Source organism: Bartonella sp. AA86SXKL, assembly GCF_042196885.1.
In genome coordinates this window covers 115,343-173,013 of record NZ_JBHIRE010000002.1, presented here as the reverse complement: position 1 = coordinate 173,013, position 57,671 = coordinate 115,343, and the positions used below count along the sequence as shown (strand labels likewise).

At 37.4% G+C, this 57,671-nt stretch carries 44 protein-coding genes and 2 pseudogenes (2 of these 46 running past the window's edge); 15 read left to right on the top strand and 31 right to left on the bottom strand.

What is annotated here, in order from left to right:
* The 3 genes from pgeF to lgt all read right to left on the bottom strand — a co-directional run.
* Positions 1-694, bottom strand: partial view of a peptidoglycan editing factor PgeF gene (gene pgeF / locus ACFIO5_RS01970; RefSeq protein ID WP_375705064.1) — the 5' portion only. It extends 98 nt beyond the left edge of the window; the window shows 694 of its 792 coding nt (coding positions 1-694); the start codon lies at positions 692-694; its stop codon lies beyond the left edge, outside the window.
* A gap of 102 nt (positions 695-796) precedes the next feature.
* Entirely contained in the window at positions 797-1,876 is a 1,080-nt protein-coding gene (locus ACFIO5_RS01965; RefSeq protein ID WP_375671838.1) for a class I SAM-dependent methyltransferase, read from the bottom strand.
* The gene (gene lgt / locus ACFIO5_RS01960) at positions 1,851-2,729 is read right to left on the bottom strand and encodes a prolipoprotein diacylglyceryl transferase (RefSeq protein ID WP_375628181.1); all 879 of its coding nucleotides are present in this window, start codon (positions 2,727-2,729) and stop codon (positions 1,851-1,853) included. Before lgt ends, ACFIO5_RS01965 begins: the two co-directional genes overlap by 26 nt.
* A gap of 305 nt (positions 2,730-3,034) precedes the next feature.
* Here lgt and ACFIO5_RS01955 point away from each other — a divergent pair, with 305 nt between their 5' ends.
* Both ACFIO5_RS01955 and ACFIO5_RS01950 read left to right on the top strand, forming a co-directional pair.
* Positions 3,035-3,280, top strand: coding sequence for an accessory factor UbiK family protein (locus tag ACFIO5_RS01955; protein ID WP_273791228.1), 246 nt, complete (start codon positions 3,035-3,037; stop codon positions 3,278-3,280).
* Positions 3,281-3,684: 404 nt separating this feature from the next.
* Entirely contained in the window at positions 3,685-4,185 is a 501-nt protein-coding gene (locus ACFIO5_RS01950) for a type III secretion system chaperone family protein (protein WP_273724125.1), read from the top strand.
* Between the two features lie 45 nt (positions 4,186-4,230).
* Here ACFIO5_RS01950 and ACFIO5_RS01945 read toward each other — a convergent pair whose 3' ends face one another.
* Positions 4,231-5,571 carry an ATP-binding protein gene (locus ACFIO5_RS01945; RefSeq protein WP_375617608.1) on the bottom strand — a complete coding sequence of 447 codons (1,341 nt, stop codon included), beginning with the start codon at positions 5,569-5,571 and terminating at the stop codon, positions 4,231-4,233.
* An 8-nt stretch (positions 5,572-5,579) separates the two neighbouring features.
* Positions 5,580-6,284, bottom strand: a complete 705-nt coding sequence (locus ACFIO5_RS01940; RefSeq protein ID WP_375705063.1) for a response regulator — start codon at positions 6,282-6,284, stop codon at positions 5,580-5,582.
* A 144-nt stretch (positions 6,285-6,428) separates the two neighbouring features.
* Here ACFIO5_RS01940 and ACFIO5_RS01935 point away from each other — a divergent pair, with 144 nt between their 5' ends.
* Complete coding sequence (locus ACFIO5_RS01935; RefSeq protein ID WP_375612975.1) at positions 6,429-7,079, top strand: MBL fold metallo-hydrolase; 651 nt, start codon at positions 6,429-6,431, stop codon at positions 7,077-7,079.
* A 67-nt stretch (positions 7,080-7,146) separates the two neighbouring features.
* On the opposite strand, the gene ACFIO5_RS01930 is transcribed toward ACFIO5_RS01935, so the two are convergent.
* On the bottom strand, positions 7,147-7,770 hold the full coding sequence (locus tag ACFIO5_RS01930) for a BA14K family protein (protein WP_375634202.1): 624 nt from the start codon (positions 7,768-7,770) through the stop codon (positions 7,147-7,149).
* A 472-nt stretch (positions 7,771-8,242) separates the two neighbouring features.
* Positions 8,243-8,641: pseudogene (locus tag ACFIO5_RS01925) on the bottom strand (sensor histidine kinase); the annotation flags it as partial.
* A 4-nt stretch (positions 8,642-8,645) separates the two neighbouring features.
* On the opposite strand from ACFIO5_RS01925, the pseudogene ACFIO5_RS01920 reads away from it, so the two are divergent.
* A pseudogene (locus ACFIO5_RS01920) lies at positions 8,646-8,956 on the top strand (MBL fold metallo-hydrolase); the annotation flags it as partial.
* 69 nt (positions 8,957-9,025) lie between these two features.
* Here the strand turns inward: ACFIO5_RS01920 and ACFIO5_RS01915 are convergent.
* The 3 genes from ACFIO5_RS01915 to ACFIO5_RS01905 form a co-directional block, all read right to left on the bottom strand.
* On the bottom strand, positions 9,026-9,814 hold the full coding sequence (locus ACFIO5_RS01915) for a BA14K family protein (protein ID WP_375636239.1): 789 nt from the start codon (positions 9,812-9,814) through the stop codon (positions 9,026-9,028).
* Positions 9,815-10,442: 628 nt separating this feature from the next.
* Positions 10,443-12,752 carry an excinuclease ABC subunit UvrB gene (gene uvrB, locus ACFIO5_RS01910; protein ID WP_375634198.1) on the bottom strand — a complete coding sequence of 770 codons (2,310 nt, stop codon included), beginning with the start codon at positions 12,750-12,752 and terminating at the stop codon, positions 10,443-10,445.
* Positions 12,753-13,012: 260 nt separating this feature from the next.
* Positions 13,013-13,327: an SH3 domain-containing protein gene (locus tag ACFIO5_RS01905; protein WP_375612971.1), complete on the bottom strand. Its 315-nt coding sequence runs from the start codon at positions 13,325-13,327 to the stop codon at positions 13,013-13,015.
* A gap of 338 nt (positions 13,328-13,665) precedes the next feature.
* Between ACFIO5_RS01905 and greA the strand changes: the two genes are divergently transcribed.
* Positions 13,666-14,139 (top strand): transcription elongation factor GreA, encoded by a 474-nt coding sequence (greA, locus tag ACFIO5_RS01900; protein ID WP_007347010.1) that lies wholly within the window; start codon positions 13,666-13,668, stop codon positions 14,137-14,139.
* A 17-nt stretch (positions 14,140-14,156) separates the two neighbouring features.
* A complete protein-coding gene (locus ACFIO5_RS01895) occupies positions 14,157-15,215 on the top strand; it encodes a glycosyltransferase family 4 protein (RefSeq protein ID WP_375642832.1) in 1,059 nt (352 codons plus the stop codon).
* Positions 15,216-16,417: 1,202 nt separating this feature from the next.
* Here ACFIO5_RS01895 and ACFIO5_RS01890 read toward each other — a convergent pair.
* Positions 16,418-17,812, bottom strand: coding sequence for a TrkH family potassium uptake protein (locus ACFIO5_RS01890; RefSeq protein ID WP_375634194.1), 1,395 nt, complete (start codon positions 17,810-17,812; stop codon positions 16,418-16,420).
* A gap of 310 nt (positions 17,813-18,122) precedes the next feature.
* Between ACFIO5_RS01890 and trxB the strand changes: the two genes are divergently transcribed.
* The gene (gene trxB / locus ACFIO5_RS01885; protein ID WP_375634193.1) at positions 18,123-19,079 is read left to right on the top strand and encodes a thioredoxin-disulfide reductase; all 957 of its coding nucleotides are present in this window, start codon (positions 18,123-18,125) and stop codon (positions 19,077-19,079) included.
* 42 nt (positions 19,080-19,121) lie between these two features.
* Positions 19,122-20,027, top strand: a complete 906-nt coding sequence (locus tag ACFIO5_RS01880) for a LysR family transcriptional regulator (protein ID WP_273791217.1) — start codon at positions 19,122-19,124, stop codon at positions 20,025-20,027.
* 1,060 nt (positions 20,028-21,087) lie between these two features.
* Here ACFIO5_RS01880 and ACFIO5_RS01875 read toward each other — a convergent pair.
* From ACFIO5_RS01875 to ACFIO5_RS01860, 4 genes are all read right to left on the bottom strand, one after another.
* A complete protein-coding gene (locus tag ACFIO5_RS01875) occupies positions 21,088-22,290 on the bottom strand; it encodes a pyridoxal phosphate-dependent aminotransferase (protein ID WP_375634192.1) in 1,203 nt (400 codons plus the stop codon).
* Positions 22,291-22,611: 321 nt separating this feature from the next.
* Entirely contained in the window at positions 22,612-22,821 is a 210-nt protein-coding gene (locus ACFIO5_RS01870) for a cold-shock protein (protein ID WP_012754908.1), read from the bottom strand.
* A gap of 247 nt (positions 22,822-23,068) precedes the next feature.
* Positions 23,069-26,554: a carbamoyl-phosphate synthase large subunit gene (gene carB, locus ACFIO5_RS01865; RefSeq protein WP_375634189.1), complete on the bottom strand. Its 3,486-nt coding sequence runs from the start codon at positions 26,552-26,554 to the stop codon at positions 23,069-23,071.
* A 167-nt stretch (positions 26,555-26,721) separates the two neighbouring features.
* Positions 26,722-26,922, bottom strand: coding sequence for a hypothetical protein (locus ACFIO5_RS01860; protein WP_375634312.1), 201 nt, complete (start codon positions 26,920-26,922; stop codon positions 26,722-26,724).
* Between the two features lie 447 nt (positions 26,923-27,369).
* Here ACFIO5_RS01860 and ACFIO5_RS01855 point away from each other — a divergent pair, with 447 nt between their 5' ends.
* Entirely contained in the window at positions 27,370-27,894 is a 525-nt protein-coding gene (locus ACFIO5_RS01855) for a methylated-DNA--[protein]-cysteine S-methyltransferase (protein WP_375620707.1), read from the top strand.
* On the opposite strand, the gene ACFIO5_RS01850 is transcribed toward ACFIO5_RS01855, so the two are convergent.
* From ACFIO5_RS01850 to thiC, 9 genes are all read right to left on the bottom strand, one after another.
* Positions 27,891-30,212 carry a sensor histidine kinase gene (locus tag ACFIO5_RS01850; RefSeq protein ID WP_375634187.1) on the bottom strand — a complete coding sequence of 774 codons (2,322 nt, stop codon included), beginning with the start codon at positions 30,210-30,212 and terminating at the stop codon, positions 27,891-27,893. The genes ACFIO5_RS01855 and ACFIO5_RS01850 overlap by 4 nt on opposite strands.
* A gap of 286 nt (positions 30,213-30,498) precedes the next feature.
* Entirely contained in the window at positions 30,499-33,126 is a 2,628-nt protein-coding gene (gene pepN / locus ACFIO5_RS01845) for an aminopeptidase N (protein ID WP_375634185.1), read from the bottom strand.
* Positions 33,127-33,199: 73 nt separating this feature from the next.
* Positions 33,200-34,039 (bottom strand): uracil-DNA glycosylase, encoded by an 840-nt coding sequence (locus ACFIO5_RS01840; protein ID WP_375634182.1) that lies wholly within the window; start codon positions 34,037-34,039, stop codon positions 33,200-33,202.
* 447 nt (positions 34,040-34,486) lie between these two features.
* A complete protein-coding gene (locus ACFIO5_RS01835; RefSeq protein ID WP_375634300.1) occupies positions 34,487-35,245 on the bottom strand; it encodes a hydroxymethylpyrimidine/phosphomethylpyrimidine kinase in 759 nt (252 codons plus the stop codon).
* Entirely contained in the window at positions 35,236-35,841 is a 606-nt protein-coding gene (locus ACFIO5_RS01830) for a thiamine phosphate synthase (protein WP_375634178.1), read from the bottom strand. The genes ACFIO5_RS01835 and ACFIO5_RS01830 overlap by 10 nt, the downstream gene beginning before the upstream one ends.
* Positions 35,838-36,611, bottom strand: coding sequence for a thiazole synthase (locus ACFIO5_RS01825; RefSeq protein ID WP_375617625.1), 774 nt, complete (start codon positions 36,609-36,611; stop codon positions 35,838-35,840). Before ACFIO5_RS01825 ends, ACFIO5_RS01830 begins: the two co-directional genes overlap by 4 nt.
* A gap of 4 nt (positions 36,612-36,615) precedes the next feature.
* Positions 36,616-36,813: a sulfur carrier protein ThiS gene (thiS, locus tag ACFIO5_RS01820; protein WP_273791115.1), complete on the bottom strand. Its 198-nt coding sequence runs from the start codon at positions 36,811-36,813 to the stop codon at positions 36,616-36,618.
* Between the two features lie 3 nt (positions 36,814-36,816).
* Positions 36,817-37,767, bottom strand: coding sequence for a glycine oxidase ThiO (gene thiO / locus ACFIO5_RS01815; RefSeq protein WP_375617626.1), 951 nt, complete (start codon positions 37,765-37,767; stop codon positions 36,817-36,819).
* Positions 37,764-39,599 carry a phosphomethylpyrimidine synthase ThiC gene (gene thiC, locus ACFIO5_RS01810; protein ID WP_375617627.1) on the bottom strand — a complete coding sequence of 612 codons (1,836 nt, stop codon included), beginning with the start codon at positions 39,597-39,599 and terminating at the stop codon, positions 37,764-37,766. The genes thiO and thiC overlap by 4 nt, the downstream gene beginning before the upstream one ends.
* 1,859 nt (positions 39,600-41,458) lie before the next feature.
* Between thiC and bgtC the strand changes: the two genes are divergently transcribed.
* Entirely contained in the window at positions 41,459-42,433 is a 975-nt protein-coding gene (gene bgtC, locus ACFIO5_RS01805) for a gene transfer agent tail collar protein BgtC (protein WP_375611203.1), read from the top strand.
* Positions 42,434-43,586: 1,153 nt separating this feature from the next.
* On the opposite strand, the gene ACFIO5_RS01800 is transcribed toward bgtC, so the two are convergent.
* The 5 genes from ACFIO5_RS01800 to ACFIO5_RS01780 all read right to left on the bottom strand — a co-directional run bounded on the left by ACFIO5_RS01800 (position 43,587) and on the right by ACFIO5_RS01780 (position 49,920).
* Positions 43,587-44,420: a heme ABC transporter ATP-binding protein gene (locus tag ACFIO5_RS01800; RefSeq protein ID WP_375634176.1), complete on the bottom strand. Its 834-nt coding sequence runs from the start codon at positions 44,418-44,420 to the stop codon at positions 43,587-43,589.
* Complete coding sequence (locus ACFIO5_RS01795; protein WP_375617630.1) at positions 44,417-45,514, bottom strand: FecCD family ABC transporter permease; 1,098 nt, start codon at positions 45,512-45,514, stop codon at positions 44,417-44,419. Before ACFIO5_RS01795 ends, ACFIO5_RS01800 begins: the two co-directional genes overlap by 4 nt.
* Before the next feature lie 5 nt (positions 45,515-45,519).
* Entirely contained in the window at positions 45,520-46,422 is a 903-nt protein-coding gene (locus tag ACFIO5_RS01790) for a heme/hemin ABC transporter substrate-binding protein (RefSeq protein ID WP_375634174.1), read from the bottom strand.
* Positions 46,423-46,435: 13 nt separating this feature from the next.
* A complete protein-coding gene (locus tag ACFIO5_RS01785; RefSeq protein WP_375634304.1) occupies positions 46,436-47,479 on the bottom strand; it encodes a hemin-degrading factor in 1,044 nt (347 codons plus the stop codon).
* A 263-nt stretch (positions 47,480-47,742) separates the two neighbouring features.
* The gene (locus tag ACFIO5_RS01780) at positions 47,743-49,920 is read right to left on the bottom strand and encodes a TonB-dependent hemoglobin/transferrin/lactoferrin family receptor (RefSeq protein ID WP_375634306.1); all 2,178 of its coding nucleotides are present in this window, start codon (positions 49,918-49,920) and stop codon (positions 47,743-47,745) included.
* A gap of 242 nt (positions 49,921-50,162) precedes the next feature.
* Between ACFIO5_RS01780 and ACFIO5_RS01775 the strand changes: the two genes are divergently transcribed.
* Entirely contained in the window at positions 50,163-50,930 is a 768-nt protein-coding gene (locus ACFIO5_RS01775) for an energy transducer TonB family protein (protein ID WP_375634168.1), read from the top strand.
* Positions 50,931-51,906: 976 nt separating this feature from the next.
* Here ACFIO5_RS01775 and ACFIO5_RS01770 read toward each other — a convergent pair.
* Positions 51,907-54,000 (bottom strand): lytic transglycosylase domain-containing protein, encoded by a 2,094-nt coding sequence (locus tag ACFIO5_RS01770; RefSeq protein WP_375636265.1) that lies wholly within the window; start codon positions 53,998-54,000, stop codon positions 51,907-51,909.
* Positions 54,001-54,251: 251 nt separating this feature from the next.
* Between ACFIO5_RS01770 and dapA the strand changes: the two genes are divergently transcribed.
* Positions 54,252-55,136 carry a 4-hydroxy-tetrahydrodipicolinate synthase gene (dapA, locus tag ACFIO5_RS01765; RefSeq protein WP_375612952.1) on the top strand — a complete coding sequence of 295 codons (885 nt, stop codon included), beginning with the start codon at positions 54,252-54,254 and terminating at the stop codon, positions 55,134-55,136.
* Between the two features lie 18 nt (positions 55,137-55,154).
* On the top strand, positions 55,155-55,631 hold the full coding sequence (gene smpB, locus ACFIO5_RS01760) for an SsrA-binding protein SmpB (RefSeq protein ID WP_012231306.1): 477 nt from the start codon (positions 55,155-55,157) through the stop codon (positions 55,629-55,631).
* Positions 55,632-55,679: 48 nt separating this feature from the next.
* On the opposite strand, the gene ACFIO5_RS01755 is transcribed toward smpB, so the two are convergent.
* The gene (locus ACFIO5_RS01755) at positions 55,680-56,348 is read right to left on the bottom strand and encodes a uracil-DNA glycosylase (protein ID WP_375634305.1); all 669 of its coding nucleotides are present in this window, start codon (positions 56,346-56,348) and stop codon (positions 55,680-55,682) included.
* A 565-nt stretch (positions 56,349-56,913) separates the two neighbouring features.
* Between ACFIO5_RS01755 and rpoZ the strand changes: the two genes are divergently transcribed.
* Together rpoZ and ACFIO5_RS01745 are read left to right on the top strand one after the other, a co-directional pair.
* A complete protein-coding gene (rpoZ, locus tag ACFIO5_RS01750; RefSeq protein WP_375617635.1) occupies positions 56,914-57,312 on the top strand; it encodes a DNA-directed RNA polymerase subunit omega in 399 nt (132 codons plus the stop codon).
* A gap of 128 nt (positions 57,313-57,440) precedes the next feature.
* On the top strand, positions 57,441-57,671 hold the 5' end (the start) of the coding sequence (locus ACFIO5_RS01745; RefSeq protein WP_375634164.1) for a RelA/SpoT family protein. It continues 1,995 nt past the right edge of the window; only the first 231 of its 2,226 coding nucleotides appear in the window; it begins with the start codon at positions 57,441-57,443; its stop codon lies off the right edge, out of view.

Below are 57,671 nucleotides of genomic sequence, written 5' to 3'. Positions count from 1 at the left end.
CTTGATAGGTACAAAGCTCTACACAAGAAGCATTAACACCTGCTTCTTTGAGTTGATTTATAATAAATGCCCATAGATTAAAATAAAAGCGATTTATTTTGTTTGTTTTTAAAAAATATTTTTGGTATTTGCTGTGGTAATCAATAAATTGGTCGTAAAATTCATTTGTTACTTCATAGTGATAAGGGCCAATACAAGGTCCCAGGACTGCTGTTATTGATTGTCTTTTGGCTCCTTGTTTTTCCATAACAGCAATTGTTTTCTCGATAATTCCATTTAAGCTTCCACGCCAGCCAGCATGAGTTGCAGCGATGACTCTAGCTTGTGGATCAGCAAACAGAATGGGTCCGCAATCTGCTGTAAGAACCCCAATAACGAGTTCTGGGGTGGTTGTAACCAGAGCATCAGCTTGAGGAGGTGCACCGATAGTTGCTTGATGAGCTACGACAACGTTACAGGAGTGTATTTGATTAACTGTGACTAAATTTTGCGCTTCAATAGAAAAATAATTGGCAATCAAAAGACGATTCTGTACAATATATTCAAGTTGATCATTTGAACCTTTCCCAACATTAAGACTATGATAAAGATTTTTTGAAACACCACCTTGACGTGTAAAAAATCCATGTTTTATTCCATGGGGGTGTAAAGTAGAAAGATTTTTTGCAAGAATGGGATGAGGGATAGATTTCATAAAAGTTCCTTATGGAGATTATTTAAAGTGAGGATGGAGATGTTCATATTTGTCAATGAATATTTCAGATAATGATGTGCTTATTGACAAAAGCGCCGATCATTAAAATTGGGGAGGTATGGAGATATTTTTATCACTGAAATGTAAAACTTTAAATAATTTTCCCATCTGATCTGGACTAGCGAGCCGTTCGATGTCTTGGCGGATTTTGTCTTGCAAAGGAGCACTTTTGCCAACTCCAAGCTGGTTTGCGCGCTCCAGTAGCCCCATTTTAAAAAGAAATTCTCCTTGCTCTAAGATTTCAGCAAAACAGCCTTGTTCAAGAGCTATGTTTTTTAAAAAAGAAAAATCAACATGGGATGTTAAATCATGTTCACCAGGGGCATCAAAAACATCACGAAATCTATGTTTTGAGAGTGCTTGCAGGGTATCGCCAAAGGCAAGCTCACAAGCACCATAGTCGATAAGTAAAGCAGAACCTGTCACTTGCACTAAATGGTGGCTGATTTGTTGCATGAATTGATGCCGTAAGGGGGCATGTTCAAAAATTGTTCCGTCAGGCACTTTAGAACAACAGGTTTGTAGACAAGAAGAGGGAAGTTTATGCGGGGCAGCAATAAAGATGAAATCTCCATTTTGATTGACTGTAATGCGGCGCTCTTTCCATTCTCCATTGACTTTAATATATTGGTTGATAGGGAGTGTATCGAGAAATTCATTAGCAATGAGGAAGAGAGGATTTGAAGGAATTTGATTAAAATTTTCAATGCTATGGATTTGTTTTTGATAAGAGAAAAGGCGTTTTTTTTGTTCTTTTGCAAGTTTTTTGCTTATTTCGATCAGAAAAATTTCAGCAGCATTAAATGCCGTTTGAGAGAGCTTTTGGATAGTTCGCAAAATGTCATCCATCAAAGTTCCTCGTCCTGGACCTATTTCAGCGAGAATAAAAGGGTGAGGGCACCCTTGAGCTTTCCAGCTTGCAAGAGTCCAAATGCCAATCATCTCTCCAAATAATTGGCTTATTTCAGGTGCTGTAATGAAATCACCAGCATGTCCAAAAGGGGTTTGTGTGTGATAATAACCAAATTGGGGATCGGTGAGTGCCAACGTCATATATTGGCTAACAGTGATTGGTCCATTAAGGACAATAATTTCTTTAATTTTTTCTTTGAGATTGGCCATTTTCTGTCGGTTTATATTTAAAGGCGTGGAGAAGAAGATAAAACCCTACAAGAAGCATGGGAAGAGATAAAGCCATGCCATAGGTAAAACCAGTAGAATGGAAAAGAGTCGAAAACCATTCTGGATCTTCTTGAGGCGCACGGTAAATTTCAGAAATGCTGCGTGTTACTGCGTAGCCTATAATAAATGTTCCTGATACAGTACCGGGACGTTTTAATGCTTTGAACCCAAAAATAAGAAGACACAGGATGATGAAGAGAAGAAATCCTTCCATAAATGCTTCGTAAAGCTGGCTTGGATGGCGCGGTAAATAGTAAGGATCGAGAGGAAAACAAACAGCCCAAGGACGTGTAGTAATATTACCCCATAATTCTTGGTTAATGAAGTTGCAGATTCGTACAATGCCGATACCAATAGGAGCACCTGCAGCAATGATATCAAACATGGCTCGTATGTTAATACGATTTTTACGGGCAAACCAGATCATAGCAATGATAATACCAATAAGTCCGCCATGAAAGGACATTCCCCCATCCCATACGGCAATAATAGCACTTGGATGGTTAAAATAGTAAATGGGATCCCATACAAGAACTTGTCCTAAACGCCCTCCGACAACAACACTTATGGCAGACCAGACAACAAAATCTCCGATTTTTTCTTTATCCATAGGAGGATAGTTTCTATACCATAGAGATGTTTTTTTTAATAATTTTTGCGCATACCACCAAGCAAAAAGAATACCCAGCACGTAACCAAGTCCATACCAATGAAGTGTTATGGGACCTAGCTGGATAATAACAGGATCAAGAAAAGACGGAAAAGCAATGGTTGGACAAGACAAATTGTTCATGAGTTAAGCATCTTACATTATACGAGATGAATATGAAGTGACTCTGATGGTCAGAAATGACAGATGAATACACAATGGTCAAGTCAGTAGGGAGGCTAGTCAGAAAGGGAGATAGATTTCCACTGATTTATCGCGGTAAAAAATATGGTGATAAAAGGAATATTAAAAAATCTTAAACAAAATCATTATGAAAAATCTGCACAGTATGTAAAATATAGAGTAAAAGGAACAAATTACAGTATCTAAATGTTATGAGAATACGCTATAATGCGTGCGTCAATAATTAAAATTTAAGGAAAAAGGTTATGCGTAATGGATCAAATCGTATTCTTGATGAATTAGCAAAATTAGCAACGGATGCTGCTGACGTTGCGCAAGGCATACGACGTGAAGCTGGAACAGCTTTTCGTGTGCAGGCTGAAAAGATAGCAAACAAACTTGATCTTGTTTCTCGCGAAGAGTTTGAGACTTTTAAGGAGATGGTGCTGAAAATCCATGCTGATAACGCTGATTTGAAAAGACGCCTTGATGATTTAAAAAAAGATGATTAAAAAAAAACGCAGACACAAAAAAGTAAAATAGTTTTAAAAAAGAATCTTCAAAAAAATATCCCCAATTTTTCAATATGATGCGTGAAACTAAAAAATGCTTAATCTTGAGTCTGTTAGAGCGGAGCATTTGTTTATTTTTGATTTTTTTTGGGGGTAAAGTACATTTTTTTGAATCAGGGGGGCTGGCGCTATGAAATTGTATCAATACACTGAAAAGACTTGATGATTCGTTTTATGATTATCAGGTTGCCCTAAACAGCGCGATTGTGTTCTGGGTGTTTGTGTACTGTCGATGTTTTTATGTGTATTTGTTTGGTGTAAAGGTTCTGATTGTAGCAAAATATTGTTACAGTTTAGACGGTTTATATTCTGTTGACAATGTTTTAAGATGATTGAGGATTGTGATGAGGCTTGCATTTTGCGCCACAGAAAGAAAAGAGCACCCTGTTGACTTTATCGAACAGATTGCCTGTGAATATGATTGGTCGTTTGAGCGGGATGCACAAGATGAAATTAGCGTTTGTGTGGAAGGAAAACGCGCAAACTATCGTCTTGCTTTTTCATGGATGGAAGAGCATGAAGCACTTCATTTAGCTTGTTCGTTTGATCTCTCTATTAAAAATGCTCGAACAGCTGAAATACAGCGCTTATTGCTAGCAATTAATGAAAAGTTGTTGTTGGGACATTTTGATTACTGGCAAAGGAATAATTCAGTTATTTATCGACAAGGTCTTCTTTTGGCTGGTGGGATGCATCCATCTCATATACAGGTTGAAACATTGTTGATACATGCACTTAAAGCCTGTGAAAGCCATTATGTTGCATTTCAGATGGTTGCTTTGTCGGGAGAAAGTGCTTACAAGGCACTACAGTACACTTTGTTTGAAACTGTAGGGAATGCCTAAAATATACAGTCTGTTATTTTTACAGACGGTTTGCTGAAATATTGCTCATAGGGGGATATCAAGAATAGCGCGCAATCCCCCGAGTGGGCTCTCATCTAATTGTATATTGCCACCATGGCTGCGTGCTATGTCTTGAGCAATAGAAAGACCAAGGCCTGTTCCACTTGCATCTTGATTTCGCGCTTTATCAAGTCGAAAGAATGGCTTAAAAACTTCTGTGCGCATATTTTTATGAATTCCAGGTCCATTATCATCGATTATCAATATAAAAGATTCTTGTTGAGAGTTAGCGGTTAGTTTAACAGTCGTGCCGTAACAAAATGCATTTGATACAAGATTGCTGACCAAGCGTGTAAAAGCACGGGGACGTACTTGGATTTCTGTAGGACCTTCAATAGTGTAAGAAAATTGACGTTTGTGAAGATGAGCATCGGCGGAGAATTTTTTCATAAGAGCATTTAAATCAAAAGTCTTGACACTTTCACTTCCTTCACCACGAGCAAAAGCAAGATAATCTTCTAACATATTTTGCATGTCACTTACATCTTGCTCAAGCGGTTTAATATCAAAGCCAGTATTTGCTAATGCTAGCTGAAGTTTAAAACGTGTAAGAATGGTTCTTAAATCATGACTTACTCCTGAGAGCATCATGGTGCGTTGTTCGATTTGGCGTTCAATACGTTCTCGCATACGTAAAAAAGCGATGCCTGCACGACGGACTTCATCAGCTCCTTGTGGTTGAAATCCTTTTGGTAAAGGACGACCGCGTCCAAAGCTTTCTGCTGCTTCAGCCAATTGTTGAATCGGTTTGATTTGATTGCGTAAAAAGTAAATTGCTATCAGCAATAAAACAAGAGCTGTTCCTACCATCCAGCTTAAAAAAATAGCAGTATTGGAAGCATAGGCTTGGCTGCGTGGAGCAAAGACGCGTAAGATGTTGTGACCAAGGTGGATACGGATTTCAACAAGATCAGAATCTCCTACGGTATCGATCCAGAAGGGACGGTTAATTTGGCGGGTGATTTCTTCACTTAAAAAATAGTCAAGAATTGCAAAAAATGGCTTAGGTCCTGGAGGGGGTAAGGAGGTAGGAGATAGAATAGAAATATTTAATCCCATACGTTGTTGTGCAATACGCTTGATATCTTCATAGTTATCTTGTTGGGGATATGTTTCAAGAATATCAATAATGGCTGAAATATCATGCACGACAGCCGTTGAAAGACGCTCGGTTACCATTTGCCAATGGCGTTCCATAAAGACATAAGCAATGACCGTTTGCAGAAGCACCATGGGAGCAATGATAATGATCAAAGAGCGAGCATAAAGCCGTTTAGGCATTTTTTTCGTTAACCATCGAAGAAAAAATCTTAAAGGTTTGATCATTCTTGTGCCTATTCAATAGAGAGTTTATACCCTATTCCTCGCACGGTTTGGAGCCATATAGGCAGTGCTGGGTTTTTTTCGATCTTACGACGAAGGCGGTTGATCTGCACATCAATGGCACGTTCACTTATATTGCTGTCATCGGTCGCGAATTTATGGCGCGGAATTGTATCGCCTGCATTTTCGGCAAACATGACCATCATTTCTTGTTCTTTATCTGTTAATTTAATAATTTCTCCTCCTTTTTTGAGTTCGCGTCGTGAAATTGAAAATATATAAGGACCAAAAACTATTTGCTCAATTTTAGGTTGGTGAGGGGGAAAACCACGTCGTAAAATGGCGTTGATGCGAAGGAGAAGTTCACGAGGGTCAAACGGCTTAGCCAGATAATCATCTGCCCCTGCTTCTAATCCACGGATACGATTGTCTATTTCTGATAAAGCTGTTAACATAAAGATAGGGACATCTTTTGTTTGGCGGAGTGAATGAGTGAGATCAATACCGTTTTCGCTAGGCATCATGACATCAACAATAAGAAGATCAAAATCTAAACTTGCTAACAGTCGTCTTGCTTCATTCGCATTAGCTGAAACTGAAACACGAAATCCATTTTTAATGAGAAACTGAAATAAAAGATTGCGAATACGTGTATCGTCATCAATCACAAGAAGGTGAGGGGCATCGTCACACAAAACTTGAACGTGATTGCTCATTCTTAAAAAAACCTTGATAAAAATTTAGTTTACACAAAATGCAAGTTTACATAAGTTGTATAAAGCTGTCGAGCAGCACCTTTACCTTAAAGGAAAGAAAGTTTTATTTATAAATTTAAAAAAGTTATTTTTGAAAAGGATATTATGGGTAGTCTTAATATACATATTATTCCAGTTACGACATTCCAACAAAATTGCACTTTGCTTTTTGATAGTGAAAGTAAAACGGGGGTTCTCGTTGATCCTGGTGGTGATTGGCCACGAATTCAAGACGTAATCGAAAAGAATGGTGTTATCGTTGAGGCTATTTGGATAACACATGGTCATTTTGATCATGTAGGAGCAGCAATGCAAGTGAAAGAAGCGCTTAATGTAAAAATTATCGGTTCACATCGCGATGATAAGCCTGTGATGGATGCCGTGAGCGAAAGCGCAAAAAATTATGGCATCACTGATGCTTGCATCTGTATTCCTGACCAATGGTTAGAAGATGGTGAGTGCGTTCATTTTGCTGGACATGTGTTTAAGGTTTTTCACACCCCAGGACATTCCCCTGGTCATGTTATTTATTTCAATGAAAAAGAGCGCTTAGCCCTCTTGGGTGATGTTCTCTTTCGTGGTTCTATTGGACGTACGGACTTCCCCTTCTGTTCTTATGAAAAATTGATGCAATCTCTTCGAGAAAAAGTTTTACCCTTAGGCGATGATGTTTGTTTTATCTGTGGGCATGGTCCCAAAAGTAGCATAGGCTATGAGCGCCAAAATAATCCTTTTCTTCAAGATTTTAATATATGAGCAAATAAAAAACGCTTTGAAGCGTTTTTTTGCCATTTAAAACTTTTTTAGTAGGACGGAACAGAAGTTAATTTATTGGGGCATAACAAATGTGTTCCAAACCATTACGGTCTCGAAAGGTCCCTGTTTTAGGGTTGAAAGAACGGTATTTTTTCTTGCAATATTGAAGCCAATCAGATTCTAATGATTGTTGTACTGGCTCATATTCCACCGTTTGCGGAGCTTCATAAATTATCTGTTCTTGTGGAACCTGTTGATATACAATTTGATGCTGTGGTGCGGTTTGATAAACAACTTGTGGTTGTTCTGATTTTTTAAAAATTTTGCCGAGAAGTGCACCTGCTGCAAGAGCAAGAATGCCCATTGCTAAAGCTTCTCCTGAGTTATTTATATTAATACTACTGTGTTTTGTCTTTTTGCGCTCGACATAATGATATGTCTTGTGTTCAACATGATGGTGTTGTTGTGCTCCCCATTTATGGCTAACATAATGACGCTTGTGGGGATTATCAAAAGAGTGATGTTCACTATGAGAAAAATGGGAGCTAAAATTGTGAGACGGTAAACCAGCCTCCCTTCTCATGTCATAGTTATGATACCATGCCATATCCGCAAGCGTTGGATCTAATGGCATCAAAACGGTTACAGTAGACATTGCTGATAATACCGCTAATCTGATCACTTTTTTCATAATGATGCTCCTTGTGTAAATTTGTATTTTTCACATCCTACACGTGTCAAACTGAATAGAGCCTGAACAATTTTGGACTTTATTGTGACAAAAAAATAAAAATTCATTTAGTTAAAACTATTATCAATACAATAAAATAAAATCATGACAGAATTTTGATTTCAATTAATGTACTCTTTTTAAGGTTAATTAAGCAGCTTGTATTTAGAGCACCAGATTTTTTACTATTGGTTATAAATTATTTATTGATGAGTACTTTTTTATTGCTTGATACAATATGAATTGAACAATAGGTGTATGAACAAAAGTTATCGTTTTTTATTATAGGCTTATGGTGCTAAGATAGAACCTTATTTGTGTGATTGAATACAGTCCTGTTTGACTACTCTCTTGTGAGGCTAAATATTGAGTTCGATATCATATTATAACTGTATAAATATAATATATTGCGGGAACTTTTTTTGATATATGGGAAACATTTTTGTTGGGATATGGCTGTTAGTTTGACAGTATTGACATGACAAAATGCATTTGACACAAGATTGCTGATGAGACGCGTGAAGGCACGTGGGCGTGCTTGTATTTGTGTAGGGCTTTCAATGGTGTAGGAAAATTGACGTTTGTGAAGATGCGCATCGGTAGAGAATTTTTGCATAAGAGCATTTAAATCAAAAGTTTTAACATACTCACTTTCTTCACTACGGGCAAAAGCAAGGTAATCTTCTAACATATTTTGCATGTCGCTCACATCTTGTTCAAGCGGCTTGATATCAAAGTCAGTATTTGCTAACGCTTGCTGAAGTTTAAAACGGGTGAGAATGGTTCTTAAATCATGGCTTATACCCGAAAGCATCATGGGGCGTTGTTCGATATAGTTAGAAGATGGTGAGTGTGTGTATTTTGCTGGACATGAGTTTAGGGTTTTACATACACTGGGGCATTCCCCTGGTCATGTTCTTTATTTCAATGAAAAAGAGCGCTTAGTCCTCTTGGGTGATGTTCTCTTTCGTGGTTCTATTGGACGTACGGACTTCCCCTTCTGTTCTTATGAAAAATTGATGCAATCCCTTCGAGAAAAAGTTTTACCTTTAGGCGATGATGTTTGCTTTATCTGTGGGCATGATCCCAAAAGTAGTATAGGCTATGGGCGCCAAATAATCCTTTTCTTCAATATTTTAATATATGAGCAAACAAAAAAAACGCTTTGAAGCGTTTTTTTTGCCATTTAAGACTTTTTAGTAGGACGGAACAGAAGTTAATTTATTGGGGCATAACAAATGTGCTCCAAACCATTACGGTCTCGAAAGGTCCCTGTTTTAGGGTTAAAGGAACGGTATTTTTTCTTGCAATAGTTAAGCCAATCAGATTCTAATGATTGCTGGAGTGGCTCATATGCCACCGTTTGCTGCACTTGATAAACTCTTTGATTTTGCGGAACTTTTTGATAAATTACCTGATTTTGTGGTACTATTTGATAAACCACTTGTGGCTGTTCTGGTTTTTTTAAAATTGTACCAAGAATCGTACCTGTTGCAAGACCAAGAATACCCACCGCTAAAGCATCTCCTGAGTTGTCTATATGAATATTACTGTGTTTTGTCTTTTTGCGCTCGACGTAATGATATGTTTTGTTTTCAACATGATGATAATGGTGGTGGTGATGATGATGATGATGTTGTTGTTGTTCCGTCTTACTCTGTTTGGCTACAGACCTTTCATGTTTGGCTTTAAATCTTCTCTTGTTGTCATCAGAACTCTTGTGGAAATCATCAACAAACTTTTGGAAATCATCAGAAAAAAAGCCACGTTTTTTATCAGAACAATGGGAGCGAGAAAAACCGCAAGGCAGAATATCAGCTTTCTTCCTCATTTCCCTTATCGCATCATCTGTTTCTTTACGCATCTTCCTCATCATATCATCTATTTCTCTCGAGATAGAGTCACTACGATTCCATGCCATATCCGCAAGCGTTGCATTTAGCGGCATCAAAACGGTCACAGTTGACATTGCTGATAATACCGCTAACCTGATCACTTTTTTCATAATGATGCTCCTTGTGTAAATTCGTATTTTTCACATCCTACACGTTTCAAACTGAATAGAGCCTGAACAATTTTGGGCTTTATTGTGACAAAAAAATAAAAATTTATTTAGTTAAATCTATCGCGGAGACAGTAAAATGAAATCATAACAGAATTTTGATTTCAATTAATGTACTCTGCTTGAGGTTAATTAATAAGTTTGTATTTGTAGTACCCGATTTTTACTATGGGATATAAACTCTTTATTTAGGGATAATTTTTTATTGTTTGGTACAATATGAATTGAACAATAGGGATATGAATAAAAGTTATCATTTTTTATCATAGGCTTATGGTTCTATGAGAAAGTCTTATTTTACTTTATTTGTGTTATAGGACAGTGTCCTATTTGAATATTTTCTTGTAAGGATAAATAATATTGAGTTAGATATCAGAGTATAACTGTATAAAGATAATATATTTTAGAAATTTTTTATAAAATGTTCTCTCTCATGTTGTTTTAGACAAATTGAAGCACCCTTGATGTTGGAGGTTGTCTATTTTTCGGATAACGCTGTTTGCTTTTGAGCTTTCGTCTTTTTTTAGAAGAGCTGAAGATTATTTTATGCGGTTTGAAATTTTTTGCTCCTTCATTGATTGCGTTTTTTTCGTTTTATTGTTGCTTGATTAGGGGTGTTTTTACGAGATTTTCCTTTTTGATTTTCCAAAATACCAGTGTCCATGGTTGGTCCCATGTGTGCAAGGTCTGGTTTGGAGAAAAGACTTGGTTGTAATACGCGCTCATGGGTGGATTGTTCGCTATGATGTGTTAAGGGATTTTCCGCGAGTTCTAGTTCTATCTTTTGTAATTGTTTGATTTCATCGCGAAGGTGTGCTGCTTCTTCAAAATTAAGATCAGCAGCTGCTTCATGCATTAATTTTTCGAGGTGTTTAATATGAGATGCTAAATTGTTGCCAACCATATTTTTTTTCTCGATGACATCAGGGATATTTGTATGAATATGGTTGGTTTCATAGCCTGAATTAAGAATATCTCCGATATTTTTTTTGATACTTTTCGGTGTGATATGGTGTTCTTCATTATAGGCTATTTGTTTTTGTCGACGTCTTTGTGTCTCCTGTAAGGCTCGTTCTATGGAACCAGTGATCGTATCTGCATAGAGGACAACACGGCCATCTACGTTACGTGCAGCACGTCCGATTGTTTGTATGAGGGAAGTTTCAGAGCGCAAAAAGCCCTCTTTATCGGCATCTAGAATGGCAACAAAACCACATTCTGGAATATCTAAGCCTTCTCGGAGCAAGTTAATACCGATGAGGACATCAAAGGTGCCAAGCCGAAGATCGCGTAGAATTTCAATGCGCTCTAATGTATCAATGTCAGAATGCATATAGCGTACACGAATGTCTTGTTCGTGGAGATATTCAGTTAAGTCTTCGGCCATACGCTTTGTGAGAACTGTCACCAATGTACGGTAGCCTTTTTGAATTGTTTTACGAATTTCATTCACAACATCATCGACTTGATTTTTGGCTGGACGAACCTCTGTTGGTGGGTCAACAAGCCCTGTGGGGCGAATAACTTGTTCTGCAAAAGTGCCGTGAGATTGTTCTATTTCCCACCGTCCAGGTGTTGCGGAGACAGCAATCGTTTGTGGGCGCATAGCATCCCATTCTTCAAAGCGTAAAGGACGGTTATCCATACAAGAAGGGAGGCGAAAACCATATTCTGCTAAGGTTGCTTTTCTACGAAAGTCACCTCGGTACATGCCACCAATTTGGGGAATGGTTACGTGGCTTTCATCGATAAAAACAAGAGCATTATTTGGAATGTATTCGAACAAGGTTGGTGGTGGTTCTCCGGGTTTTCGTCCCGTTAAAAAGCGTGAATAATTCTCGATTCCAGAGCATGAGCCGGTAGTTTCCAACATTTCTAAATCAAAAATTGTACGTTGTTCTAAACGTTGTGCTTCTAAAAGACGTCCAGCCGCATTTAATTCATCGAGGCGTTGAACGAGTTCCATTTTGATCGATTTCATCGCTTGGTTAAGTGTTGGGCGTGGTGTTACGTAGTGTGAGTTGGCATAAATTTTAATCGATTGAAGATCGCCTGTTTTTTGACCCGTTAGAGGATCAAATTCTGTAATTGTTTCCACTTCATCACCAAAGAGCGAAATACGCCAAGCACGATCTTCGAGGTGGGCAGGGAAAATTTCGATTGTATCCCCTCGAACACGAAAGGAACCACGAATGAAATTGATATCTTGTCGATAATACTGTTGAGAGACTAAATCAGCCAAGAGTTTTCGTTGATTGAGTTTGTCCCCTTTTGCTATTTGGAAGGTCATAGCAGTATAAGTTTCTACTGAACCAATCCCGTAGATACAGGATACAGATGCGACAATAATGACGTCATCACGCTCTAAGACAGCACGTGTTGCAGCATGGCGCATACGGTCGATTTGTTCATTAATTGAGGATTCTTTTTCAATATAGGTATCAGAGCGTGCAACGTAGGCTTCTGGCTGATAATAGTCATAATAGGAAACAAAATATTCGACGGCATTATGGGGAAAAAAACTTTTAAATTCCCCATAAAGCTGCGCTGCTAGAGTTTTATTGGGAGCTAATATTAAAGCTGGACGCTGTGTTTTTTCAATGATATTGGCCATTGTATAGGTTTTTCCTGAGCCGGTAACACCCAAAAGCACTTGTGTACGTTCATTTTTTTGAATTCCCTCAACCAGAGTTTTAATGGCTTGAGGTTGATCCCCCGCTGGTTTAAAAGATGTTTCGAGTTGAAATGGAATGCCACCTTCAGATTTTTCAGGACGAATAGGGCGGTGAGGTGTCCATAATGCACCATTCTTAAAAAGAGGATTGCCTGAAGCAATAAGAGCAGAAAGAGCTTCTACTGTTGCAGTAACACCATTTTTCATTGTTGTATCCTTTGATAGAAAAGTGCTGGTGATTTTAAAGAAAATACTAATTTTTACAATTTCATTACGACAACAGCAAAACGTTATTGAACAGATTTGTTTTGGTTTATTGGAGCCTTCATTAGGATATTGATCAAGTTTTTTCTATGAGACAACTTCTTCGAAGTATTTCTTTGGAGGGAGCATATTTGTGGTTGTTCGTGAACACTATTGCATTTTTACCATAATGATATTCAAGAGGGCATAAGTTATTATGGCTGTTATGGAGAATAATCGGTACGTTTGGGCATTAAAGACATTGTATATGTGTGATAAAGATCATTTCCATCTTTAAATGAAAGATAACGAGATGACACCCAACCTATTTGAGTGTTATATCGGATATGGCACCAATTTCCTTCACAGTTTTTAACAAAAACTAATTCTCCAGCAGAGATTAAGCCGCAAAGTGCATACTGAGTGCTGGGACCTGTTCTAAAATTAAGATTTCTCGTAACAAAAGCATCTGCTGCCTCTGATATTGTTGTGGCTAAAAAGAAAGAGCCAAACATAAAAAAAATGACGATTTTTTTCATTTTTCTGTAAAGAATTTCTTTAGAGATTTTCTATCCTTCTCTCTTCATATTCCATATAATTTCTTTTACTAGATTATGATAAAACAGAAAAAAATACAATTCTTTCTTCTTTAGGATACTTTAAAGAGAAGAGTGAAGTTTAACGTTTTAAACACCAAAATGAGATGTTTTAATCACTATTTGTGCATGTTTTGTTTCCTTTATTTATTTTTGTATGGAAAACAGCGATACTGTACTATATAATAAAAAAGATCGTAGTTTTCGGATTCCAAAAGTAATTTTGGAAGCCGTTTTTTGTATTTTTATTAAACCTTCCGTGTAATAGAAAGGGACGGATTATGGAAAAAGTTCCGATGACTACAGCTGGTTTTGAGAGTCTTAAAGAAGAGTTGCGTTGGCGTCAACAACAGGAGCGTCCGCGAATTATTGAAGCAATTTCTGAGGCGCGTGCGCATGGTGATTTATCTGAAAATGCTGAGTATCATGCAGCTAAAGAAGCGCAAAGTCATAATGAGGGGCGTATAAATGAGCTTGAAGATTATATCGCACGAGCAGAAGTTATAGATGTCTCGCGTCTTTCAGGTGACAAAATAAAATTTGGCGCAACCATTAAACTCTTGGATGAGGACACTGAAGAAAAAAAAGTGTATCAGATCGTAGGAGATCAAGAAGCTGATGTAAAGGTTGGTAAAATCTCTATTTCTTCGCCTATCGCACGTGCACTTATTGGCAAGCAAGAAGGTGATGTGATTGAGGTGAATGCACCAGGTGGTGCGCATAATTACGAGATCATTAAGGTTCAGTACATCTAAATAACATATGGATTATTATGCGTGTATCTTTGGACGAAACTGAGATTATTGCGCCTCACTTGAAAAGGCGTTTATCGGGAGTAACATCTACGATTATTCAGCTTATTCCACTGCAACGCGAACAAGGTGTGCGTATATCCACTTTGGGGTTTGGTTTACCACGAACTTTGCCAACTCTTGCCTTTAGGGACCTTTTCGGACTTTGGAAAAGTCCGAAAGGGAAGCCATTTCGTATTTGGCATGCACGACGCAATATTGAGATGCTTTGCGGGATCTTTTTGCGCGATGTTTTGCGAATGAAGCTGAAACTTATCTTCACATCGGCTTCACAACGTCATCATAAGCCTTTTACCAAATGGTTGATTCGCTGTATGGATAGGGTTATCGCTACCAGTACACGTACGGGCGTCTATTTAGAAGTGCCTCATAAGGTTATTATGCATGGGGTGGATGTGAGGCGTTTTACTCCACCACACACTCTTGATGATTGCTTTTCTTCGACAGGATTTCCAGGAAAATATGCGGTAGGATGTTTTGGGCGTCTGCGCTACTCAAAGGGAACAGATTTATTTGTTGATGCCATGATAGCATTATTGCCTGACTATCCTGAATGGACAGCACTTATCGCTGGTCGTACGACAGAGCAATATTATCATTTTGAAAAAGAATTACGCCAAAAGATTGCTAAGGCTGGTCTGGATGATCGCATTATTTTTCTTGGTGAGATTCTGGACATCCCTTTATGGTACCGTCGTTTAACACTTTATGTTGCACCCTCTCGTACAGAAGGTTTCGGTTTAACACCATTAGAAGCAATGGCATCACAGGTTGCGGTTGTAACGAGTGATGCAGGAGCTTATAAAGAATTGGTTGTAGAAGCGACAGGAACAGTTGTAAAAGCAGGAGATGGAGCGGCTTTAACGGCAGCAATTGAACCTTATTTTGCTGATGTAGAAAAAACATTGGCAGCCGGAAAGAAAGCTTTAACCCATGTTCGTACGCACTTTCCTTTGGAAAAGGAGACAGCGGAGATTGGGCGTGTCTACAAAGAACTGTTTGCAGAAAAAACACTTTGATATGATATCAAAAATCTTCTTGAGGGATGATAAAAGTATTTTTCTTAAAGGTTTTTCATAGTCATCAAGAAAACAGCTCAATGATATAAATGTTATTTTACAAAATTTATATGTCTTTAGTAGAATGCTATAAGAAGTTCTCAAAATTTTGGATAAAAGATTAAAAATGTATACGCTTGAGAGCGATGTAGTTTATGATAAAGCATACTAGGAGAGAGGGAAGCTACTTTTATTCATTGATATTTTATAATAAGAAAATAATGCTTTAACTCAAGTCTGGGGATTTATGCACTATCTTATACGGTGTCGTACTGATATTGTTCGTTTTGTAAGACTTAAATAGATAGCAAAAAAACGTTTTCTTGTCTTAAAAAGATAATGATGGTATCTCCATGAATAAAATAGTCGTACATATTTTCAATAAATTCATAATAAGATGGATTTAAGATCAATATATATGATTTTTATAGATAAATTACCTTTTCAATTTGAATAAGAGCTTTGAGTACCGTAAGATTTTCTCATGTAAAATCTGTTGATATTAAATTAATGAGAGCTATCTTCTTGCACATCACAATTGGAAGAAGGCATGTGGTGGATAAAAACTATTGAAGACAGGGTGTAAAGAGATTTCTTATAAATTGTCTGAAATGCAGGCTGTTACGATATTAGCAGAAAGAAAATAATATGGTGGTACTAATTTATATCTTATTTTGTAGTAGCGACTTGCACCTTATTATTATTTAAGTAAAAATGATGGTGCCCATTTTATATCTTTCATAAGGGCTGTCGTGAAATGGGGGTGATGAGTATTGTGAGATGTTTTTTACAAGCTTGTGAGTTCGTAATATAATAGCATTTTATTTTCTATAAGGGTGTAACTCTATTAAAAAGAAAAACACTTTTATCAGCAAATGTTCATATTTTTGCATGAGAGATTATTCGTAAAAAAGAATGTTCTATGCGTCCACTTTATTTGATAAAGAAGATCAATAAAGTGAAGTTTTATATGTTATGGCTTTGAGAATATCGGTATTTGATTGTTTTTGTTGAATTATTTTTATATCATTGATATGATGTTTTGTATGAAATTTTAGGAAATCTTCAGTAGATTGGGTGAGGAGTGAATATTATGACGCATACTGTTCTCGCCTTTTTATCTTGTCAATTTTTTATCATGGTAGCATAAAATACTCTATACATTAGAATTGTTCACGCCAGAAAGCGGGAATAAAAAGGACGAATATTGTTATGATTTCAAGGCGTCCAGCTAACATTAGAAAACTTAAAATCCATAAAGCATGATCGTTGATTGTAGAGAAATTACCAGTAGGGCCAATAATATCTCCAAAGCCTGGACCAACATTTGAAAGTGCGGTTAAGACCCCCGTAAAGGCAGAGGTAAAGTCAAGACCGGTTGTAAGCAAAAGTGCAGTGCCGATAACAAGGCAAAACATATAAAGACAGACAAAAAACAAAACGGCTTGAGCAACATCATTTGATATATTTGAGTGATCGTAGCGCGCTTTTACAACGACATTAGGAGAAAGAAGTTTTTCTATATTTGTTTGTGTAATACGCCAAAGAATAATGAGGCGATTGATTTTCATGCCACCAGAAGTAGAACCAGCACATCCGCCTGTAAAAGAAACAATAAAGAAAATTCCAAGCGCAAACGCTCCCCAAAGTTGATAATCTTCAGCGCTGTAACCGGTGGTGCTAATAATGGATGAAAGGTGAAAAATGACATCAAGAAAAATCAAGTAGAACGCGCGATGATCATAAAACCGTAGCCATGCCGCTAAAGCAAAGCTGAAAAGGAGAACGATATGGAGAAAAACAATCACTTGTGGGTCAAGGAAGCGTTTGGAGTGTCCAGGAAGGACTAATTTAACATAAAGTACGAAGGGTAGAGCAGAAAGCAACATGAAGATTGTTGAAATAATTAAGATGGCTGGTGTATCAGAAAAATAGCCAAAAGAAGCATCATGCGTTGAAAAACCAGCTGTTGCTACTGTACTCATTGCATGGTTAATGGCATCAAATAAATTCATGCCTGCAGCAAAATAAGAAAGCATACAAGCCAATGTTAACCCAACATAAGCGATGATAATTCCGTTAGCAATTTGGTTGATGCGAGGCAATATTTTTTCAGATTTATCAGATGATTCCATATGAAAAAGCCGCACGCCACCCACACGCAGTGAAGGCAAAATTAAGAGGGCTAAACCGATAAAACCAATGCCCCCAATCCAGCATATAAGAGAACGCCATAATAAAATACTTCGCGATAAATTATCAAGATCAGAAAGGACTGTGGAGCCTGTTGTTGTAATTCCAGAAACAGATTCAAAAATGGCTCCTGCTAGAGAAATGGGAAGAGGAGAAAGATAAAGAGGTAAGGCACCTACGATGCTTCCTGTAAGCCAAAGACAAACAGTGAGCATAAAGCCAAGCCGTGCTGAAAAACGACAAGTAGCTCCCTTAGTTGCTAGAAGAATCAGCGTTGCTAACATGGTGGTTATGGCACAAGAATAGAGAAAGCTTATCCAATTACGATTGTTGTCGTGCAAATCCACAAAAATTGGCAAAAGCATTGCTCCTCCCATGATTAAGGCAAAACGTGCACAGACATTGATAATAAATTGAAAAATGATCGTTCCCTATCTTTGTATCTCTTTTTATTATGGTTTTGTGCTCATAAGAAGTTACATTTTTCTCTTTATAGGATAAGGATTAATTCTTAACATTAGCGTGCCTTGATGAATTAGTAATCAGACCTTTTCATAAAACTTGAAAAGAAGTATACATAACATAATTAGGGCTCTTGAAAAATATTTTTTTAAAAGGCTGCATTCCGTTATCATTTATAGAATAATTAAGTTATAATAAAGTGAAGGGGATTTAATGGTACAATCGCATATTCGTCTGCTGATTATTGGCTCAGGTCCGGCTGGTTATACAGCGGCGATCTATGCAGCAAGAGCAATGCTTAAGCCTGTTTTGGTGACGGGCTTGCAGCAGGGGGGGCAATTGACAATTACAACTGATGTTGAGAATTATCCAGGTTTTGCAGATCCCATTCAAGGACCATGGTTGATGGAACAAATGGCGAAACAAGCTGAGAATATGGGGACAAAAATTGTCTATGATACAATTATAAAGGCTGATTTGTTGAAGTATCCTTTTGTCTTATATGGGGATTCAGGAACACAATATTCTTGTGATGCACTGATTATTGCAACAGGAGCTCAAGCGCGCTGGCTTGGTTTAGAAAGTGAACAGACCTTTATGGGCGGAGGTGTTTCTGCTTGTGCTACATGTGATGGCTTTTTTTATCGTGATAAGGACGTTATTGTCGTGGGAGGAGGAAATACGGCTGTTGAAGAAGCACTTTATTTATCGCATTTGGCTAAAAGTGTAAGCGTGGTTCACAGGCGGGGGCAGTTTCGGGCAGAAAAAATTTTGCAAGATAGGTTGCTGGCTTGTAATAATGTACGTGTTCTTTGGGATCATGTGGTTGAAGAAATTGTGGGGCTGCCAGCTCAAGATTCAATGGGCGCTGTTGTAACAGGGGCACGTCTGAAAAATGTTAAGACAGGTCACGAGATGAAAGTGAATGCAGAGGGCATATTTATTGCCATTGGGCATGATCCTACTGTTTCTCTGTTTGAAGGACAGCTGAAACAAAAACGAGGCGGCTATTTATGGACAGCACCGGACTCAACAGCAACAAGCATTGCTGGTGTTTTTGCTGCTGGGGATGTGACAGATGAAACATTCCGCCAAGCTGTAACAGCTGCGGGAAGAGGATGTATGGCAGCGTTGGAAGCAGAACGGTTTTTGGATATACCCAAGCGTTAGTCACTCATTGAGAACATAGAGAATATAGAGGTAGAATTAATTGTGGCGCCACCGTTGGATTGGGATAAGTTAAGGGTTTTTCACGCTGCAGCAGAAGCGGGATCTTTTACGCATGCTGCTCAAAAACTTCATTTATCTCAATCAGCCGTTTCACGACAGGTTTCGGCTTTAGAACAAGAGGTTGGGGTATCCTTATTTCAACGTCATGCGCGTGGTTTGATTCTTACAGAACAGGGAGAAACTCTTTATCGTACAGCTCATGATGTTTTGATGAAGCTTGAAAGTGTGCGTTTGCAATTAAGTGAAAGCTATGCAAAACCAACGGGGCACTTGCGTGTGACCTCGACCTTTGGAATGGGGGCAGGGTGGATTGCAGAGCGTATGCCAGAATTTCTTAGTCTTTATCCTGATATGCAGGTTCAGCTTTTGCTTTCCGATGAAGAGCTTGATTTGACAATGTGTCATGCGGACTGTGCTGTTCGCTTGCATCAACCCAAACAACCTGATCTTATACAAAGAAAACTCTTTACAATTCATATGCATGTTTATGCTTCGGAAAAGTATATTGCAAATTATGGAAAGCCGGAAAAATTGTCTGATCTCGATGAGCATCGTATTATTTCGTTCGGTGAACCTGTTCCACCTTATTTGTCTGGTTTAAATTGGTTGGAAAAGGCTGGTAGAAGTGATGGATCATTGCGCGTTTCAGTTTTACAAATCAACAATATCATCTCAATAAAGAATGCGCTTATGCGTGATCTTGGGATTGCTGTGCTTCCTGATTATATCGTCAATAATGATGAGCATTTAGTGCGTCTTTTTCCTGATATGGTTGATATTCCTTCTTTTGATACTTTTTTTTGTTATCCTTATAATTTAAAGAATTTGGCAAGGTTAAATGCTTTTCGAGATTATATTTTTTTAAAAGCTCGCCAGTGGTCTTTTTAATATTAATATCTTAATTTATAAGGAATAATTAGCTGTGCGGGTAAATATTTTTGAAAAGAGGGATAAATGTTTTTTATGAATACTAGCAACCATGAGGGTTATTATATATTGAAAAATGGACAATCGTGTGATGGTGTAGTTAACATTTTTACTATTTAATTAAAGAGAGTGGTACATGATGGAGACAAATTTAAAGCTATGTGTTTATTGCATAGCAGATACGCTTAAGTCTTTGTTGTGCTTTTCCTTATAAAATGACATAGAATATTATCTCTTGATTATGTTGCCTCCCAGTTTCGTTTTCTTGAGTGTTCCCTTACGAAGATCTATCAGATTGATTTTATCTCTGAGGATTTTCCAAATTTGCCGGACATATGTCCGGCTTTTTTTTAATTTTTGAAAGAGTCCCTAGAAATTGCAATATATGGGAAGATGATAAAGAAAAAATTTCGAAACTGGTGGATATCCAACAATTTTTTAAGAATACTAAAATTCAATGAGGAGTTTGAGAGGGGGTATTCTATTGTACTGTAAAAGTCTGTCTTTTAGGGGCGTGATATAAAATATTTAAAACCTTATACATGAAGTGCTTTTTATTAGAATGTGAGGTGAATATTTAAGGCAGGTCTTGTTCATAAAGCCTATGAAGTAAATCAAGTAGTTATTAAATAGAACTTAAAGGAAACTGGATTGTTTACACAACGATGGGAGGTGGCTTCTTCTTCGTTTTAGGACGAAGAAGAAGCTGAGAAATAGAAGAGATTTTATTGTAAGGGCCTTTGATTATAAGGGCAATTGTGTTTAAAAGTGCTCGGTCTTTTTTAGAATTATAAATTGAATGGAGAAAGTAGAATAGGCTTGTCATCTCTTATGATAATAGACCGATTCATTTATTTGATAGCTAAATTTTTTTGATCTTTATCTACAGCATCTATTTTTGTGTTTATTCATAGATATTTTTGCTGAATCGATAGATTTAGACCATGACACAGTTTCAGATATTTTCTCGGATATACTAACATTCGGCAAAAAACAATCACAAGAGATGATATTAAAAATTTTAAATTAAACTGTTGCAAAAACGCTGTATACGTATACAAGCTTTTTCAAGTAATTCTTCTGATGTTGCATAAGAAATACGAAAAGCTGATCCAAGTCCAAAAGCAGATCCTTGGACGACAGCAACAGCTTCTGTTTCTAGAAGCGCTATGGCAAAGTCTTCATCATTCGTAATACGTTGACCATTGGGTGTTTTCTTTCCAATAAGTCCGGTGCAAGAAGGATAAACATAAAAAGCACCCTCAGGCGTTGGACAGTGAATGCCAGGAGCTTGATTTAGCATGGAGACAACGAGATCACGGCGTGCTTGAAAAATATTTTTATTTTTAGCAATAAAGTCTTGTGGCCCGTTGAGTGCTTCAACCGCAGCCCATTGTGAAATGACACTTGTTCCAGATGTTTGCTGTCCTTGAATGGTATCCATGGCTTTAATTAATTCTTGTGGTCCGCCTGCATAACCGATTCTCCATCCCGTCATCGCATAGGCTTTAGAAACACCATTCATTGTGAGTGTACGCTCATAAAGCGCTGGTTCTACTTGAGCTGGAGTCACAAAGGTAAAACCCTCATATGTGAGATGTTCATATATATCATCGGAAAGGATATAAACATGAGGATATTTTACTAAAACATCTGTGAGTTTTTTCAATTCATTATGTGTATAAGCGGCACCTGATGGATTTGAAGGAGAGTTAAAGATGAACCATTTGGTTTTGGGGGTAATGGCAGCTTCTAGCTCTTGTGGTTGGAGTTTATAAGAAAATTCGGCTTTTGTTTCTAAAAAGACAGGCGTACCATCGTTGAGTGCGACCATTTCTGGATAACTAACCCAATAAGGGGATGGAATGATGACCTCATCTCCTTTATTCAAAGTTGCCATGAATGCATTAAAGAGAATTTGTTTTCCACCAGTACCAACAATAATTTGTTCTGGTTGATAAAGAAGGTTATTTTCTCTTTTAAACTTTGCAGAAATTGCTTGGCGCAATTCTGGAATTCCAGATATGGGAGGGTATTTTGTTTTTCCCCTTCGAATAGCTTCAATAGCCGCGTTTTTGATGTTGTCTGGGGTATCAAAGTCTGGCTCTCCAGCACTTAAAGCAATAACATTGCGCCCTAATGCTTTTAAATGACGGGCCTTTTGAGAAGCAGCAATTGTTGCAGAAGGTTTGATACGAGACAGTTTGTCGGCAATAAAAGCCATAATTTTAAATCCTTATATTATATCAACAAATGGTTATTGCTTTAAGGATATTCTATAAGAGATTATATTGTATGCAATAAAAAACTTCCAAAATACTCTTACACGGGCTTTATATTCTTCTTTTTTGAGATATTTTACAAGATAATCTCTTCGTAGATTTTATGAAAGTTTTTGAGGAAGTATAAAAGAGGTTTGATGAATTGTGCAAAGGAGATAAACAGTCTTTTATTTTAACAAGGTAAAATAATGCTTTATACAAAATAAAAAATCTTCGTCTCTACAGACGAAGATTTCTAAATAAAATATTGCAGAATTTAAACTTTAAAGTGCTGCAAGGTTACCAGCGGCAAATTTTCCTGAACGACGATCTTGAAGAACATCATAAGAGATTTTTTGCCCTTCATTAAGACTGTTTAGACCTGAACGCTCGACGGCAGAAATGTGTACAAATACATCTGCACTACCATCACTAGGCTGAATGAATCCGAAACCTTTTGTTGTATTAAACCACTTAACTGTTCCTGTAGACATAGGAAACTCCTTAGAATATATAATTATATTGAGCATTGAAGCTTTTATTCCTTCAATACGGTTGTAGATCGAAATTAGGTGGGAGAAGTTTCGTCGAAAGTGCAGATTGCACAGGAAAGAAAGTCACGTAACCGAAAATTCGATGAAACCTCTATAAAAGTTTTTAGAACAAAAAGCAAGTCTTAATCAATTTTTATATAAAGAAAAAATAAGAAAACAGTGTACATTTTGCTAAGTAGAAAAAAATTCAACTAAAATAACTTTGTAGTGAACGTACCTCAAGGTGCCTTTTTTTGAGTGCTTTGATCGCTTCTACGACGGCTTCGGCTCCAGATATTGTTGTATAATAGGGAACATTTTGCATGAGTGCTGCATAACGTAATGATTTTGAGTCTGAGATGGCACTGGCAGTGCTAGTTGTATTAAAAATCAATTGAATTTGGCGATTACGAATAGCATCTTCAATATGGGGGTGTCCCTCTAGAACTTTGTTGATTTTTTTTGCTTCAACGTGGTGTTCGGTGAGAAATTTTTGTGTTCCACTTGTGGCGACAACAGAAAAGCCAAGCTCAGTTAAACGTTTTACAGGATTTAAGATGCGTTTTTTATCTTCATCCCTTACAGAAACGAACAAAGTTCCCTCTTTAGGGAGTTTTACACCAGCTCCAAGTTGGGCTTTAGCAAAAGCAAGCGAAAATTCATAGTCAAGACCCATAACTTCACCGGTTGAGCGCATTTCTGGACCAAGAAGTGTATCAACACCTGAAAAACGAGCAAAAGGAAATACTGCTTCCTTGACAGCAATATGTTGTTTTTTCTGCAAAGAAGGTAATCCACCATAAGCTTGAAGAGCATCATGAAGCGTTTCTCCTGCCATAATACGTGCAGCCATTTTAGCAATAGGGCGACCAATCGTTTTTGCAACAAATGGGACAGTACGTGAAGCACGGGGATTGACTTCTAAGACATAAATGGTGTCATCTTTTATAGCATATTGTACATTCATTAAGCCGCGAACATGAAGTGCTTGTGCTAATGCTTTGGTTTGGCGCTCTAATTCAGTAACTATTTTATTTGAGAGCGTATGGACTGGTAGAGAACATGCTGAATCACCAGAGTGGATACCAGCTTCTTCAATATGTTCCATAATACCAACGATTAGTGTTTCTTTGCCATCACATAGACAATCAACATCTACTTCAATTGCTTCTGTTAAATAGGTATCAAAGAGAAGCGGATTTTTACCAAGCAATATATTGATTTGTCCTGTTGTGTCGTTAGGATAACGGACTTTGATATCTTCTGAAATTAATTCGGGGACACTCTCAAGTAAATAATTTTGTAAGCTACGTTCATCACGGATAATTTGCATAGCACGTCCTCCTAAAACATAAGAGGGACGTACAACCAAGGGAAAGCCTAGTTCGTGGGCAATGAGGCGTGCTTGTTCAATGGAGTGGGCAATACCATTTTGAGGTTGTGTTAAATTAAGTTTAAATAACAGTTTTTGAAAGCGATCTCTATCTTCTGCTAAGTCGATAGCGTCAGGTGAAGTACCTAGGATGGGGATGTTGTGTTTTTCTAGAGCGCTTGCCAATTTCAAGGGTGTTTGTCCGCCAAATTGGACGATGACTCCAACCAAATCTCCTTTTTCCTGTTCTGCTTCTAAAATAGCGATAACGTCTTCTGTTGTTAAAGATTCAAAGTAAAGGCGATCAGAGGTATCATAGTCGGTTGAAACTGTTTCAGGATTACAGTTAATCATAATCGCTTCAAATCCTGCATCACGCAGTGCAAAAGCAGCGTGGCAGCAACAGTAATCAAATTCAATACCTTGCCCAATGCGGTTTGGTCCACCGCCTAAAATAGCAATTTTTTTGCGTTCAGAAACGTGTGCTTCCGAGTGCTCTACACCTGCAAAGGGAACTTCATATGTTGAATACATATAGGCTGTAGGAGAAGAAAATTCAGCGGCACAAGTATCAATCCGTTTGAAGACGTGTTTAACATTCAGTGATTTGCGTAAAGCTGCGATATAATCGGGTTCTTTCCCTGTAAGGGAGGCTAATCGCGCATCTGAAAAGCCCATAGCTTTTAACATACGTAAGTTATCTGCGTCTTGGGGTAATCCATGAATGCGGATACGCTGTTCCATTTCAATGATGGAGGCTATTTGTTCTAAAAACCACGGATCAATTTTGCTAATTTGGTGAATCTCATTTAAGGGTAAGCCTGTGCGCATGGCTTGAGCAATATAGCGTAGACGATCAGGGCTTGGTATGGCAATGGCGGAGCGTATAGAACTTTTTTCATCCCCTTCAGCATGCTCTGGAATCACAATTTCATCAAGCCCCGTAAGCTCTGTTTCAAGTCCACGGAGTGCTTTTTGTAACGATTCTTGAAAAGTGCGTCCAATTGCCATGACTTCTCCTACAGATTTCATCGCAGTTGTGAGGACAGGTGATGAACCGGGAAATTTTTCGAACGCAAAACGAGGAATTTTTGTCACAATATAGTCAATAGAAGGCTCAAATGATGCTGGTGTTGCACCACCCGTGATATCATTTTTTAATTCATCAAGTGTATAACCAACAGCCAGTTTAGCCGCTACTTTAGCAATGGGAAACCCCGTTGCTTTTGAGGCAAGCGCTGAAGAGCGAGAAACACGCGGATTCATTTCAATAACAATGAGGCGCCCATTTTCAGGATTGACAGCAAACTGTACATTGGATCCCCCCGTTTCAACACCAATTTCACGCAAAACAGCAATCGAAGCATTACGCATACATTGATATTCTTTATCGGTTAAGGTGAGAGCAGGTGCTACAGTGATCGAATCACCGGTATGAATCCCCATCGGATCAATGTTTTCAATAGAACAAACGATGATACAATTGTCGTTCTTATCACGAACAACTTCCATCTCATATTCTTTCCACCCTAAAACACTTTCTTCAATTAATACTTCTGTTGTTGGTGAAGCTTCAAGCCCACGTTCAATAATTTCATAGAATTCAGAGCGGTTATAAGCAATTCCACCACCAGTTCCACCAAGGGTAAATGAAGGACGAATAATAGCTGGAAGCCCGACAACATCAAGAGCTTGAACTGCTTTTGCTGTTGCATGGGCGATATAATGTTGTTTGCGATCAGCTTCGGTATGTCGCCAGTTGCGCTCAAGTTCTTCGAGTGCTTTGTCAAGCGCAGCACCAGAAAGCTTGGCTTTAAGTTCAGCACACGTTTTTGCGTGTTGTTGGCGATTTTCTTCTTTCAGTTCTGTTGCATTGGCTAACATAGAGCGTGGCGTTTCCAAACCGATTTTTGCCATCGCTTGGCGGAATAAAGCACGATCTTCAGCTTTATCAATAGCATCAGCATTGGCTCCTATCATTTCAACATGATAGCGGTCTAAAATACCCATACGCTTTAATGATAAAGCAGTATTGAGGGCTGTTTGTCCTCCCATAGTGGGTAAAAGGGCATCGGGACGCTCGTGGGCAATAATTTTGGCAACTATTTCAGGAGTAATGGGCTCTATATAAGTTGCATCAGCTAGATCTGGATCTGTCATAATCGTGGCAGGATTAGAATTTACCAAAATAATTCGGTAACCTTCTTCTTTTAATGCTTTACAGGCTTGAGTGCCTGAATAATCAAATTCACATGCCTGACCAATGATAATAGGTCCTGCTCCGATGATAAGAATAGATTTTATATCTGTGCGTTTGGGCATGACTTTTTCCTATGACAAATATCTATGTGCGATTGTTGCGGGCAAAATATTTCAGTTCTGAGGCTACAATCATTTTATAAGTTAAGTGACAAAGAAAGTAAGCATTAAAATACCTTTTCCATGCTTTTTTTCATAAAATTGAAGATAAATTTCTTTTTTGAGTTGAGTCATCTCATCAGTCTATCAAAAGTATGACCTTTGATAAAAAAATAATAACAGTGCTCCAACAAATTAGAATATTCAAGCATACGTGGAGCATAAAAAGCCAGAACATCTTTCCAATCCATTGCCGGCATATTTTGTGTTTTATGACGTTTTTTGCTTAAGAGAGCACGCGCTTTTTCTGTTGCTTGTAAAACATAAGCCATTATTTATGGTTCGATGGGATTTCGTAAAATGAAATGGGAAGCTTATCGTGTTTTTCCGTAAAATACTGCCGTTTAGAGCTGTGATATAAGGTATGAAAATTTACCACATTAAGGTGTTTTTTGTTAGAGTGTATGATAGAATTCAGGACAGGATTTGTCTGTAGAGAGCTTATGAAATAAACCATATAAAATGGTTTCAGTTGGAATCTGTTATATAAAAAGCAAGATTGTTGATAGATCGGCTCTGGTCGAAGTTTCTGTTTTAGGGTAGGAAGACAGTCAATCTATGTATCTTTCCATTTCATAAAAGGGTGAGAGTGTATTTTAATACAATGGCTAAGGATATAATTTCAGAATGATTTTGTTTGTTTTTAAAAGATAGTGAATACTCTCCTTTTACTTTATTGATGATGTTCAAGACTTATTTAAAATATAAAGAAGGCTAAAATGCTGAACATTTCCCAAACAAGAGTATTCTGTTTGAAAGATGTATCAATAGGAAAGCTTTTGGTGGCTAGGTCTCAAAAAGGGATTTGTCATATAGCGTTAGGAGACACTATAGAGCAATTATTACAGGAGTTTACGATACGCTTTGGTGATGCACAACAAGTTGTAGGTGACAATACATTTAAGAGAGAAGTTGCCCATATTATAGCCATGATAGAAACACCTAAGCTGGTAAAAAAATATAATTTTCCCTTAGATATAAATGGTACAGTTTTTCAACGACAAGTATGGGCAGTATTATGTGATATACCATGTGGTGAAACAATTTCCTATGAGATCTTAGCGTGCCGTATTGGTATGCCGAAAGCTTTTCGTGCCGTTGCTAATGCCTGTGCACGTAACGAATTGGCTGTTATCATTCCTTGTCATCGTGTTGTGCGTAAAAATGGTTTTATTTCAGGGTATCGTTGGGGGGACAAACGGAAACAGATTTTACTACAACGAGAACAAAATGGAGAAATTTAACTTTGTGTGATGGGCATTATAATCGTTACAGTTGTTCCTTTCATTTCTTTTGAAGTAATTTCAAGTTTTCCTTTGTGGAGTTCTAGCAAGGAGCGTGAAATGGCTAAGCCAAGACCTGAGCCCGTATGAGATTTAGTAAGCTGATTTTCAACTTGTTCAAAAGGTTGCCCAAGTTTTTTAATTGCTGATTGGGGAATACCAACACCTGTATCTGTAATTTTAAAAATAAGATTATTTTTTTTCTTGAAAGCGCAGACATCAATATTTCCACCAGAAGGCGTAAATTTAACGGCATTAGAGATGAGATTAAGGAAAATCTGTTTCATTGCACGACCATCAACTTCAGCATGAAGTTCTGGGGTAATGTTTGTTGTAACAACAATATTTTTTTCTTGAGCTTGAGGCGTTAATGTTCGTACTGCTTCACTAATGATGGGCTCAAGATCGGTATTTTTACAATCAAGCGTAAATCTTCCTGCTTCGATTTTTGACATATCAAGGATGTCATTGATAAGGGTTAGAAGATGGGTTCCTGAATTGTAAATATCATGCATATATTCCTTATAGCGTTGTGAACCAAGAGGACCAAAAGTTGATTGCAACATGATGTCTGAAAAACCAAGAATAGCATTCAGAGGCGTGCGCAATTCATGAGACATATTGGCTAAAAATTCTGATTTAGCCTTATTAGCACTTTCGGCGCGTTCTTTTTCTGCTTTCAAACTTTTATTAAGTTTTTCAACTTCTGTTGCGCGTTGTTGAGCACTCCCTCGCGCGCGCTTGAGTTCTTGAATGAAAGAAAAAAGACGCCTTTCACTGTCTTCAAATTTTTCCTGTTGTTGTTTAAGCTCAGAAATATCAGTACCAATACAAACCAATCCTCCATCTTGGGTTCGTCGTTCGTTAATTTTGAGCCAACAACCATCTGCCGTTTGGCGAATACTGGTTAAGTTACCAGTACCATCATCTTTAAGGGGATATTCACTGAGTGCAGGGCGTGCCATGGCTTCGACGGTTGCACGTTGGATACCTGATTGTAGAATTTGTTTAGGAATAGCGGCATATTCGCAAAATTTGCTGTTGGACATGACTAAACGTCCTTCAGCATCCCACAAGACGAAAGATTCTGAAATGTTTTCAATCGCATCACGGATACGAAGGTCGGCTTGCGCCGTTTGTTCAGCCAATTGTTGCTGTTCACTAATATCGAAGGAAATACCAACCAAATGGGGTTCTTCTTCTTCAGTCACTTCGGCACGAATGCGCATCCATACATAATGACCATCAGCATGACGCATAGGAACGTTAATATCGATATGCTTTTTTTTACCGCTCATTAATTCCTGAGCAAGGTCAAAAAAATTCGCATCATTTGGATTGATAATGGCGCTAATTTGGGAAATTGAGAGCAATGCATCTTGAGGGACATAGCCGAGCATTTCGTACATTGCTCGTGACCAGTAGACGCGTCCACTTGCCATATTCCAATCCCATAGTCCACAGCGTCCACGCATCATTGCCATATCAATACGGTTTTGAATTTTTTCTGAAACAAGATCTGTTTTGCGTGCTCGTACAATTTGGTTATAATAAGCATAAAGAAGAGCGAGGATAACGCCACTAGTTCCAATGAACATGGTTATATTTAACGAGAGAGCTTTCCGCCATTCCATGTAAATATGTTGCATTTTTTTACTGATGAATACCCCATATTGTCCATTTTCTGTTTGCTGAAAGGAAGCAAGAGCAGGAATATCTTTTCCTATTGTAATTTTCATGATTCCAGCATGTTTTCCTAGAGCTTGTAAAGTAATGCTTTCAGAGGTAAAATCCTGTAAGGGTTTTCCTAAGACAATCTCGGAACTTGATGAAGCTAGGACATTGCCTTTTTGATCGACAATAGCAATAACAGCGCTGGTTTTTATAAAACCTTTGTTACGAAAATTGGTTAGGATATTTTGTAAATGATTATGAGAAAGAGCAGCAGCTTTTCCTTGTCGAGTGGCGGCAAGTAAGTCACGGTCGATTGTATTGGTAATATGAGAAGCTAAGAGAGTGATGGTAGAATGCGTGTTTTTATCAATTGTGTTGCGCCAATCATAGATTGATAGGAAACGGATTGCTGCTAGTATAACAAGAAATGCAAGAATTACAAATGGGAGTGAACGTCGCAGCCAAGGTTCAATAAAAAGAAGTTTTTTATAGGCAGAACCAGAAAATAGATTGGTACGCTCTGTCCGCTTCTTGCGACTTTGAGCGCTTGATTTTGAATCAGCATACACCTCCCTTGGCGCATTATATGCGTCCAATTTAGCCATCTCGCGTTCCTTTAATTCTGGAATAATGTGATTTAAAAACTGCTTCGATATTCATAGTAACCCCATCGAGTGCAATGAATCAAAACAGGAGTCTTCTGTCCAGTCTTTTTTTTAAAAAAAATAATTTTACTTTTATGATTTTGGAATATGAAAAGAAAAAAGTACTTTAAACGTGATCTATAAACAGGCTTAGATTGCCTGTTTATAGATTTAATGATGATCGAATAGTTTATAGAATTTATTTTAAAAAATATTATAGCATATTGATTTAAAATATTTTTTTGTTTCAAGTGAGCAGACGGTTGATGATATCAGCAACATCGCTTGATAATTTTGGCGCAGCAGCAATCATTTTTAATTCAGTTTCAAGTTTTTGTTGTCGAATAGGTTCTAATTGTCGCCAAGAGCGCATCATTGTTAATAATCGTGAAGCAAGCTGTGGATTTTTTTTGTCAATTTCCAAAATGACTTGGCAAAGAAAATGATAAGACGCTCCATCCATCCTATTAAAGCCCGTGAGATTGTTAGAGGCAAAAACACCGATTAGGGAACGTACACGATTAGGATTATCTTGTGAAAAAAGCGGATGTTGCATGAGCTTTTGAACATTCTCGAGTGTTGATGTGCCAGCAACCATTGCTTGAATAGAAAACCATTTATCCATGACCAAAGGGTCATGCTGATAGCGGTTTTCAAAATCATTTAAGGCATTTTGTGCCTGCTCACTTTCATTAAAACGCTTCACGAGAACAGCGATACTCGCCATACGGTCAGTCATATTATCAGCTGTTGCATACTGTATAGCAGCTCGATTTGGATTGGCTTCAGCAATGGAAAGGTAATCCAGTATGATATTCTTTAATGCTCGCTTTCCAGCTTGTGCTGTGTTTGGTGAATAGGGCTCTTGGGTTTGCATTTGTCCATAGAATTTTGTTAAGAGCTCTTGATGAGTTTGTGCAAGTGAAGCTAAAAACTGATGGCGGACATAATGAATACGATCTGGATCAATATTTTTACCGATTGTATGAGCAAGCTCAACTTCACTAGGTAAATTTAAACAGAAGGCACGAAATTCAGGCTCTAAGGTTTCATCTGTTATGATCGTTTCAATCAGCTTTAGCAAAGCAGAAGGGAGTGTTGCTTTTTCTTGTGTTTTATCTTGAATGCTGTGAATCAAAGCTTGCGTCATTAAATGATTAAGAGATTGCCAGCGATTGATGTGATTGTCATCATGTTGTGCAAGAAAAATAAGTTCTCTTTCATTGAATGGAGTGTGTAGAATGATTGGTGCTGAAAAGTCTCGCAGCAGTGATAAAACGGGTTTTTCATGCAGTCCCTTTAATGTAAACGTTTGGCTTTCCTTGGATAAAAGCATAACATTTGATTGAATATCTGTATCTGCTTCATAGGTGAGGTTTTCTCCGTTAGATCCTAACAAGCCAAATACGATAGGGATAAGCATAGGCTTTTTTGTATTTTGTTGTGGGGTTGCGGGAATATGTTGCTTTGTATGAATTGTTAAAACACCATCGCTATAATGACTATCGATTTCTACATTGGGTGTTCCTGCTTGTTCATACCATAGCATGAATTGGGAGAAGTCTTGACCAGACACTTCAGCAAAACAGGTAATAAAATCTTCAATTGTACAAGCTTGTCCATCATGACGTTGAAAATAAAGATCAGTGCCTTTACGAAACAGAGTAGGACCTAAAATAGTTCGTATCATGCGAACAACTTCAGCACCTTTTTCATAAACAGTTGTGGTGTAAAAATTATTAATTTGGCTATATTGACGAGGACGTACAGGATGCGCAAGAGGTCCTGCGTCTTCTGCAAATTGCGTCGCTTTTAATGCTTTTACATTTTCAATTCGCTGTAGGCTGCGTACATTTTGATCTGATGAAAATTCCTGATCACGATAAACAGTGAATCCTTCTTTTAAACAGAGTTGAAACCAATCGCGACAGGTAACACGATTACCGCTCCAATTATGGAAATATTCATGTGCAATGACACGTTCAACATTTCTATAATCCTGATCGGTTGCTGTTTCAGGATCGACAAGAACATATTTATCATTAAAAACGTTAAGGCCTTTGTTTTCCATTGCTCCCATGTTAAAGTCGGACACAGCAACAATATTGAAAACATCAAGATCATATTCGCGTCCGAAACATTGTTCATCCCAACGCATGGAACGTTTAAGAGCATCCATTGCATAGGTTGCGCGTTCGGTTTTTCCTTTTTCTACATAGATACCAAGCTCGATACGTCGTCCAGATACAGTTGTAAAATGGTCTTCTAACTTATCAAGATCTCCACCTACTAAAGCAAAGAGATAAGATGGTTTGGGATAAGGATCTTCCCAAATGGCAAAATGGCGATTATTCTCTAAAGTTCCTGTTTCCACCAGATTACCATTTGAAAGCAAGATTGGGATTGTTTGGGTATCTGCTTCAATTTTCACTCTATAGGTAGAAAGAACATCTGGGCGGTCGTAAAAATAAGTAATACGACGAAAACCTTCCGATTCGCATTGTGAGCAATAAACACCATTTGAAAGATAAAGCCCCATAAGTTGGCGGTTGCTTTCAGGATTCAGTTCCGTAACCAATTTCAATGTAAAAGGAGCCGTTGGTGGCGTTGTAATTTCTAAACGTGAAGGCGTCACTTTATAAGTGTTTGGGGCTAATATCTCATCATTAATAGAAACAGAAATTAAAGTAAGATCATCACCAGAAAGAACAAGAGGTGCTAATTCTTTTGTATCGTGACGGGATTCAATAGACAATATGGCTGTAACATAGGTTTTTGTCGGTGCTAATTGGAAAGAAAGTTGTGTTTTAGGGATAACGTAAGGGGTTGGTTGGTAGTCTTCCAAACGATAAATAGATGTTATTGGCTGTTTCATAGTTTTTTCCCATTTGTATTTTAAGAGTTAAAGAAGGGTGTGTTAATTTTAGAAGCAATATAGGATTAAAGAATTACAAAAGGCTGTCGAGGCGATTTTTTACTTCTAAGAAGTCTATCCATGTAAGCTTCTTTTGACTAGGGGTTCTAAGAAGGTAAGCTGGGTGGAAAGTTGGCATAACAGGTATTTTTATATTATCCTCGCTTTCATAGATATGCCATTTCCCTCTTGTTCGGATAATCCCATTTTGAGATCCAGTAAGAAACTGTGCAGCAACGCCTCCCAGTGCTATAAGAACACGAGGACGCGCTAAATAAATGTGCCGTTCAATAAAAGGGCGGCACAAGGCAACTTCTCTTGGTGTTGGTGTACGATTTCCTGGTGGACGCCAAGGAATAGTGTTGGCAATGTAAACATTATTTCTTGTTAAGCCAATTGATGCGAGGATTTTATTAAGCAACATCCCAGCTTTTCCCACAAAAGGAATTCCTTGTATATCCTCGTCTCGTCCTGGTGCTTCGCCTATAAGCATCAGGGGGCTTCCTGCTGTTCCATCTGAAAAACAGGTATTTTTTGCTGTCAATTTTAATGAACAGCCATTAAATGCAAGGAGAGCAGATTTTAATTCATCAAGTGTCTTTGCACTTTTTGCACTCTCTATAGCTGTGGATTCATTTTGTATAGTCCTAGAGTTATGCAGCTGATGATGATCTAATTTTACGGTTGGAGATGTTTTGGGAGATGCTTGTTGATTATGAGAAATGTTAACAACAGGCGTTAATTTTCTCTCTGAACAAGCAGACTGCTTAAAACGATCAATAGGAAAATCTGTCAGAACGGCATCCGCACCACTTTCTTTATAAAAGTTTAAGAGTTCTTCATAGGAAATTGAGCAAGGCGTTTGATTTAACATTTTACTTTTTCTAATGATCTAGCGATTATAGATCAAACAAAATTATCCTTCAAGTTTTATTAAATGTATTCGCTAGCCATTAATGTATAAGAACGCTGATAGGCTTCTCTCTTTTCACAAAAAAGGCAAATCGTAAAATGCGAGTGTTCGCGATTATATGCATCTTTAAATGTATAATTTGTTTAAATTGCGCTATTTTAACTTTTTAAACAGACTAAACTCACTCATAATAAAAGAATTTTTTACTGAATGCAAGTGGTGTGATAATATTTTTTATCATTATATTCTATATTCAATACTTAATGAAAGTGAATTTTGTAGTATTTTATTTATAAAATTAAGTATAAATTTTATATTATTATATTTTTTAATAACTTTTATTAAAAATATTAAATATATTAATTGAAATATATAAATATTACTTTTATATAAGAAAATACTAAGACGTTATAAACTATTTTTACAATGGGTTAAAAGCAATGTGTGGATATATGCTTTTGCTTTTTTTACAGCTGAAATGAGAGGTTCATTTAATGCTAAATGCGCTGCAATAGCGCTTGAGAGAATGCAACCTGTTCCTCGCATTGTTCCTTTTAAACGTGGAGTAGAGATATTTATGACTTCAGTTTTGTCAATGAAGCTATCAATTGCAAGAGGACCTTCTGCATGTCCCCCTTTTACTAAAATAGAGCGAGCTCCCAATGACAAAAGTTTTTTTGCTTGTTGTATTGCTTGCTTATCATGAGATGCCAATGGACTTTGGCTAAGAAGAGCGAGTTCTTCTCTATTCGGTGTTAAAAGATCAACATGAGGAAGCAGTTTATCGATCATAGTGTCGATGATTGTTTCCGTTATTAGTTTTCCTCCTGATGAAGCGACAAGTACAGGGTCCAAAATAACTGGAACATGGGGATAGTCTTTGAGTACGTTACAGATTACTGCTATAATTGCTTTTGTCCCCGTCATACCGATTTTTATTGCGCTTATTGGATTTGCTTCTAGGGCAGCACGCATTTGCGCAGCGACGAGGTCTCCACGCATTGGAATGATTTCGACAACGCGATTATCATCTTGTACGTTAACACAAGTAATTGCTAAATTTGCTTTTATTTGAAAATGCGCAGTGGTTTCTATATCACGAACAATACCAGCACCTCCTGTTGGATCAGTGCCCGCAACAATAAGAATGGAAGGTATCAACGCCATGTTTGTGTCACTTTTATCCACTGCTGTACACGTTCTTCAGGTTTTTTATGGAGGATAATATCAGTCACAACAGCAGCACTATTTGCTCCTGCTTTTAAAACACCAACTGCGCGTTCTGGTGTTAAACCACCAATACCCACCAAAGGTAAAGCACCAATCCGCTTTCTCCATTGTTTGATTTTCTCTAGTCCTTGCGGCATCCATTTCATTTTTTTTAAGATTGTCGGATAAATAGGACCAAGTGCAATATACTCAGGATTAGCAGAGAGTGCGGTATCCAATTCATATTCATCATGTGTACTAAGACCAACTTTTATACCACTTTTACGAATTGCGTGAAGATCAGCATTGCTCAGGTCTTCTTGTCCCAGATGAATAAAATTACACTTTTCATCAATTGCTATTTCCCAATGATCATTAATAATTAATTGTGCTCCCAATTTATTGCATATGTTTTTTGCACGCTTAATATGTTGACGGATTATTTGTTGATTTTCATGTTTCATACGCAATTGTACGAGCTTGATACCAAGAGGAAGCAAACGTTCAATCCAATCAGCGTTATCAACGATGAGGTAAAATGGATCCAGTTTCATGAAAATACCGCTTTTCCAATGATTGGTGTTGAAGGGACTGCTACATTGCGTGCTTCGATCATGCCAGCTTTATATCCCATACGTCCTGCTTGAACAGCTTTAGAAAATGCTTCAGCCATTAAGACAGGATCAGCTGCTTTAGCAACTGCGGTATTAAGCAGTACTGCATCATAACCTAGTTCCATCGCAATGGCGGCATGTGATGGGCGTCCAATGCCGGCATCAATAACAAGAGTAGCATCAGGAAGGTAAGCACGGATAGAACGCAATCCATCAGTATTATGAGGTCCTTTGGCAGAACCAATAGGAGCACACCAAGGCATAATAACACGGCAACCAATGTCGAAAAGTTTTTCAGCAACAATGAGATCATCCGTTGTATAGGCAAAAATTTTGAAACCTTCATTGTTTAAAATTTGAGCAGCTTCGATTAAGGAAAAAATATTTGGCTGTAAGGTGTCTGAATTACCGATAATTTCGAGTTTAATCCAAGCTGTTTTAAAAAGATCTCTTGCTAATTGCGCTGTGGTTACGGCTTCTTTAACAGTATAACAACCAGCAGTATTAGGAAGCACTGTTACCCCAAGATCTTGAAGAAATTGCCAAAATTGTCCGCCTTGTTTTCCTCCTGCAGTTTCACGGCGCAAGGAAACAGTTACAATTTCCGTATTCGATTTATGAATAGCATCACGAAGGATTGCTGGTGAAGGATATTGCGCTGTACCTAATAGAAGACGGGAAGAGAATTGTCGTCCATAAAGATTCAGCATAATTTTAGCCTCCTTGCATTGGGCTTAAAATTTCAATTTTATCTCCTTCATGCAAGACAAATTGGCTTCGTGCATCTATAGGAACAACTTCAGCGTTAACAGCAGTTGCAAGCCAATTCCCTTCATACCCCAATTCTTCAAGCAAGAGACCGAGAGTCATAACTTCTGTTTGGACTGTTTCACCATTAACAAATATTTGCATGCTTTATTCCAATGCCAATTTCATTGCTCGTTTTGCCATTTCTGGAGACAACAGAAAACCATGTCTATAAAATCCATTAATAGAAATAAAGTTACCATCTTTATGCACAGAAGGGAAGTTATTAGGATAACATGGACGAACACCAACGCCAGATTCAATAATTTCTGCTTCAGCAAAAGCAGGATGTAAAGTATAAGCCGCGTTGAGCAGTTCCATCATTGATCTTACAGAGATTGCACCATCAAAGTCACTTTCAATCATCGTTGCACCAATCATAAAAATATTATCTTGTCGAGGTACAATGTAAAGAGGAAACCGTGGGTGAAGAAGACGAATTGGACGCGAAATTTTAATATCGGTGCAGCGCACGAGAAGCATTTCACCGCGTACGCCCCGTATATTTTTATCTTTTCCTAAACGTGCTATTCCTGTCGCATCAATAACAATATCAAAATTTTTTTCAGCCTTCTCTACATCAACAAAACAGGCTCCATTGTTGAGAAGCTTTTCTTTTAAAGCCATAAGTGCTTTGCGAGGGTCAATATGGGCTTCATTTTCATAAAAGAGTGCACAGTTAAAACGTTCAGCAAGATCTGGTTCAAGATGAGCTATTTCTGTATTATCTATGGTTTTGTGATTATGCGTACGCACAGAAAATCGTTCAAGCTCTCCTCTATCTCGTGTAGGTGCAACCACTAAAGTGCCTTTTTGTATGACAAGGTTGGGGAGCGTTTTACGCCACCATTGTATAGCTTGTACACCAAGATCTTCAACAATTTGTTCTGCACTTTCCCTTTCACAGTAAGGTGCGAGCATTCCTCCTGCATACCAACTAGCACTTCCTATAGGTGAATGAGAGGGGGCTGATACAGTAACAGAAGCACCTTTTTGCTTTAACATAAAGGCAGCTGTTAAGCCGCCTACACCTGCACCTTTGATAAGAATGTTCTTCAACTATTTACTTTCTTTTTTTGAGGAGGAACAATTTCCATATAAAGGTCACCATTTTTCTGATATTTTTCGGCCATGGCGATCATACCTTCCCCTTTTGTTTTTCTTATTGCGGCTGCCTCACGAATATCATGGGAAATACGCATAGAACAGAACTTTGGTCCACACATGGAACAAAAATGCACCAATTTATGGGCTTCTTTAGGCATTGTCTCATCATGAAAGGCACAGGCTGTTTCTGGATCAAGAGAAAGGTTAAATTGATCATGCCATCTAAAATCAAATCGTGCACGCGAAAGAGCATTATCGCGCAATTGTGCTCTAGGCAAACCTTTGGCAAGGTCTGCGGCATGAGCAGCAATTTTATAAGTAATCACACCAGTTTTTACGTCATTCCTATCGGGCAGTCCTAGGTGTTCTTTAGGTGTTACATAACACAACATAGCAGTTCCAAACCATCCAATCATAGCGGCACCAATTGCTGATGTAATATGGTCATAACCAGGAGCAATGTCTGTTGTAAGAGGTCCCAAAGTATAAAAAGGCGCCTCATGACAAAGATCTAATTGTTGCTCCATATTTTCTTTAATTTTGTGCATTGGGACATGCCCAGGGCCTTCAATCATAACCTGTACATCTTTTTTCCAAGCAATTTTTGTCAATTCTCCCAAGGTTTTAAGCTCTGCAAATTGGGCTTCATCATTGGCATCGGCAATAGAGCCAGGACGCAATCCATCCCCCAATGAAAGAGAGATGTCATACGTTTTTGCAATATCACAAATTTCATCAAAATGTTCATAAAGAAAACTTTCTTTATGATGATGCAAACACCATTTTGCCATAATAGAACCACCTCGTGAAACAATACCTGTTACCCGATCAACGGTCAAAGGGATAAAAGGTAGTCTTAATCCCGCATGAATGGTAAAATAATCAACCCCTTGCTCTGCTTGCTCAATAAGGGTATCACGGAAAATGTCCCATGTTAAGTTTTCGGCAATACCCTGTACTTTTTCGAGTGCTTGATACAGAGGAACAGTCCCGATGGGAACAGGGGCATTTCGAATAATCCACTCACGAATATTGTGAATGTTTCGACCTGTTGAGAGATCCATAACTGTATCTGCTCCCCAGCGAATGGCCCAAACCATTTTATCAACTTCTTCTTCCATAGATGAAGTCACTGCTGAATTGCCAATATTGGCATTAATTTTAACACGAAAATTACGTCCAATAATCATGGGTTCGCATTCTGGATGATTAATGTTTTGTGGGATAATGGCGCGTCCACAAGCAATTTCATTGCGAACAAATTCCGCAGTATAAATTTCTGGTATTGATCCAGCAAATGTTTCATTTGATGGTACATTCTGCCGTTCTTCTACTGCTAATCCTTCATTTTCTCGTATAGCCACATATTCCATTTCTTCGGTAATAATGCCTGCGCGTGCGTAAGCCATTTGTGTAATTGCTTTGCCATTTTTTGCTCGTAAAATAGAACGTTTTTGCTTAAAGGCTGGTGTAAGGTTTTTATCAGAAGTCAATCCATTATCTTCAGGTTTAACTAATCGTGCAGGATAAGTTTCAGTATCATCCCGCTTAGAGAGCCAAGGCAAGCTAATTGCTGGCAGGCCTTTTGTAATATCAATGATCATATCTTTATCTGTGTAGGGGCCAGAAGTATCGTAGACGTTTAAAGGTTTTTCACCACTGCCATCAGCCAGTGAAATTTCACGCAATGGTACGCGCACATCAGAAAAGAGAAGGCTCTGTTGATAAATTTTGCGTGAAGCGGGAAAGGGGCTACAACTGATTGATGGAGTATTTTTCTGCACAAACTTTTTCCTTATAGACACAGAGTTCAAAAATAGGTTGCGATGTTAATGGAGTTATGATGTTAATGGAGATGTATTCAAATTATCAATTACGAGCATTCAGAAGAATAGGGATAGTATTGCTTTATAGCAAAGAAAACCCAATACATCTCAAGAAAAATTATTTTGAAAAACTAAAACAATATCTATTCTAATATTTGCATGCCTCCTCCCACTTGAAGTATTTTTGTTAATACGAATATGGTTGGCTTAAATATCTATATTGTCAATCATAAAAATATATTTTAAACAATTTTGGTTTGTTTTTAAGAGTGAAAATAGATATTATGAAGTGATAAACTATGATATTGAAGCTTTTATAAACCAGAATAAAGTTAAAAACGGACTATCAGGGAAAAGTAGATAGTTTATGGCTCTGATTGAGATTTTTTTCATATTAAAATAATAACTCAGAATACCATAAGATCCTCTCATCATATATCTTTTCATATAAAAACATTTCCTTGCACGTCATAAATGGGAGCGTATGGGGCAAAGCACTTGAAGAAAGGAAGCCAAATGTCATTTAATGAACATTCTAAGATGTGAGGCTGTCAAAACGTGGGGGACAACAAAATGTATGATGGATTCCACTTGTATCTTCAAAATCTTAAAGCTGATGATCTATAATGGCTTGCTATTGTATCATGGACGTGCGCTGTCGTAAAATGAAAGGAGTATATTTTGAGCAATATTTCTTAAAAAGTGCGTAATATGCAATATCATTATATTTTGTTTGGGGCATTCTATTCTTCATGAGGGGGATGTTCCCATTAAGAATGCGATAAACAAAAGCGTGAAACAATACCTAATCTTTATTATTAAAAATAATATTGTCTTGAATTAAGAAGAACACCAATAATTGCAAGATGTTGTTTAGAATGATTTATTGTTCTTGCAAAAAAAATATACATATAATAATATATAGAGGTAGATGTGTTAACTGTGGGAGGGGAAAAGTTGGTTATGGGGCGTTTAAAAAACAAGGATATTGTTCATAAAAATTGGGGGAGAGGCTAGGTTATGCTTTTTAATTTTTTCCGGATCGGATACAACCTTCAAATTTTGTGAAGGTGTGTGATATTGAATATTTCAAAGTATTTTATTTCCAGTTTAATGAAAGTGTGGAGCAAATGTCCATATTGAATATATTCTCTGTGATACATTTAGATTGAACAAAAGCTTATTCAAAAAAAACATTGGTGCTAATCTTGTGACACAATTTCAGAAATAAATTGAATAAAATAGAACAAAGTATGTGCGTGGGAATAAAAACATAATGAAGCATATAAAAAATTTGAAGCTAATTTTTAAAATTTTAATACAAATGATAGCTAAAAGATAGAATTTCTTTGTTTAAAATATATGGTATAAAATATCGACGAGATAGATTTAAGCTATTGAAAAAAAAAGATAATGTTTAAGTCAGAAACTTTCTATGTGGATGATAAGTTATTACATTCAGTAATGGTTATATGAAATCCATAATAAGGAAAAATTTGAATAGTATTTATAAATTTTGCAACAAGATGCAAGATTTAAAAAATAATTATATAACAACAGCAAAGCAACAAAACAAGATATTAAGTAACATAAGATGAGTTAGTTAGATTATACATTAGAAGAGAAAGCATTAATACTAATGTTATGAAAAGCGTCTGGTGAATTTAGGTTATAAAATTGGAAGGAGTGAAGAGAGATAAAATACGTAAATAAGGATGGTGCAGTGGTTATGATGTACCAATCAACAGCGGCAGCACATTTTAGTGCACAGAACGAGAAGTTGTTAGAAAAACTATGAAAATAATGGGGGATTTAAAATGTCTAATATTTACGATTGGTCTCTAAAGGCTGATGAAAATGCTTATTCAGATAGTATCATTAATTGGGCAGAAGGACAGCCGCCTAGTTCTGTTAATGATAGTGCACGGGCGATGATGCAGCGCGTGCGCGAATATCTTGCAGATAATGGTGGATCTATTAATTCAAGCTTTATAGTAAATTTGGAAGATAAAACAACATTAATTACCTTAAAGACAGTTTCGCCTATAAAGAAATACAACAATGATATCGTCATACGTTTTAAAGCTTGTGGTGTAAATATTGGCGTGACAACAATAACTGTTAATAATATAGGAGAAAAGCTTATCTATAAAGCCACTGATACGGGGGTTATACCATTAGAAGGTGGAGAATTTCAAACAGATGGCATTTATGAAATGGTATACAATAATGGTGTTTTAATAAAAGAGCATGAGGGTTGGTATTTATTAAACCCTACACCACCTAAGATAGAAAGTTTCCCCTCTGGATTCATTGCAACATTTGCTATGCAAAATGTGCCAAATGGTTGGCTTTTATGTGATGGTAAGGCCTATAAGCGTGAAGATTATCCGCAGTTATTCGAGGCAATAGGTGATAAATGGGGAAAAGACAGCAATAAAACTTTTAAAGTTCCTGATTTTAGAGGTATGTTTTTACGCGGCTTTGATAATGGTCGGGGTTTAGATGGTGGTAGAAAGTTTGCAGATGAACAACAAGATAGCATAAAATCACATACGCATATTGGGAGTATTGAAAACGCAGGCGAGCATGCGCATAATTTTGAGTATCAAGGGGTAGGATGGCCCGTTGGTGATATTGGGAGACTCCCGAATCATTATACTTATAATGCGACCCTGAAAGGGAGAACAGCTTCTGCTGGTGCACATACACACAAGGTAACTCTTTCCCATACGGGTGAGGCAGAAACGCGCCCTGTTAATACAACCGTTGTCTATGCTATAAAATCATGAGTATGTTTAAGTAATAATAATAATCTATACACCTTGATAATTTTGTTAACGCGGAGCAATTCCGCGTTATTTTCTATGCATATGAAAAGGAAATCTATATTGTTAATAGGATACTTGAGAGAGTGAAAAAACAATTTTAAAATGATTGAAAGAAAGAGTTAAGGATATAATTTATTATAAAAAAAAGAAAATCATAACTTTTTTATAATTGTACGATAACATAGGGAAAATGTGTAAAAATCATTTAAACTGTGCCGTGAAGAGATCTGGAGATATATTTTTTCATAAGGTGTTTTGATAGGGGAAGGTAGTAAAATTATTCAACCTGAGGCATAAAAAAGTACAATATTTTTAGCGTTTTTTGTGCAAAAATAGCATAACCCTGTATGAGTTAATTCATCTTATAAAGATATTTTTCACCTTGTTGTCGATTTCATTTCTTTGCATTGCCATGGTAGGAGGCTTTATCTGTAAATGATAGTGTACCCCTTTGAGTGGAATCATCGTTATGCTTGTGAAGCAGCAGAGCAACGCTATTTCTATACTCTCTCCTCATCCCTATATTCCGTATTGTTTTTGCATTAGGGGGCTTACAAGAAGCGTTATTGAGTTTATTTTAAAGTTTTTATTCAATAGGTTAATTCTTTATGATATGCCAATAAACAATTTTTTAATAGAGAGAGAAAAGTAAAAATATCATTGTAAATCAATATTTATTTATAAAAAAAGCTAAAGTATATGTGTTATAAAGAAAACATTACCATTAAAGCTACAAATAAATCTTTTATGGAGGGGAGAAAGGTACTTGATTTCTATATAGTCCTTAGAAGATATAAATAATACACCCGTTATTATAACAAAGGCATTTGTATGTATTTCTTGAATCATTTTTATAAAGATAAAAGTGATAGAAAGAGTGAGAAAACGCATATTTATGTTGTATAAATTCGTATTATCTAAAAATTTGATAACAAAACAAAACTTCACATGTTTTTAGTTACGTAAAATCTTGAAAGATTTTAAACTGGTATTTTTTTCAAAAAATATCTTTAGGGTAATTGGTCTTCTTTTTTTATGATAGATGACAAAAAGGAATTCATATAAAAATAAAAAAGATTCTTGAATATTTGCGTGTTTTATTTTGCTATGGACTTTAGTTTTTAGATTGAAGCCGATAGCTTAGAGATCTAATTTCATAGGAGGATGTCGTTTGAGGGAGTATAAAAGGGATATCTTCTTTAGGTAATTCAGAAACGTTTAAAGAACAATGATAAACATTGCGGAGATTTTGTGTTGTCAAAACATTAGTTGCATTTCCTTCGCAATAAATCTTACCTTCCTTGAGCAAGATCATGTTATCTGCATAATGTGCCGCGAGATTGAGGTCATGAAGAACAGCAAGAACACCGCCACCAGAATGAGCAAATTGTTTAGCAATATCCATAACGATGATTTGATGTTGAATATCGAGGCTAGCAATAGGTTCATCTAATATCATCCAGCGAGGAATCCCATTATGAACAGGTTTCCAGACTTGGCAAAGTACACGGGCAAGTTGCACTCTAGCTTGTTCTCCGCCTGATAATTGGTGATAATACAGGTTGCCATAATCAGAAAGGTCAACGCACTCTAAAGCTTTCTGGATAAGATTTTGCAATTCGGCTTTGGCAATGCTAAATTGGTTTACAGAAAGGCCAAGCCCTACAACTTCATGGACTAAGAATGGAAATACGAGCGTTGTTGATTGTGGTAGTACAGCGCGCATTTTTGCCATTACATGAGTTTTTGTTTGGCATACATTATAACCATTTAAGGTTATTTTTCCACTGTAAGGAATTTCACCACTCAGAGCTTTGATAAAAGTACTTTTTCCTGATCCATTAGGACCAATAATAATGGTAAAAGCACCACTTTTAGCTTGAAGATTAATGTGTTTAAGAATCTGCTTCTTTCCGCGCTGAACACAAATATTTGTCGCTTCAATCATGAAAAGTCTGTTCCTCGTTTGCATATAAGGATCCATAGAAAGAAAGGTGCACCAAAAAGTGCTGTTACAATCCCAATCGGCAATTCTGCGGGGGCAACAATTAAGCGTGCAAACATATCAGCAAAAATAAGTAATGCTGCTCCCAAGAGAGCAGAGCAAGGAATGAGATAGCGATGATCAGGACCAATGAGCTGACGTAAAATATGAGGAACAATAATACCAATAAAACCAATACCACCACTGACAGCAACAGCACTGCCGCACATAAGAGCAACAAGAGGAATAGCAATATTTTTGACGCGTTGAATATGGAAACCAATATGGCCAGCAACAGCTTCTCCAAGAGCAAGGGCATTAAGTGCTCGTGATAAAAAGGGAGAGAAAAGAAGACCAATAACGATAAAAGGGAGAACGAGCCATACTTTCAACCATGTAGCGCCCGCAAGAGAGCCCAGACTCCAAAAAGTGATATCACGCAGTTGTTGGTCATTTGCGACAAAAATCAATGTTCCGACAACAGCACTGCTTAATGCACCAAGAGCAATGCCAGCAAGCAGCATGGTTGCAATAGAGGTAAAGCTGTTATGCGTTGCTATTATGTAGAGAATAATCGTTGATAAAAGTCCACCAAAAAAAGCACCTATGATAACTTTATAAGGCTCTAGAAAAGGTGCAAAAGAAACAGGAAAAGCAATGCCGACAACAATTGCTAAGACTGCTCCAAGTCCAGCACCTGCTGATACACCTACAATTCCGGGATCTGCAAGAGGATTACGAAAAAGCCCTTGCATAAGAACACCGGAGACAGCTAAAGCTGCTCCAATCAATAATCCCAAGATAACACGGGGAAGCCTTATGTCGATGAGCACGAGGTAATCACGCGTTTTACTACTTACCGAAAAATCTTGTGTAAGCATCACATGGAGGAGATCAACGAAAGAAACCTTTGCTGCACCATTCAAGAGCCCACCAAAAATACTGAAAATAAGGAATATTATTAAGCTTAATAATAAAATCTTCCCCTGTTTTGAACGGTTTATTTTTTTACCTTCTTTTTCTTTAGGTAAATGCATCCTGGATGTACCGTCTACCATTTTTATCAGCTCTTACCGTTTTGATGTGCACCATAAAGTATCTCAATAAGTTCTCTTGATGCGTCTGCAGTACGTGGACCAAATCCCAAAAAATACATAGCATCCATCTGTTTTATGGCATGATTTTTCGCTGCAGTTGTTGCTTGAACTGCCGGTATGGCTAAAATCTTATCAATGCTGGTTGATCTTGCACCATGTTTTACAAGCAAAATAACATCAGGATCTGATTTCAATAATGCTTCGCCGTTGAGAAGTTTATATCCTTTATAATCGGTGATAGCATTGATAGCGCCTGAAAGTTTGATCATACTATCAGCTGCAGTACCTGTTCCAGATGCCATGACGCGTCCATTTTGCACAGAGAAAACAAAAAGAACACGCTTTGGTGTTGTTACTTTCGCCAAAAGCGCATCGTTGTCTAAAAAATTACGCTTCAATTTCTCAATTAACGCCGCGGCTTGCACTTCCCGATGAATGGCTTGACCAACGAGGCGAATCTTTTCTATCACATTTTCACGGGAGTAGTCTTCTGGTATGATCACCAGAGGTATCGATGTTTTTTTGAGAATATCAATTGTTGAAGCGGGACCACTTCCTTCAACAAGCAATATACCCTCTGGAGCAAGTGATAAAACCCCCTCAGGTGAAAGAGCACGCATATATCCAAGCACAGGAAGCTTGAGCGCTTCTTGTGGGTAGACGCTTGTACTATCACGGGCGACAAGTTGATCTTGGGCTCCCAATGCATAGACAATTTCTGTAAGTGCTCCGCCGATAGAAACAATTCGAGCATTTTCAGGAAAACGCGTTGCAGGTTCAGCAATTACTTGTTTAGAAAAACAAGTAAGAGAGAGCAGTAAACACATAAGAAAAAGGTTTGATAACCTATGTAAAAGAGATATGAACATGTCTAACCTTATCTTAGTTACTGCTGTTTTCTTGGCATGATGGCAAACTATTCAATAAAGAACGCCAATCTTCACGTTCTTTTTGACCCTCCTTGCGTACGCCAAAGAATTGAATAACCATCTCATCATCTTTATCGAAAACTTCAAGTGAACTGACATAACCATCACGGGTAGGTTTGCGAACATGCCATACTCTAGCAATTCCGGACGTGAGTAAATGAAGGTCAAATCTTGGATCAAGAACATTAAGCCAAGGTCCCATTTGCTTAATATTTTTTACAGTCCCACTAAAAATTTGAATACACCCTTTATTCCCAACAAAACACATGATTGGCAGTTCTTGTTGTGCGACTTGGTTAAGCATTATTTCAACAGCATTTACCTGTAATTCATCGGCAAATTCATTACCAACATATTTTACAGCATGATGTCGATTAATTTTAAATTCGGAAATAATTTTGTGAAGTTGGTGTACATCTGTCATTTTCCGCCAACGATCCCGAAAACTCTCAATATCCAATTCTGTTATGTCACATTGGGCTGGGAGAAAAACGGGAAGAATGTTAAGAACAGGAGACTGATCTTCAAGAAGGAGCTTTTCAACAAGTTTATTCCACTCTTCCATATTTGTCATATCTTTAGAATAGACCTTTAAAATAGCAACGCCATGTTGATCAAAGAATTGCAGACTTTTTGTAGGTTTTCCAAGAATAACGACATCATATTCAAAACCGAACTTCCATTGTTTTGTAAAAATACGCAAATCAATTTCACCAAGTGTGATAGGAATATGTTCGTTTTGAACAATTTTTTCAAAACGTCCCGTTATTTCGTGAACAGCATATTCATTGCGAGTTAAGACCATGACGGTTCCAAGTCGAGGTGCATTTTCTAAGAGAGTAGCAACATCAGTTTGTAGCCTTTTTGCTTTTCCAATGGTACAATAAGCCGCAATAAGCTCTGCTTCAGATATACCAATCGAAACCGCAAAATCGCGGTTTCGCATTTCTTTTTTTTCTTCACGCAAACGAAGAATCATTTCAGCTGTATGTGCCATGAATTTACCTTATGTTACTTAACTCAAAAACTAACTTTCAAATTTTACAATTCCAAGGCAATAAATTAAATTCTTTTAAGAGTTCAATCTATCACAAAATAACACTCTATCGCCAACAGCTGAGCAATCAAAAAACGATAAAACAGAAAGAATTAAAACTTTTCTACCAAATCTTTGTAATTTAAAAGATGTTGAAAATAGAAACACAATAATTAATCCTTTTATCAATACGATTTTATTGACCGAATAATTAACAGAAGTGACTAAAACTTTTGTACAAACGACACCTTAAAGTTACGACCAGGCTGGCTATAATAATCTTTTGGTGTTGAACTTTTACCTGAAGGAAGTTCAGATACATTCCAATATTTTGTATTGAAAAGATTATAAACACCGGCTCTTAGAATAGGTCCCGTTTCACCGAATGGTTTCCACCACCCTGTCATATCAACGACATGATATCCTGGAATTTTTTGGTAATCAGATTCTCCGGCTACTTTGTCACGTTTAGCTGCCAAAGTAAGGATAATATCGCTTCCCCAAACCTCTTTTGCATATCCTAATCCGATAACTGCTTTCAAAGGAGGAATTGAGTTAAGATACTCCTTTTTATCAAGATCTTTTCCTTGTGAATAAGCAAGAGCAACATTGCTATGAAAACCATTTTTAAGAACTAAATGGGCTTTTGTTTCAACACCAAAAATTTGCACGTGAAAACGATTCATGTAATGCCGACGCGCAAATCTAAATTCCTCTGATGGCCCTCTATCCTCAGTATCTATGAAATTCTTATATTGATTGAAAAAGGCATTGAAGGAACCACCGAAATTTACATTTCCATACCGTAGACCAACATCATACCCATTGCTTGTTTCTGGTTGAAGATCAGGATTCCCTTTCACATAATAAGCAGAAGGTTTGATATAAGAGACGTAAAGTTCTGAAATACGTGGTGCACGAAAAGCCTGTGCCCACTGAGCATAGAGCGTTACTTGATTACGAACATCCCACTCCACGCGTAATTTAGGAGAAAAGCGTGAACCACTTCTTTCTGGAGGGAATTTATCAGAAATCAATGCTTTCTCATAAGAAGGTGTTTTCTGAGGAACATATTTGTACCAATCATACCGGATTCCCGGTATTACACGAAAACGATCATCAACCAACCCAATTTCATCTTCAAAAACAAAACCTAAATTGTAACCATTTGTGTCTGGTGAATCTGATCGATTAGCAGGAACAAAAAGACATCCCCGAGCGTATTCTTTTATATGACAGTTGTCTTTACCTAACAAATAGTGATGAAATTTAGATGACGAAACATTCATTACAAACTTTAACGTATGGTTTATAGTGCCAAAATCCACTTTTTTAAGGGCATCAGCATTGAAACCATAATTGATATTACGCAAGAAATTATCTCTCAAATAATCCCCTTTGGGTGCTGAAACACGAACGCCTGTCATAACGTAACGACTTGATTGCCTTTGCCAATAAAGCTGCCCATTAAACACATCAAGAACTGCATCACCATTACCATTATAATTATAAGAAAGAGAAAAGCGCTCACGAAGTTTATTATCCTGCTCATAAACGGAACCTGGAGCGTATCTTTTAGACGAATTTAATTCATGTGTGTTACTATTATGACCAAAACGCTCTGCGGTAAAACCAAGGCGGTGATTATCACTCAAATATTGATGAATTTTAAAAAGCAAGTTATTTTTATCAAAGTGAGAAGGGTTTTTGCGCGTGCGTTCCTCATACCCTTCTACTGTTCCCATATTTTTGCGCTCATGACCTTCTACATAAGATCCTTGAAAAAGTAAAAATGTCCGGTAATTACGCACAGCAAAAGCTTGATCGATGCGCCAGCTGTTATCAACAGAATTATAACCACCTTTTATAAGGCTTCCCCAATTCTTTTCTTCCACGATCAGGTCTTCAGGATCAAGGGTACGCAACGCAATGATTCCCCCTAAGGCGCCAGAACCATAAAGACTAGAATCTGATCCTTGAATAGTATCAAACGTAGAAAGAGCATTGAAATCAAAAGTTGTGTTTCCACCTCCACCACGGAATATATCATTAAACCATGGAAGAGAAATACCATCCATTGTCGTAAGAACACGGTTTGCATCTAAACCCCGAATAACGAAACTGTTATTTTCTGAGTTATAGGATACGGAAGGATTAAGACGACTCACATCATAAACATCAGTTATTTGTCTTTCATCAATATTCTTGTTGGTCTTACGATCAGTCAGAATGGTTATTGAATTTGAAGCATCTTCTATTTTTTTTCCTTTAATAAGGATTGGTTTAAGTTCAGTGACAGCACTTCCATCTTTATTTTGTGCAAAAACAAATGAAGGTATACAGACCGATAATGCACTTAAAATTACACAGCTTTTATAGATATTTTTTCGTCTTATTTGCATAACACATCATAACCCTTTTAACCATCCCCTCTCTGTTTTGAAATTTTTTAATACAAAAAGGCTGGACTCACTGATTAAAACTTGCCAGCCAAGTAGGAATGATTTTGACAACGGCACAAAATCATTAGAAGACCATATTAAACATGACAAAATCAGTCAAGAAAAAAGTTGCAATTTCAAAATAGCCTGTTTTAATGAGATTGAACACCAATATTAAGCTTAAAATAGTGGCAGAATAAACGATGAATTTTGCAAATACGAAACAATTATTAACTCTTTGGATTGGTGCATTTATTGGGGCTTTCTTTTTGCATGTATTATTAGCAGCACAGTTTTATTTTCAAAGTACTGGTATAAGTAATGGCTTGCTCTCATCGGAGATTATGCTGACTTTTGTGCAAGAAACTGTATATCCGGATGTTGATACAGATTTGCCAGATATTCATAGAGAGTCGGATATTAATACAGAGCAAGAAGTATTACAGTCTGATCTCCTAGAGCAGGAGTCAGAAGGATTGGAATCCGTGGATGAAGTTCAATCGGAAGAACCTCAGCATATAGTAGAACAAGATGACTTAAAGCCTTTGGAAGAACCCCTACCTCAAAAAGTGGAGCATAAAGCGTTTATCAAAAAAACAATACCGATGCCAAAGGCTGTAGTAAAGCGCTCCAATGCAAAGGCGGTACGTTCTTCTTCCATCAACAAGGGCGGCGGTACAGCAGGGCTTGAAGATATGTTGTTAATGGAGTGGTTAGCAAAGGTACAGTCACAATTAGAAAGGCAAAAAAATTATATTGTGGGACAGCGCACCAATCGTACAAAAGGAACGGTGAAGTTAGAATTTATGGTGCATGAGCAGGGGAGTATTTTTTCTAGTCGTGTCATTGTTTCTGCTGGAGATCCAGAACTTGATCGATTAGCGATGGCAGCCCTTCGACGCGTTGGTTCTTTTCCACCACCACCATCAAAAGTGAATAAAACAATTAGAGTATCCCTAATATTTAGCTGATTTTTTATACGGGGCGATTTTCTTATAATATATTGATTTATAATGATTGTTTATAATTTTGATGAAAGTTCAAATATAATTTATTCGAATTTTTTTGATGTTGAATCAATCAAAACCATCCGCTTACTTATGATACAAGTTGAGGAGGAGCATGGATAAAAAACTTCTAAAAAGCAGTGAATATACTTCTTATGAGTGCTCTAAATGAAAGGGCTTTTGCAACATTGGGAGTTAAGGGATGATAGAGCTATAGGTTTTATTAATTAAAGGTTAATCGTGTCTAATCGATTTTTATACCATTCGTGAGAGGATTTTCGTAAGTACTTTTCAGATACACCGTTGTGAAATGGACTTAGAAACATTAAAATAAAACAATAATATAAATAAGAAAAACATACTATTTGGGGATGCTCTGTTTTGTGTAAAGGATGTGAGCTTATATGTAAAAATGAGAAAAAAGCAAAGATTCATCTTTATTATTAAAAGATATTGACATATTTAAAAGTCGTAAAACCGAATGAAAAGGGAAGGGGCAGAAGAGAATTGTTTGTCTTTAAGGCTTTCTAACTCAATGCGTCTCTCTTTCTGTTATCAGAGATAATCTAAACGATATACACAATAATGCGCCCCTATTGGGTATAGAAATATTGTAAGCAGAAAAAATAGTCTTAAAATAAGCTGTTTCACAAGATTTGAATATTGACTAATAAGCAACAGTAAAAGGATGAGCTATTTGTTTCACTCTTCTCTTATATTTGTAATCTCTATGATATTGTCATCTATGTTGAGAAGAAATGAATTATTTGTACTACCTGTTGATTTATAATGATAATTCATCATTTCGAATTTATTAATACTGAATCAATTAAAATTACTTTCTTATACGTCCTAAGAAAGTGGGTATGGTACTATTTAAAAAGGAATAAAAACACTTCTTATCAACGCTTTCAAATGCTATTTGGGAAGTTAAGGCATATTATTTCCGTCGACCAGAAAGCAAGTCGGTTTTTATATCTATTTTCCCAGTGAGTCTTGCTTTGTAGACACCATAATTTTCCATGACACGCATCACGTAATTACGTGTTTCTGTATAAGGAATACGTTCAATCCAATCAATGACGTTATCGAGAGATTGACCTCGAGGATCGCCATAACGTTTTATCCATTCATTGACTCGACGGGGACCCGCATTATAGCCAATAAGAGTTAGTATATAGGATCCATTAAAACGTTCCAATTGTTCATTGAGAAAATGGGTGCCTAATGTCACATTATAACGCGCATCACTGCTAAATCTTTTAGGAGACCATGCGATTGAGTATTTTTTTGCTAGTGCTTCTGCAGTTGTAGGAAGCAATTGGAGTATCCCTTGTGCACCTGCTTGTGATATGGCTGTTGGATTAAATTCGCTTTCTTTGTGTGCAATGGCATAGATAAGCGATTTTTCTTCTACAGAAATATGAGCAGAGTCTGGTATAGCTCCCAGAGGATGAGAGAGTGCTCCGACATTTTTTCCTAGGAAAGCAGCCATTTTTCCGATTCTGAGGCTGGTATAATAGTCACCATTTTTTTCTGCCATAACAGCCAGAAGAGCTAATTCACCGGGGCTTTCTATTTTTTTTCCGAGTTCTCTATAAAAAACTTTAGCAAACTCAGCATATCCAGCTTCTTCAAGACGTTGAATTGCTTTGATCGCTTTTCGTGCACTAAAATGTTGTCGCTCAGCGATTGTTGGTTTAGGAAAAGAGATATTAAATTTTTTTTGGTTGAGTCGCGCAGCGGCTAATTGACCATAATACGTTGCGCCAAAATGAGCGGCGCGATGAAAGTATTGCTGGGCATTTTGATGTTCTTTTAGCGCTTCTGCTGTTCGTCCCATCCAGTAATATCCACGTGATGCATAAAAAGGTAAAGAAGAGAGTTGAGGAATACGTGAAAAATGCTGCATTGCCAACTTAGGGTTATGAAGAAACCGTAGTGCATACCATCCTGCGTGAAATTCAGCATCGACGGCTAATGCAGATGTCATACCAGTGTGCCTTGCAACGAGTTGATAAGCTATTTGGGGTTTGTTTAAATCAAGCATTTCACGAGAAAGGGCGCGTTGCTCTTTCCACAATGATTGAGGGTTCATAAGATGGAATGCATCTTGTGATGTTTTCATCATGAGTGTTGCGGCTGCATCATATTGTTCTGTTCGCCGCAGATGGCGCATTCGAGCAAACTGGAAGAGAGGATCTTTTTTCCATGATCTCTCTACAGCTTTTAATTTTTGTGTAGCTCTAGGATCATTTTTTTCAACGGCTACAAAAGCATCAAAAAGAGATTGAGCATGGGCTAATTTTGCAACGCGTGCCGCTGAATCAAAACGATGTGCATACAACATAAACTGCATGCGTTTTAAATGATCAATAGGTTTTAAGGCAGCACTTGCATTTTTAAGAACAAATACTTCTTCTTGTGCATTAAGCCGTGTTTTATGCCACCATGGTGCAATAATGTGTTGAGCACGGGTGATTTGTCCCGTTGCAATGAGTGCTTTAGCAAAGAGAGCCATGCCTTGTGCTGTAAGGGGGGGATGATGAGAAAATTTTTGGATAATGGCGTGTGTGATATTGGTTTCGTTAAGAAAAGCACGTTCAGCATTGCGTTGCATCGTTTCTATACCAGGCCATCCTTTTAGCATGTTAATTGCATTAGATATTTCAGAGCTTGGTATATTATTTTGCTTTGATAGTCCTAGCGCCCATGTCAAAATATAACGATCAAGGCTATGTTTTTCCATTGAATTACGAAGATTTATTGTTTTTGCAATATTGTTGTTTGCTAGTGCATCTAATCCAGCTTTTAGTTGTTTGAGTGTCGCAGTATTGTGCGATGTCGTGTGTCTCTGTTGAAGAGGTTCTTGAGCTTCTTGTTTTATGGCAATGGGGGTAGGACGTGTCGAAGGGATTGGTACTTTCCCATGTAAAAGCGGTGTTTGTGCAAGTGCACTTGAAAATAAAATTCTTATTGCCAGTATAAGTGCAGTAAAGGTTGATACGAAAAGAGAGGTGGAAAATACACGCATAGAGAAAAGACCTTGAGACCTTGCTTTTTGTAAAAACTTAAGGATTTATAGAACACAAGCATGAAAAACGCGTTAATATAGACGGCTTATTTTAAAGAAATGTTTAACATTTAAGGAGGGACATTTTCATCTTATGGGGGCTTTTTTTGAAATTCATCTTGCTTCAATGATAGAGCAAGATTATGCTCTATTTAAAATTTATAAAAGGCGATTATAAAAAAAATAAAAGCAAACATTATAGGGAGTTTATCATGCTCAAGGGAGCTATAACTGCGCTTATCACACCGTTTGATAACAAGGGCGCGATTGATGAGAAGGCGTTTTGTGATTTTGTTGAATGGCAGATCACACAAGGGATTAACGGTGTAAGCCCTGTTGGGACAACAGGTGAATCAGCAACGTTAAGTCATGAAGAACATAAGCGGATTATAGAATTGTGTGTTGAGCAGGTTGCAAAGCGTGTTCCTGTTGTTGCTGGAGCGGGATCAAATAGCACAAGTGAGGCCGTAGAGCTTGCACAATACGCGCAAAAAGCTGGTGCAGATGCAGTTTTGGTTGTCACTCCCTATTATAATAGACCAAATCAATCTGGTTTATACAAGCACTTTTCTTCCATTGCCAAAGCTGTTTCTATTCCAATTATAATTTATAATATTCCTGGTCGTTCTATTATCGATATGGCTGTAGAAACGATGAAAGACCTTTATCAAGATTTTAACAATATCATTGGTGTTAAGGATGCAACGAGCAGAATTGAGCGCGTTAGTGAACAAGGTGAAAAGTGTGGAAAAGATTTTGTGCAGCTTTCCGGTGATGATTGTACGGCGTTAGGTTTTAATGCACATGGAGGTATGGGGTGTATTTCAGTTTCCTCTAATGTTGCTCCAAAGCTTTGTGCAGAGCTTCAAGCCGCTTGTTTTCGTGGTGATTATAAAACAGCACGAGAATTAAATGATCGCTTGATGCCTCTTAATCGTGCTGTATTTATTGAACCTAGTCCAGCAGGTATTAAATATGCTGCTGCAAAATTAGGATTTTGTGGTGATACTGTGCGTTCTCCTATTGTTCCATTAACAGAAAGAACAAAGAAGATTATTGATGCAGCCCTCAGTCATGCTGGTCTTTTAAAAGCATAAAATGATATTGACAAAGCCATGAATAAAAAAAAGAACGCGCCCGTACGGAAAATAATTGCTGACAATCGTAAAGCACGTTTTAATTTTGAAATCCTTAATAATCTCGAGGCTGGTCTTGTCCTTCAGGGAGCGGAAGTGAAGTCCTTACGTTCTAATCATGCCAATATTGCTGAAAGCTATGCGAGTTTTGAGAATGGGGAATTATGGTTAGTAAACAGCTATATTCCTGAATATACGCAGGCTAATCGTTTTAATCATGAACCACGACGTTTGCGCAAATTATTACTTTCAAAACGTGAGATGGCACGTTTTTTTAATGCAACGTCTCGTGAAGGAATGACACTTGTTCCTCTCAAACTTTATTTTAATGAACGAGGGCGCGTTAAGTTGGAGATCGCTCTAGCGCGAGGGAAAAAGCTTCATGATAAGCGCGAAACGGAAAAAAAACGCGATTGGGGACGTGAAAAAGCAAGACTTTTAAAAAGGTATGGCTAATGGATGCGATCTAGATATTCTTTATTCATAGCACTGTTTAAAACAGTTTTAGCATTGATTTAAGTATGTTTTTGCTGCTTGAAAGATTTGATGAAACATGGCGTCTGTCAAACGTCCAGTATTTGTATTATAACGAGAACAGTGATAGCTCGAAAAGATGCGTAATCTGCCGATGTTATTGATTTCGCCGTGTCCAAAAGGGTGAGCTAAAACTTTTGCATTAAGGGCACGTATCGTTGAATGGTGCGCAATGGTGCCTAAGGTAATAACGGCTTTAAGTTTGGGAAGATTTGTTAAAAGAGGTGAGAAGAAATAGCGGCACGTGTTAATTTCTGCACCGGTGGGTTTATTTTCTGGTGGAACACAACGAACAGAGTTAACAATTGCTGCATCAATAAGTTCAAGAGTATCGTCTGCTCTTTCTTCAAAGGTTCCTTGGGCAAAACCAAACTTTTTTAAAGTTGAATAAAGTAAGTGCCCAGCATAATCACCAGTAAATGGACGTCCAGTTCGATTTGCTCCGCGTAATCCAGGAGCAAGCCCAACAATAAGAAGGCGTGTTGTATCTGGCCCTTTATAAGGAAAGAATGGGCGCACCGGTGCGTTATACCAACTTGGTTCTTTTGCACGCCAGCCAGCGATAAATTGATGAAGCCTCGGACATAAATTGCAATTTTTGGGTGGTTCTGGGCACAGTGATGTTAATTGGCTATTCATGGTGTTAGGCATCAATCGTTTTTCTATTTTTTGAGTCTTTATAGCGTATATGACGGGTTATGTTTTGATAAACAATCTATAATGAATATAAATAAACTTTTTTAGAAGAAAGTTTAATATAAACTTATTGCTCATTATTGTGTAAAGAGAGGTCATTTTTCAGTAATTTATTCGATGAATAAGAGTGCGATACACATGACGTTCAAAGAAAAAAGTTCTCTCTTTAGATGAAGATATTATCATAAAAAGTATGTATAAGGCTGCTGTTATTGCAAAGGGTTTAAACAGCAGGTATTCCTTTTAAAAGGATAAGGACTCCAGACAAGTATTTTGTCAAGAAAGACCTCCCTTTGTTTGAAGTCAATCTATTGGAATGCTTTTAAAAGAAATTTTGATAACGAGCATGGATAGGTTATACATTTTTATAAATTTTCCAAGAATTTTTTTAAATAAGTTCTTTAATCAAAAAATATAAAAGTTTGTGTTGTTTTTCTTGTGTTTTATTTTGATTATTGTATATACTCCTTTATCCGCTATTATTTTTTTATTTGAGAAAGAGGCATAAATGGCCCGCGTAACGGTAGAAGATTGTATTGATAAAGTTGACAACCGCTTTGAATTGGTACTTTTAGCAGGTCATCGGGCGCGTCAGATTTCACAAGGAGCGCAGATTACGGTTGATCGTGATAATGATAAAAATCCAGTTGTTGCTTTGCGTGAAATAGCAGAAGAAACATTGTCGCCTGCTGATTTAAAGGAAGACCTTATTCATTCGCTGCAAAAGCATGTGGAAGTAGATGAGCCAGAAATGGCAAGTGGATTTATTACCCATTCAGGTGAAGCTGAAAGTGTTTTTAATACGTCGTCGCAAGAAGAAGGTACTTCATTTGATCATATGTCAGAAGAAGAGCTTTTAGCGGGTATTGAAGGTTTGGTTGTTCCAGAAAAAAGTGACGATTATTAATTGCAGCAATTTATGTTAAAGGGGTAAAGATACTTTGTCATGTGAGGAGCAATTATTTTTCGTGTCTTTTATTAATAGGACGTGTTCAATAAAGATTAGGGGTGTGAAAAGATAAAGGATATGCTCGTATGATGCGTCAGTGTGAGCTTGTTGGACGTGTTCAACGTTACAAGTCTGACGTAGATGAGGCTCTTTTAAACAGGGCCTATGATTATGCAATGAAAAAGCATGCACATCAAAAGCGTGCGTCAGGTGATCTTTATTTTTCTCATCCTTTAGAAGTTGCTGCTATTTTGACAGATATGCGGTTGGACGAGGCAACGATTGCTGTTGCTCTTTTGCATGATACAATTGAAGAT

What these genes read in the sequence shown, in the direction of transcription:
- ACFIO5_RS01965 (WP_375671838.1), bottom strand. Translation starts at nt 1,876, where the DNA reads ATGGCCAATCTCAAAGAAAAAATTAAAGAAATTATTGTCCTTAATGGA.
- lgt (WP_375628181.1), bottom strand. Translation starts at nt 2,729, where the DNA reads ATGAACAATTTGTCTTGTCCAACCATTGCTTTTCCGTCTTTTCTTGAT.
- ACFIO5_RS01955 (WP_273791228.1), top strand. Translation starts at nt 3,035, where the DNA reads ATGCGTAATGGATCAAATCGTATTCTTGATGAATTAGCAAAATTAGCA.
- ACFIO5_RS01950 (WP_273724125.1), top strand. Translation starts at nt 3,685, where the DNA reads ATGAGGCTTGCATTTTGCGCCACAGAAAGAAAAGAGCACCCTGTTGAC.
- ACFIO5_RS01945 (WP_375617608.1), bottom strand. Translation starts at nt 5,571, where the DNA reads ATGATCAAACCTTTAAGATTTTTTCTTCGATGGTTAACGAAAAAAATG.
- ACFIO5_RS01940 (WP_375705063.1), bottom strand. Translation starts at nt 6,284, where the DNA reads ATGAGCAATCACGTTCAAGTTTTGTGTGACGATGCCCCTCACCTTCTT.
- ACFIO5_RS01935 (WP_375612975.1), top strand. Translation starts at nt 6,429, where the DNA reads ATGGGTAGTCTTAATATACATATTATTCCAGTTACGACATTCCAACAA.
- ACFIO5_RS01930 (WP_375634202.1), bottom strand. Translation starts at nt 7,770, where the DNA reads ATGAAAAAAGTGATCAGATTAGCGGTATTATCAGCAATGTCTACTGTA.
- ACFIO5_RS01915 (WP_375636239.1), bottom strand. Translation starts at nt 9,814, where the DNA reads ATGAAAAAAGTGATCAGGTTAGCGGTATTATCAGCAATGTCAACTGTG.
- uvrB (WP_375634198.1), bottom strand. Translation starts at nt 12,752, where the DNA reads ATGAAAAATGGTGTTACTGCAACAGTAGAAGCTCTTTCTGCTCTTATT.
- ACFIO5_RS01905 (WP_375612971.1), bottom strand. Translation starts at nt 13,327, where the DNA reads ATGAAAAAAATCGTCATTTTTTTTATGTTTGGCTCTTTCTTTTTAGCC.
- greA (WP_007347010.1), top strand. Translation starts at nt 13,666, where the DNA reads ATGGAAAAAGTTCCGATGACTACAGCTGGTTTTGAGAGTCTTAAAGAA.
- ACFIO5_RS01895 (WP_375642832.1), top strand. Translation starts at nt 14,157, where the DNA reads ATGCGTGTATCTTTGGACGAAACTGAGATTATTGCGCCTCACTTGAAA.
- ACFIO5_RS01890 (WP_375634194.1), bottom strand. Translation starts at nt 17,812, where the DNA reads ATGCTTTTGCCAATTTTTGTGGATTTGCACGACAACAATCGTAATTGG.
- trxB (WP_375634193.1), top strand. Translation starts at nt 18,123, where the DNA reads ATGGTACAATCGCATATTCGTCTGCTGATTATTGGCTCAGGTCCGGCT.
- ACFIO5_RS01875 (WP_375634192.1), bottom strand. Translation starts at nt 22,290, where the DNA reads ATGGCTTTTATTGCCGACAAACTGTCTCGTATCAAACCTTCTGCAACA.
- ACFIO5_RS01870 (WP_012754908.1), bottom strand. Translation starts at nt 22,821, where the DNA reads ATGTCTACAGGAACAGTTAAGTGGTTTAATACAACAAAAGGTTTCGGA.
- carB (WP_375634189.1), bottom strand. Translation starts at nt 26,554, where the DNA reads ATGCCCAAACGCACAGATATAAAATCTATTCTTATCATCGGAGCAGGA.
- ACFIO5_RS01860 (WP_375634312.1), bottom strand. Translation starts at nt 26,922, where the DNA reads ATGGCTTATGTTTTACAAGCAACAGAAAAAGCGCGTGCTCTCTTAAGC.
- ACFIO5_RS01855 (WP_375620707.1), top strand. Translation starts at nt 27,370, where the DNA reads ATGCTGAACATTTCCCAAACAAGAGTATTCTGTTTGAAAGATGTATCA.
- ACFIO5_RS01850 (WP_375634187.1), bottom strand. Translation starts at nt 30,212, where the DNA reads ATGGCTAAATTGGACGCATATAATGCGCCAAGGGAGGTGTATGCTGAT.
- pepN (WP_375634185.1), bottom strand. Translation starts at nt 33,126, where the DNA reads ATGAAACAGCCAATAACATCTATTTATCGTTTGGAAGACTACCAACCA.
- ACFIO5_RS01840 (WP_375634182.1), bottom strand. Translation starts at nt 34,039, where the DNA reads ATGTTAAATCAAACGCCTTGCTCAATTTCCTATGAAGAACTCTTAAAC.
- ACFIO5_RS01835 (WP_375634300.1), bottom strand. Translation starts at nt 35,245, where the DNA reads ATGGCGTTGATACCTTCCATTCTTATTGTTGCGGGCACTGATCCAACA.
- ACFIO5_RS01830 (WP_375634178.1), bottom strand. Translation starts at nt 35,841, where the DNA reads ATGAAACTGGATCCATTTTACCTCATCGTTGATAACGCTGATTGGATT.
- ACFIO5_RS01825 (WP_375617625.1), bottom strand. Translation starts at nt 36,611, where the DNA reads ATGCTGAATCTTTATGGACGACAATTCTCTTCCCGTCTTCTATTAGGT.
- thiS (WP_273791115.1), bottom strand. Translation starts at nt 36,813, where the DNA reads ATGCAAATATTTGTTAATGGTGAAACAGTCCAAACAGAAGTTATGACT.
- bgtC (WP_375611203.1), top strand. Translation starts at nt 41,459, where the DNA reads ATGTCTAATATTTACGATTGGTCTCTAAAGGCTGATGAAAATGCTTAT.
- ACFIO5_RS01800 (WP_375634176.1), bottom strand. Translation starts at nt 44,420, where the DNA reads ATGATTGAAGCGACAAATATTTGTGTTCAGCGCGGAAAGAAGCAGATT.
- ACFIO5_RS01795 (WP_375617630.1), bottom strand. Translation starts at nt 45,514, where the DNA reads ATGGTAGACGGTACATCCAGGATGCATTTACCTAAAGAAAAAGAAGGT.
- ACFIO5_RS01790 (WP_375634174.1), bottom strand. Translation starts at nt 46,422, where the DNA reads ATGTTCATATCTCTTTTACATAGGTTATCAAACCTTTTTCTTATGTGT.
- ACFIO5_RS01785 (WP_375634304.1), bottom strand. Translation starts at nt 47,479, where the DNA reads ATGGCACATACAGCTGAAATGATTCTTCGTTTGCGTGAAGAAAAAAAA.
- ACFIO5_RS01780 (WP_375634306.1), bottom strand. Translation starts at nt 49,920, where the DNA reads ATGCAAATAAGACGAAAAAATATCTATAAAAGCTGTGTAATTTTAAGT.
- ACFIO5_RS01775 (WP_375634168.1), top strand. Translation starts at nt 50,163, where the DNA reads ATGAATTTTGCAAATACGAAACAATTATTAACTCTTTGGATTGGTGCA.
- ACFIO5_RS01770 (WP_375636265.1), bottom strand. Translation starts at nt 54,000, where the DNA reads ATGCGTGTATTTTCCACCTCTCTTTTCGTATCAACCTTTACTGCACTT.
- dapA (WP_375612952.1), top strand. Translation starts at nt 54,252, where the DNA reads ATGCTCAAGGGAGCTATAACTGCGCTTATCACACCGTTTGATAACAAG.
- smpB (WP_012231306.1), top strand. Translation starts at nt 55,155, where the DNA reads ATGAATAAAAAAAAGAACGCGCCCGTACGGAAAATAATTGCTGACAAT.
- ACFIO5_RS01755 (WP_375634305.1), bottom strand. Translation starts at nt 56,348, where the DNA reads ATGAATAGCCAATTAACATCACTGTGCCCAGAACCACCCAAAAATTGC.
- rpoZ (WP_375617635.1), top strand. Translation starts at nt 56,914, where the DNA reads ATGGCCCGCGTAACGGTAGAAGATTGTATTGATAAAGTTGACAACCGC.